This window comes from Hyalangium sp. (genome assembly GCF_045802625.1).
Classification (GTDB): domain Bacteria; phylum Myxococcota; class Myxococcia; order Myxococcales; family Myxococcaceae; genus Hyalangium.
The window spans coordinates 1-57624 of sequence record NZ_JBJMQP010000141.1; the positions used below are offsets into that span (position 1 = coordinate 1).

At 68.8% G+C, this 57624-nt stretch carries 47 protein-coding genes; 25 read left to right on the plus strand and 22 right to left on the minus strand.

The features are described 5' to 3' along the window. The coding region (locus ACJ8AT_RS25695; RefSeq protein WP_407740496.1) for a Cof-type HAD-IIB family hydrolase at nt 1–945 on the minus strand (945 nt) is incomplete at its 3' end. 123 nt (nt 946–1068) lie between these two features. On the opposite strand from ACJ8AT_RS25695, the gene ACJ8AT_RS25700 reads away from it, so the two are divergent. From ACJ8AT_RS25700 to ACJ8AT_RS25710, 3 genes are read left to right on the plus strand one after another with little or no spacing between them, the layout of a single operon-like run. Then, entirely contained in the window at nt 1069–2259 is a 1191-nt protein-coding gene (locus ACJ8AT_RS25700) for a class I fructose-bisphosphate aldolase (RefSeq protein WP_407740497.1), read from the plus strand. A 13-nt stretch (nt 2260–2272) separates the two neighbouring features. Beyond that, nucleotides 2273–4738: a phosphoketolase gene (locus ACJ8AT_RS25705; RefSeq protein ID WP_407740539.1), complete on the plus strand. Its 2466-nt coding sequence runs from the start codon at nt 2273–2275 to the stop codon at nt 4736–4738. A gap of 9 nt (nt 4739–4747) precedes the next feature. After that, the gene (locus ACJ8AT_RS25710; RefSeq protein ID WP_407740498.1) at nt 4748–5992 is read left to right on the plus strand and encodes an acetate/propionate family kinase; all 1245 of its coding nucleotides are present in this window, start codon (nt 4748–4750) and stop codon (nt 5990–5992) included. 33 nt (nt 5993–6025) lie between these two features. On the opposite strand, the gene ACJ8AT_RS25715 is transcribed toward ACJ8AT_RS25710, so the two are convergent. The 3 genes from ACJ8AT_RS25715 to ACJ8AT_RS25725 all read right to left on the minus strand — a co-directional run bounded on the left by ACJ8AT_RS25715 (nt 6026) and on the right by ACJ8AT_RS25725 (nt 9861). After that, on the minus strand, nt 6026–7459 hold the full coding sequence (locus tag ACJ8AT_RS25715; protein WP_407740499.1) for an NAD(P)(+) transhydrogenase (Re/Si-specific) subunit beta: 1434 nt from the start codon (nt 7457–7459) through the stop codon (nt 6026–6028). Continuing rightward, nucleotides 7456–9066, minus strand: coding sequence for a Re/Si-specific NAD(P)(+) transhydrogenase subunit alpha (locus tag ACJ8AT_RS25720; RefSeq protein WP_407740500.1), 1611 nt, complete (start codon nt 9064–9066; stop codon nt 7456–7458). The genes ACJ8AT_RS25715 and ACJ8AT_RS25720 overlap by 4 nt, the downstream gene beginning before the upstream one ends. A 174-nt stretch (nt 9067–9240) precedes the next feature. Next, nucleotides 9241–9861 carry a polymer-forming cytoskeletal protein gene (locus ACJ8AT_RS25725; protein ID WP_407740501.1) on the minus strand — a complete coding sequence of 207 codons (621 nt, stop codon included), beginning with the start codon at nt 9859–9861 and terminating at the stop codon, nt 9241–9243. Between the two features lie 175 nt (nt 9862–10036). On the opposite strand from ACJ8AT_RS25725, the gene ACJ8AT_RS25730 reads away from it, so the two are divergent. Further along, nucleotides 10037–10501, plus strand: a complete 465-nt coding sequence (locus ACJ8AT_RS25730; RefSeq protein ID WP_407740502.1) for a hypothetical protein — start codon at nt 10037–10039, stop codon at nt 10499–10501. A 30-nt stretch (nt 10502–10531) separates the two neighbouring features. Here ACJ8AT_RS25730 and ACJ8AT_RS25735 read toward each other — a convergent pair whose 3' ends face one another. The 7 genes from ACJ8AT_RS25735 to ACJ8AT_RS25765 all read right to left on the minus strand — a co-directional run bounded on the left by ACJ8AT_RS25735 (nt 10532) and on the right by ACJ8AT_RS25765 (nt 20790). Next, nucleotides 10532–11614: a peptidylprolyl isomerase gene (locus tag ACJ8AT_RS25735; RefSeq protein WP_407740503.1), complete on the minus strand. Its 1083-nt coding sequence runs from the start codon at nt 11612–11614 to the stop codon at nt 10532–10534. A 27-nt stretch (nt 11615–11641) separates the two neighbouring features. Then, nucleotides 11642–12844, minus strand: coding sequence for a hypothetical protein (locus tag ACJ8AT_RS25740; RefSeq protein ID WP_407740504.1), 1203 nt, complete (start codon nt 12842–12844; stop codon nt 11642–11644). Between the two features lie 191 nt (nt 12845–13035). Further along, nucleotides 13036–14823 carry a two-component system sensor histidine kinase NtrB gene (locus ACJ8AT_RS25745; protein ID WP_407740505.1) on the minus strand — a complete coding sequence of 596 codons (1788 nt, stop codon included), beginning with the start codon at nt 14821–14823 and terminating at the stop codon, nt 13036–13038. A 222-nt stretch (nt 14824–15045) separates the two neighbouring features. Next, nucleotides 15046–16269, minus strand: a complete 1224-nt coding sequence (locus ACJ8AT_RS25750; protein ID WP_407740506.1) for an HlyD family secretion protein — start codon at nt 16267–16269, stop codon at nt 15046–15048. Nucleotides 16270–16304: 35 nt separating this feature from the next. Next, nucleotides 16305–17909, minus strand: a complete 1605-nt coding sequence (locus ACJ8AT_RS25755; protein ID WP_407740507.1) for a DHA2 family efflux MFS transporter permease subunit — start codon at nt 17907–17909, stop codon at nt 16305–16307. Continuing rightward, nucleotides 17906–18529 (minus strand): TetR/AcrR family transcriptional regulator, encoded by a 624-nt coding sequence (locus ACJ8AT_RS25760; protein WP_407740508.1) that lies wholly within the window; start codon nt 18527–18529, stop codon nt 17906–17908. The genes ACJ8AT_RS25755 and ACJ8AT_RS25760 overlap by 4 nt, the downstream gene beginning before the upstream one ends. A gap of 74 nt (nt 18530–18603) precedes the next feature. After that, complete coding sequence (locus ACJ8AT_RS25765; RefSeq protein ID WP_407740509.1) at nt 18604–20790, minus strand: PAS domain-containing protein; 2187 nt, start codon at nt 20788–20790, stop codon at nt 18604–18606. 333 nt (nt 20791–21123) lie between these two features. Between ACJ8AT_RS25765 and ACJ8AT_RS25770 the strand changes: the two genes are divergently transcribed. Further along, the gene (locus ACJ8AT_RS25770; RefSeq protein WP_407740510.1) at nt 21124–22140 is read left to right on the plus strand and encodes a zinc-binding alcohol dehydrogenase family protein; all 1017 of its coding nucleotides are present in this window, start codon (nt 21124–21126) and stop codon (nt 22138–22140) included. 85 nt (nt 22141–22225) lie between these two features. Here the strand turns inward: ACJ8AT_RS25770 and ACJ8AT_RS25775 are convergent, their stop codons facing one another. The 4 genes from ACJ8AT_RS25775 to nhaA form a co-directional block, all read right to left on the minus strand. Further along, a complete protein-coding gene (locus ACJ8AT_RS25775; RefSeq protein ID WP_407740511.1) occupies nt 22226–22891 on the minus strand; it encodes a hypothetical protein in 666 nt (221 codons plus the stop codon). Nucleotides 22892–22978: 87 nt separating this feature from the next. Then, the gene (locus tag ACJ8AT_RS25780; RefSeq protein WP_407740512.1) at nt 22979–23497 is read right to left on the minus strand and encodes a DUF4336 domain-containing protein; all 519 of its coding nucleotides are present in this window, start codon (nt 23495–23497) and stop codon (nt 22979–22981) included. 44 nt (nt 23498–23541) lie between these two features. Continuing rightward, nucleotides 23542–25224 carry an ABC1 kinase family protein gene (locus ACJ8AT_RS25785; RefSeq protein WP_407740513.1) on the minus strand — a complete coding sequence of 561 codons (1683 nt, stop codon included), beginning with the start codon at nt 25222–25224 and terminating at the stop codon, nt 23542–23544. A gap of 98 nt (nt 25225–25322) precedes the next feature. Further along, nucleotides 25323–26660, minus strand: coding sequence for a Na+/H+ antiporter NhaA (gene nhaA / locus ACJ8AT_RS25790; protein ID WP_407740514.1), 1338 nt, complete (start codon nt 26658–26660; stop codon nt 25323–25325). Nucleotides 26661–26825: 165 nt separating this feature from the next. Between nhaA and mutS the strand changes: the two genes are divergently transcribed. From mutS to ACJ8AT_RS25810, 4 genes are all read left to right on the plus strand, one after another. Beyond that, nucleotides 26826–29582, plus strand: coding sequence for a DNA mismatch repair protein MutS (gene mutS / locus ACJ8AT_RS25795; protein ID WP_407740515.1), 2757 nt, complete (start codon nt 26826–26828; stop codon nt 29580–29582). 59 nt (nt 29583–29641) lie between these two features. Then, nucleotides 29642–30523: a Dyp-type peroxidase gene (locus tag ACJ8AT_RS25800; RefSeq protein ID WP_407740516.1), complete on the plus strand. Its 882-nt coding sequence runs from the start codon at nt 29642–29644 to the stop codon at nt 30521–30523. A 72-nt stretch (nt 30524–30595) separates the two neighbouring features. Further along, a complete protein-coding gene (locus ACJ8AT_RS25805) occupies nt 30596–31360 on the plus strand; it encodes a DUF3592 domain-containing protein (RefSeq protein ID WP_407740517.1) in 765 nt (254 codons plus the stop codon). Between the two features lie 91 nt (nt 31361–31451). Then, nucleotides 31452–33065, plus strand: coding sequence for an N-acetylmuramoyl-L-alanine amidase (locus ACJ8AT_RS25810; protein WP_407740540.1), 1614 nt, complete (start codon nt 31452–31454; stop codon nt 33063–33065). A 10-nt stretch (nt 33066–33075) separates the two neighbouring features. On the opposite strand, the gene ACJ8AT_RS25815 is transcribed toward ACJ8AT_RS25810, so the two are convergent. Continuing rightward, the gene (locus tag ACJ8AT_RS25815) at nt 33076–33828 is read right to left on the minus strand and encodes a TVP38/TMEM64 family protein (protein ID WP_407740518.1); all 753 of its coding nucleotides are present in this window, start codon (nt 33826–33828) and stop codon (nt 33076–33078) included. Nucleotides 33829–34127: 299 nt separating this feature from the next. On the opposite strand from ACJ8AT_RS25815, the gene ACJ8AT_RS25820 reads away from it, so the two are divergent. From ACJ8AT_RS25820 to ACJ8AT_RS25855, 8 genes are read left to right on the plus strand one after another with little or no spacing between them, the layout of a single operon-like run. Continuing rightward, nucleotides 34128–34568 (plus strand): general stress protein, encoded by a 441-nt coding sequence (locus ACJ8AT_RS25820; protein WP_407740519.1) that lies wholly within the window; start codon nt 34128–34130, stop codon nt 34566–34568. A 35-nt stretch (nt 34569–34603) separates the two neighbouring features. Beyond that, complete coding sequence (locus ACJ8AT_RS25825; RefSeq protein WP_407740520.1) at nt 34604–34942, plus strand: hypothetical protein; 339 nt, start codon at nt 34604–34606, stop codon at nt 34940–34942. Between the two features lie 31 nt (nt 34943–34973). Next, complete coding sequence (locus ACJ8AT_RS25830) at nt 34974–36176, plus strand: sodium:proton exchanger (protein ID WP_407740521.1); 1203 nt, start codon at nt 34974–34976, stop codon at nt 36174–36176. Next, on the plus strand, nt 36173–37471 hold the full coding sequence (locus ACJ8AT_RS25835) for a cation:proton antiporter (RefSeq protein ID WP_407740522.1): 1299 nt from the start codon (nt 36173–36175) through the stop codon (nt 37469–37471). The genes ACJ8AT_RS25830 and ACJ8AT_RS25835 overlap by 4 nt, the downstream gene beginning before the upstream one ends. Before the next feature lie 24 nt (nt 37472–37495). Then, nucleotides 37496–38107: an L-threonylcarbamoyladenylate synthase gene (locus ACJ8AT_RS25840; protein WP_407740523.1), complete on the plus strand. Its 612-nt coding sequence runs from the start codon at nt 37496–37498 to the stop codon at nt 38105–38107. Between the two features lie 41 nt (nt 38108–38148). After that, nucleotides 38149–39117, plus strand: a complete 969-nt coding sequence (locus ACJ8AT_RS25845; protein WP_407740524.1) for a hypothetical protein — start codon at nt 38149–38151, stop codon at nt 39115–39117. 46 nt (nt 39118–39163) lie between these two features. Then, nucleotides 39164–40096 carry a site-specific tyrosine recombinase XerD gene (xerD, locus tag ACJ8AT_RS25850; protein WP_407740525.1) on the plus strand — a complete coding sequence of 311 codons (933 nt, stop codon included), beginning with the start codon at nt 39164–39166 and terminating at the stop codon, nt 40094–40096. A 46-nt stretch (nt 40097–40142) separates the two neighbouring features. Next, the gene (locus ACJ8AT_RS25855) at nt 40143–40964 is read left to right on the plus strand and encodes a metallophosphoesterase (protein WP_407740526.1); all 822 of its coding nucleotides are present in this window, start codon (nt 40143–40145) and stop codon (nt 40962–40964) included. A 17-nt stretch (nt 40965–40981) separates the two neighbouring features. Here ACJ8AT_RS25855 and ACJ8AT_RS25860 read toward each other — a convergent pair whose 3' ends face one another. Further along, nucleotides 40982–42148, minus strand: coding sequence for a DUF4388 domain-containing protein (locus tag ACJ8AT_RS25860; protein ID WP_407740527.1), 1167 nt, complete (start codon nt 42146–42148; stop codon nt 40982–40984). Nucleotides 42149–42505: 357 nt separating this feature from the next. Here ACJ8AT_RS25860 and ACJ8AT_RS25865 point away from each other — a divergent pair, with 357 nt between their 5' ends. The 5 genes from ACJ8AT_RS25865 to ACJ8AT_RS25885 all read left to right on the plus strand — a co-directional run bounded on the left by ACJ8AT_RS25865 (nt 42506) and on the right by ACJ8AT_RS25885 (nt 50737). Further along, on the plus strand, nt 42506–43363 hold the full coding sequence (locus tag ACJ8AT_RS25865) for a segregation and condensation protein A (protein ID WP_407740541.1): 858 nt from the start codon (nt 42506–42508) through the stop codon (nt 43361–43363). Continuing rightward, complete coding sequence (gene scpB, locus ACJ8AT_RS25870) at nt 43350–44336, plus strand: SMC-Scp complex subunit ScpB (RefSeq protein WP_407740528.1); 987 nt, start codon at nt 43350–43352, stop codon at nt 44334–44336. The genes ACJ8AT_RS25865 and scpB overlap by 14 nt, the downstream gene beginning before the upstream one ends. Before the next feature lie 21 nt (nt 44337–44357). Beyond that, nucleotides 44358–46292 (plus strand): pseudouridine synthase, encoded by a 1935-nt coding sequence (locus ACJ8AT_RS25875; RefSeq protein ID WP_407740529.1) that lies wholly within the window; start codon nt 44358–44360, stop codon nt 46290–46292. A gap of 97 nt (nt 46293–46389) precedes the next feature. Next, the gene (locus tag ACJ8AT_RS25880) at nt 46390–48519 is read left to right on the plus strand and encodes a HEAT repeat domain-containing protein (RefSeq protein WP_407740530.1); all 2130 of its coding nucleotides are present in this window, start codon (nt 46390–46392) and stop codon (nt 48517–48519) included. Between the two features lies 1 nt (nt 48520). Next, nucleotides 48521–50737 carry a cyclic nucleotide-binding domain-containing protein gene (locus ACJ8AT_RS25885; RefSeq protein WP_407740531.1) on the plus strand — a complete coding sequence of 739 codons (2217 nt, stop codon included), beginning with the start codon at nt 48521–48523 and terminating at the stop codon, nt 50735–50737. A 22-nt stretch (nt 50738–50759) separates the two neighbouring features. On the opposite strand, the gene ACJ8AT_RS25890 is transcribed toward ACJ8AT_RS25885, so the two are convergent. Then, nucleotides 50760–51461, minus strand: a complete 702-nt coding sequence (locus tag ACJ8AT_RS25890; RefSeq protein WP_407740532.1) for a hypothetical protein — start codon at nt 51459–51461, stop codon at nt 50760–50762. 116 nt (nt 51462–51577) lie between these two features. On the opposite strand from ACJ8AT_RS25890, the gene ACJ8AT_RS25895 reads away from it, so the two are divergent. After that, on the plus strand, nt 51578–52426 hold the full coding sequence (locus tag ACJ8AT_RS25895) for a hypothetical protein (protein WP_407740533.1): 849 nt from the start codon (nt 51578–51580) through the stop codon (nt 52424–52426). Nucleotides 52427–52466: 40 nt separating this feature from the next. Here ACJ8AT_RS25895 and ACJ8AT_RS25900 read toward each other — a convergent pair whose 3' ends face one another. The 3 genes from ACJ8AT_RS25900 to ACJ8AT_RS25910 form a co-directional block, all read right to left on the minus strand. After that, a complete protein-coding gene (locus ACJ8AT_RS25900; RefSeq protein ID WP_407740534.1) occupies nt 52467–52670 on the minus strand; it encodes a hypothetical protein in 204 nt (67 codons plus the stop codon). A 165-nt stretch (nt 52671–52835) separates the two neighbouring features. Further along, nucleotides 52836–53087: a peroxidase gene (locus tag ACJ8AT_RS25905; RefSeq protein ID WP_407740535.1), complete on the minus strand. Its 252-nt coding sequence runs from the start codon at nt 53085–53087 to the stop codon at nt 52836–52838. An 87-nt stretch (nt 53088–53174) separates the two neighbouring features. Then, nucleotides 53175–54422 (minus strand): SLC13 family permease, encoded by a 1248-nt coding sequence (locus ACJ8AT_RS25910; RefSeq protein WP_407740536.1) that lies wholly within the window; start codon nt 54420–54422, stop codon nt 53175–53177. Between the two features lie 69 nt (nt 54423–54491). On the opposite strand from ACJ8AT_RS25910, the gene rtcA reads away from it, so the two are divergent. Further along, nucleotides 54492–55568 (plus strand): RNA 3'-terminal phosphate cyclase, encoded by a 1077-nt coding sequence (gene rtcA, locus ACJ8AT_RS25915; protein ID WP_407740537.1) that lies wholly within the window; start codon nt 54492–54494, stop codon nt 55566–55568. Nucleotides 55569–55579: 11 nt separating this feature from the next. Here the strand turns inward: rtcA and ACJ8AT_RS25920 are convergent, their stop codons facing one another. Then, nucleotides 55580–55918 carry a hypothetical protein gene (locus tag ACJ8AT_RS25920; protein ID WP_407740538.1) on the minus strand — a complete coding sequence of 113 codons (339 nt, stop codon included), beginning with the start codon at nt 55916–55918 and terminating at the stop codon, nt 55580–55582. Nucleotides 55919–56110: 192 nt separating this feature from the next. Between ACJ8AT_RS25920 and sppA the strand changes: the two genes are divergently transcribed. Beyond that, nucleotides 56111–57624 (plus strand): signal peptide peptidase SppA (gene sppA, locus ACJ8AT_RS25925; protein WP_407740542.1); only part of this gene is annotated, 1514 nt, incomplete at its 3' end.

Consider the following 57624-nt stretch of genomic DNA (forward strand, 5'->3'; position numbering starts at 1 on the left):
CCGTTGCCGCAGGTAGTGGTCGCACAGTTGCTTCCAGGCCTTGGCGTGGAGGTCGGCGGTTTGGGTGAGTACGCCATCGAGACCGAAGATGCAGGCGCGCGTGCGGGGCGGGAGCCCGAGCCTTGTCCGTGTGAGCGGTGGCTCGCCCAGGATGAAGGAATCGACCGCGTAGGCGAACCCGTCCTCGTCGTTGGAGCGCGTGACGTGGCGTGCAACGCGCTGGACCTCGGGGTTGGCGTTGCCCATGGCGATCCCAAGGCCGGCGGCGTTCAGCATCGGTATGTCGTTGGACATGTCACCGATGGTCGCGATCTCATCGAGGGGAAGCTGGAGGAGGCGCGCGGCCTCGCGCACGACCATGCCCTTGTTCGCTTCGGGGTGTGTGATGTCGAGATAATAGGGCGTCGATCGTGCCGCTGATGCATCGGTGCCCAGCCGCTGGCTGAGCTCGGCTTCGCAACGCTCGACCAACGCTCGATCCTCGCTCACGCCGACGATCTTGATGGGCGCGTCGAGCACGCTGTGCAGATCCTCGATCACGACCGGGTCGAACCCGACGTTGCTCCTCTCTCTCTCCACGCGGAACGCATCGGGTCTGCGGAGGAACCAATCGGCGCCCTGATACACCCAGACATCGAGCCCCGCCTGCAGCAGGTAGTCGACTGCCTGCCTGGCAACGTCGGGAGGAATGGTCCTCTGCACCAACACCGTCGTCAGATCATCGGGCTTGACGTACACGCCACCGTTGAAGCCGGCCAAGGGAGCTGTGAGCTGCAGCGGGGCGACCAGCGCTGCCAGCCCACGCGGTGGCCGCCCGCTGGTGATGGTGAACAGCACGCCGCTGGCGCGCAGCCGGGCGACTGCCTCGCATGTCCGGGCCGTGAGGACCTTGTCTCGCGTCACGAGGGTCCCGTCGACGTCCGCTATGAGCAATTTGATTGTCATGGCTGTCTCCAGCGCTCGCCCGCTCGCCGATGCAATCGCACGTCAGGCGCTGCCGCCTGATCAAGATGGCACTGTGAAATGGTACTGCAGCACGGCCAGCACCATCCGGCCCTCCGCTCCTTGGTGGCTCTGCGACTGGCCCATTTTTCGATCGGCACCTTGCAGGTTGTCGGGGCGACGGGGGGCCATCAGGTTTTTGCCAACGAATGGGAGGAGGACATGACGACAACGTCAAGCCTCGACGAGACCGCGCGAGCGATCGTTGCTGATGGGAAGGGCATTCTGGCGGCGGACGAGACAGTCCCTACGATCACGAAGCGCCTGACCGCCCGCGGGATCGAGTCGACCGCGGACAGTCGTCGCGACTACCGCGAGATGCTCTTCAGTACGCCCAATGTCGCCTCATTCATTGGCGGGGTCATCCTGCAAGACGAGACGATTCGACAGAAGAGCGTGACCGGCATACCGCTGATTGATCTGCTGGTAGACCGCGGCGTCATTCCAGGCATCAAGGTTGATGAGGGCGTGCACCCACTGGCCGGTGCGCCGGGAGAGTTCGTCACGGAAGGGCTCGACGGGCTCCGCAAGCGTCTCGAGGAGTACCACAACATGGGGGCGCGCTTCGCCAAGTGGCGCGCGGTCTTCATCATCCGCGATGGGCTGCCGACCGCGCGGTGTGTGCACGCAAACGCTCACGCGCTCGCGCGCTACGCCGCCCTCTGCCAGGAGCAGGGCCTGGTGCCGATTGTAGAGCCTGAAGTCCTGATGGATGGAGTGCACAGCCTCGAACGGTGCGAGGAAGTGACGGGGGTCGTGCTGCAAACGGTCTTCGATCAGCTCTTCGACCAGAAGGTGTCACTGGAGGGGATGTTGCTCAAACCCAACATGGTCATCGCCGGCCACGATTCCGGCAGGCAGGCCTCGGTGGAGGAGGTGGCGGTGGCGACCTTGCGCACCCTGACGCGGCACGTGCCGCCCGCGGTCCCAGGAGTTGTCTTCCTATCCGGAGGACAGAATCATGTCCTGGCGACCGAGCACCTCAACGCCATCAATCAGCTGGACAGCCCAAAGCCTTGGACGCTGAGCTACTCATACGGGCGCGCGCTACAGGACGAGGCGCTCGCGGCCTGGCAGGGCCGGCGCGAGAATGTGCCGGCCGGCCAGCGGGTGTTCTACCACCGCGCCCTATGCGATAGCGCGGCGGCCCTGGGCAGGTATCGCGGCGACATGGAGAGCGAAGAGGCCTTTGCCCAGACAGCGGTGCCGCCCGCAAGGGCCGGCGAACCAGGCTTTACGGACCAAACTCTACACTGACGGGAGACATGCCATGGCACACCCAGTAGGGACTACCGAGTCGGGGTTGGTAACGCCGTTGTCCGCCAAGGAGCAGGGCAGGGAAGCACCTCCATCCACCAAGGATCAAACCAAGGGCGGACCTCTTTCCGTCAGAGAACTGGAGCTGATGAACGCGTACTGGCGCGCGTGCAACTACCTCGCGGTGGGGATGATCTACCTCCAGGACAATCCGCTGCTGCGGAGGCCCCTGAAGCCGGAGGACGTGAAATATCGGTTGCTCGGCCACTGGGGCGCGAGCCCGGCGCTCTCGTTCTCCTGGGTCCATCTGAACCGGCTCATCGTCAATCATGACCTCGACATGATCTTCGTCGCCGGGCCAGGCCACGGCGCCCCGGGCGTGCTCGGGCCGGCGTACCTCGAGGGTGCCTACTCGGAGGTCTATCCGGACAAGAGCATGGACGAGGAGGGGATGCGGAAGTTCTTCAAGCAGTTCTCCTTCCCCGGTCACATTGGCAGCCATGTCACCCCGGAGACGCCGGGCTCCATCCATGAGGGCGGCGAGCTGGGCTACAGCCTCTCCCATGCGTACGGCATGGCCTTCGATAATCCCGACCTCATCGTCGCCTGCGTCGTGGGCGACGGGGAAGCGGAGACCGGGCCGCTCGCGACGGCATGGCACTCGAACAAGTTCATCAACCCTGTGCGAGATGGCGCCGTGCTGCCGATCCTGAACCTCAACGGCTACAAGATCGCCAACCCGACCATCCTCTCCCGCATCAGCCACGAGGAGCTGGAGTCCTTGTTTGTGGGCTACGGCTACAAGCCTTATTTCGTCGAAGGCAGCGATCCGGCCCTGATGCACCAGAAGATGGCCTGGACCCTGGAGCACGCCGTCGAGGAGATTCGAGACCTGCAAAGAGAGGCACGGAGATCGGGCACCGCGACGCGTCCGCGCTGGCCCATGATCGTTCTGCGCGCGCCCAAGGGGTGGACCGGACCGAAGGAGATGGAGGGGCACAAGCTGGAGGGCTTCTGGCGATCACACCAGGTTCCTTTCGCCCAGGTGCGGGAGAACCCGTCTCACTTGAAGGCTCTCGAGGAATGGATGCGCAGCTACCGGCCCGAGGAGCTGTTCGATGAGCGCGGAACGCTGATCCCCGAGCTCAGGGCGCTTCCGCCCAAAGGGAACCGGCGAATGAGCGCGAACCCGCACGCCAACGGCGGTGTGCTTCGCAAGGCCCTCAAGCTTCCCGACTTCCGCGCCTATGCAGTGAAGGTCGAAGCGCATGGCACCACGCTGCATGAGAACACGAAGCCCCTCGGCGATTATCTGCGTGACGTGATGCGAAACAACATGACGAGCTTCCGCGTCTTCGGCCCGGACGAGACCGCCTCGAACCGGCTCCAGGCCATCTACCAGGTGAGCAAGAAGACCTGGATGGCGGACCTGTTGCCGGAGGACGCCGACGGCGGCGAGCTCTCGCGTGACGGCCGCGTCATGGAGATGCTGTCGGAGCACACGTTGCTCGGCTGGCTCGAGGGTTATGTGCTCACGGGACGCCACGGCTTCTTCCACACGTACGAGGCGTTTGCCCACGTCGTCGACTCCATGTTCAACCAGCACGCCAAGTGGTTGGACATCAGCAAGAACCACGTGAAATGGAGAGCGTCCGTCGCTTCGGAGAACATCCTGCTCTCCTCGACGGTGTGGCGTCAGGACCACAACGGGTTCTCACATCAAGATCCGGGGTTCATTGATCTGGTGACCAACAAGTCCGCATCGGTCACGCGTATCTACCTGCCTCCGGACGCCAATACCCTGTTGGTGGTGGCGGACCAGTGTCTGCGCAGCACCGACTGCGTCAACGTCATCGTCGCCGACAAGCAGAAGCACCTGCAGTTCACCACCATGGACCAGGCCATCATCCATTGCGCCAAGGGCCTGGGCATCTGGAAGAGGGCCAGCACGGACGAGGACGCGGAGCCGGACGTCGTCTTGGCTTGCTGCGGCGACGTCGCCACGCAAGAGGCGCTGGCCGCCGCGGCGATCCTGCGCGAGCGCGCCCCGGGCTTGAAGCTGCGCTTCGTCAACGTCGTTGACCTGTTCAAGCTCCAGTTGGCGACGGATCATCCGCACGGGTCGTCCGAACGCGATCTCGAGAGCATCTTCACGGCGGACAAGCCCATCATCTTCAGCTTCCACGGATACTCATCGCTCATTCACAAGCTCACCTATCGTTTCAAGAACCACGACAACCTGCATGTGCATGGCTACAAGGAGAAAGGCAATATCAACACACCGTTCGAGCTGGCCATCCTGAACGAGACGTCTCGGTTCCATCTGGCCATCGACGTGATCGATCGCGTGCCGAAGCTGCGCGAGAAGGCGGGGCACCTGAAGGAGGAGCTGAGGAACGCGATCATCGACAACCTGACCTACGCGCACGAACACGGCCGGGATCGTCCTGAGATCGCCGACTGGACCTGGCCGGACTGAGGCTCGCACATGGGACGGCGGACTTTGGAAGAGAGAGACGGGCCGGGCGCGCTGCTGGTGCTCAACGCCGGTTCCTCGAGCCTGAAGTTCGCCGTCTTCGTCGATGAGACTCCCCCGCGTCTTCTCCTGCGAGGGGGGTTCGAGGAGATCTCGGCCCGTCCGCGGTTCGTGGCGCGCGCGGACGGCGCCATCATCGGCATGAAGGACTGGGCCCCCGGAACGCGGCTCGGGTACGACGGCGCCATCGACCATCTGTTCGCCTGGGGGCGAGGGGGAGTACTCGGCGGGCGTCATATCGAGGCCGTCGGACACCGGGTGGTGCATGGCGGCGCGCGTTTCTCCGGGCCCGCGCTCATTGACGCGGCGGTAGTGGCGGAGCTGGAGAAGCTCATTCCTCTAGCGCCGCTGCACCAACCCCACTGCCTGGGGGCGATCAAGGCCGTCACACAAGCGGCGCCATCCGTGGCGCAGGTCGCATGCTTCGATACCGCGTTTCACCGCACCCAACCGCCCGTGGCTCAGGCCTTCGCCTTGCCGCGCCGTTATGCCGAAGAGGGCATCCGCCGCTATGGGTTTCACGGGCTCTCCTACGAATACATTGCCTCCGCGCTCCCGAGCGCGGATCCCAGGGCCGCTGAAGGGCGTACGGTCGTCGCTCACCTCGGGAACGGCGCGAGCATGTGCGCCTTGCTCGAGGGACGCAGCGTGGCGACGACCATGGGCCTCTCCACATTGGATGGCCTCGTGATGGGCACCCGCTGCGGTTCGATGGATCCCGGCGTCCTGCTCTACTTGATTCAACAGCACGGCATGGACGCTCGGGCGCTGGAGCGGCTCCTCTACGAGCAATCAGGCCTGCTGGGCGTCTCCGGCGAATCCAGCGACATGCGAGAGCTCCTCGCCCGCGCCAGCCCCACCGCTGCCGAGGCGCTGGATCTGTTCGTTTATCGCATCGCTCGCGAGCTCGGCTCGCTGGCGGCGGCATTGCACGGGCTCGACGCCGTGGTCTTCACCGGCGGCATTGGTGAGCACGCCGCGCCGATCCGCGCACGGGTCTGTCGCGAGGCAAGCTGGCTCGGGCTGGAGCTGGATGAGGAGGCCAACGCTCGCGGAGATCCCTGCATCAGCAGGCCCGGCAGCCGTGTCTCTGTCTGGGTGATCCCCACGAATGAAGAGGCCATGATCGCCATCCACACCCGGCGCGTGCTGAGCGCAGCACATGAAGCGCTCAGTCCACAGCCTCACCCCGCTTGACGGGCCTTGTCGGCTCGATCCGGCCCGCTTTCGTTATGCCGCCTTGGACCTGCTGACCGAGGCCAGCAGCCCTTCGATGGACTTGCGCGCGTCGCCGAACAGCATGCGCGTGTTCTCCAGGAGGAAGAGCGGGTTGTCCACGCCAGCGTAGCCCGCGGCCATGCCGCGCTTGAGCACCACCACCAGCTTGGACTTCCACACCTCCAGCACCGGCATCCCGTAGATCGGGCTGGAGGCATCATCCAGCGCGCCCGGGTTGACGATGTCGTTGGCGCCGATCACCAGCACCACGTCCGTGGTCGCGAAGTCGCGGTTGATGTGCTCCATCTCCTGGACGATGTCATACGGCACGCCCGCCTCGGCGAGCAGCACGTTCATGTGCCCAGGCAGCCGGCCCGCCACCGGGTGGATGGCGAAGCGGACGTTGACGCCCTTCTCGCGCAGTTCGCGCGTGAGCTCCTCCACCACGTTCTGCGCACGAGCCACCGCCATGCCGTAGCCCGGCACGATGATGACGTTCTTCGCCGCGCTCAGCCGGGCGGATGTCTCGTCCGCGGAGATCTCCCGCACCTCGCCGGAGCGCGGCCCCTCGGAGGGCTTCACGTCCCCCGTGCCGAAGCCGCCGAAGACGACGTTCAGGATGGAGCGGTTCATCGCCCGGCACATGATGATGGACAGGATCGCGCCGCTGGCGCCCACCAGCGCCCCGGTGACGATGAGCAGATCATTGGCGAGCACGAAGCCCGCCGCCGCCGCCGCCCACCCCGAGTAGCTGTTGAGCAGCGACACCACCACCGGCATGTCCGCGCCGCCGATGGCCAGCACCAGGTGGATGCCCAGCAGGCCCGCCAGCACCGTCATGATCAGCAGCCACACCAGCCCAGCGCCCGGCCCGCTGGCCGTCGCGAAGGGCACCGCCAGACCGATGATGCCCGCGGCGATCGCGGCGTTGAGCGCGTGCCGGCCCGGCAGCAGCAGCGGCTTGCCGGAGAGGCTGCCGCGCAGCTTGGCCCACGCGATGATCGAGCCCGTGAAGGTGAGCGCGCCCACGGCCACGCCCACCCAGATCTCCACCATGGCGACGATGTGCGCCGCGCCCACCAGCTCGTGCGCGCCCGAGCGGGGCTCCAGATAGGACGAGATGCCCACCAGCACGGCGGCCAGGCCCACGAAGCTGTGGAGGATGGCGACCAGCTCCGGCATGCCCGTCATCTCCACCCGGCGCGCGAGCACCGAGCCGATGATCGAGCCCACCAGCACCGAGCCGATGAGCAGCGGCAGCCCGGCGCCGAACGTCTGCCCGGGGGCGATGAGCCAGGAGGCGGCGGCCACACCCACGGCCAGCGCCATGCCAATCATTCCGTACAGGTTGCCACGCGCGGCGGTCTCCTGCTTGGACAGGCCGCCGAGGCTGCGGATGAAGAGCACCCCTGACAGGAGGTACGCGATGGCGGTCACGCCGCTCATGAGCCACCTCCGGGCAGCTTCCGGAACATCTTCAGCATGCGTTGAGTCACGAAGAATCCGCCGGAGATGTTGATGGCGGCCACGAGCACGGCGAGCGCGCCCAGGATGGAGGCCAGATCCACATGTCCTCCTATCTGCAGCATGCCGCCGATGATGATGATGCCGCTGATGGCGTTGGTGACGCTCATCAGGGGTGTGTGCAGGGCCGGGGTGACGCTCCAGATGACCTGCCAGCCGACGAAGCACGCCAGGATGAAGACGGTGAAGTGCTTGAGGAAGTCCTCGGGAGCGAAGCGGCCCAGGACGAACAGGAGGCCAATGACAAACAGGCCGCCGATCGTGGTGCCCCAGGCGCGACGGCTCGGGGTCATGATGGCCTGCTGCTGGGGCTTCGCGTCCGCGGGCGGCGGCTTCGGGGCCGGCTTGGGCGCCGCGGCGGGGGAGGGCTCCTTGCGCGCCGGCGGAGGCAGCAGCTCGCCCCCGTGGGTGATGAGCGCCGGGCGCACCACGTCGTTCTCCAGATCGACGCGGAACTTCTCGCCCGCTCCCATCTCGGTGATCAGATGGACCAGGTTGTTGGCGAAGAAGCGGCTGGCGGTGCCGGCCATGCGGCTGGCCAGATCCGTGTAGCCGATGATCTTGATCCCGTTGAACTCGACGATCTCCCCCGGCTTGCAGAGCTCGCAGTTGCCGCCTTGCTCGGCGGCCATGTCCACCACGATCGAGCAGGGCTTGAGCTTGTCCACCACGTCCCGCGGCAGGAGGATCGGCGCTCGGGTGCCGGGCACCAGCGCGGTGGTGATGATGATGTCCACCTCCGCGGCTTGCTTGCGGAAGAGGGCCATCTCCGCCTCGATGAACTCCTTGCTCATCGTCTTGGCGTAGCCGCCTCCGCCCTCGCCGCTCTCCTGGAGCTCCACCTGGAGGAAGGTGGCGCCCAGGCTCTCGACCTGCTCCCGCGCGGCGGCGCGCACGTCGAAGGCTCGCACCTCCGCGCCCAGGGACTTGGCGGCGGCGATCGCGGCCAGCCCCGCCACTCCCGCGCCGATGATGAGCACGCGGGCCGGGGGAGCCGCTCCCGCGGCGGTGATCTGTGGACCGAAGAAGCCCTGGTAGTGCTGCGCGGCCTCGATCACGGCCCGGTAGCCGGCCAGGTTCGCCATGGAGCTGAGCACGTCCATCTTCTGGGCGCGCGTCACGCGAGGGATGCGCTCCAGGGCGATGGCGGACAGCTTGAGCGACTGGAGGACCGGGGGCAGCTCCGGGTGGCGCTCCGGCTGCAGGAGCGAGATGAGCGTGGTGCCAGGACGGGCCCGAGTGGCCTCTTCCGGCGTTGGGGGCCGGACCTTCACGACGACGTCGGCCGTCTTCCAGAGCGTGTCGGCCATCTCGGCGAGGCTTGCGCCCGCGGCGGCGTACGCCTCATCGGTGATGCCAGAGTCGGCGCCCGCGCCTTTCTCGACTTCAACCTCGAAGCCGAGCTCACGGAGCTTGCGAATGGACTCGGGGGTGGCGGCGACTCGCCGCTCACCGGGGAGGATCTCTCGAGGAACTCCAATACGAATTGACGGCCTCCTTGCCGAGGGGTGCGCGGAAGATAGCCGCAAAAAGCGGCGAGCCCTACGACAACAACCCGGCAGGTCCCAGGACGCCCGGCTGCCCTCAAGGCAGGCTCCTCGGCGATTTGAGGCCCCTCCGCTCTCTCCCTGGGCTGCTGGGAGACAGCCTCGGAGAGCGCTTAACGCCCTGCGTCGAGGCCCCAGGCCCGAGGCGAAGCGGGCCTACTCGTCGTGGTCATCATCATCGTCGTCATCGTCGTGGTCCGCGTCATCCTTGTCGTCATCGTTGAGGGAGAGCCGGCAATCGGAGTCCTTGAGGGCCTTCTCGAGGAAGCTCTTCGCGAGCTCATTGCCATTGAAGAAGAGGGAGAAGCTGACCTTGTCACCCTTGACGCTGGCCCCCTCATCCATGCGCAGGGTGCCGCCGAGCGCCACCGCATCCCCGTCCACCTGGGCCTGCTTCTGGAGGTGCAGCTCGCCTCCGAGCGCGACCGCATCCCCGTGGACTCTGGCGCCTTCCTCGATGGTGACCTTGCCGCGGACGGCGACGACGTCCTCGACCACCGCGCCCTTGCGGATCAGCACGTCCCCATCGACCGCCACCGCGTCCTTGATCTTCTCACCCGGGTTTACGATCAGGTTCATGCCCTGAACGGCGCGGCTGCCATCCTTGGCGTGGACCTCGCAGCGCACCTGGGGACTCTGTGACGTCTTGGGCGCCGGGGTGTCTTTGGCCGGAGCGCTCTGGGTGGCGGGAGGCTGTGGCTGGGCCGAGTCCTCCGCGAAGGCGGGAAGCGCCAGGAGGCTGGCGAGGGCCACGGCGGGAAGGAACATCGGGCGCATGGGCGGGCTCCGGAGAGAGGGGCTGTTCCTTCCCTACGAAGCACCTCCGCGCCTATTGCTGGCAAGCCTGCGGCAGACTTGGCCTTCTGAACAGAGGGTGGAGTGGTATGAGCAGGAACCCTGACGGCCCGAGGCGAGGGTACACTCGCGGCCTTCCTCCGCCCCGAGGTCTCTCATGCGTCTGCTGCTCGTCCTTGGCCTCCTGCTGTCCCTGGCCCCGTCCCAGGCCCTCGCCCAGTCCGCGGAGGATCCGGTGGAGACGGTGCGCGCCTTCTACGCGAAGGACAACATCCGCGCGTATGGCTTCTACTCGAAGCGGCTGAAGGGCTTGTTCGTCCGCGATGACAAGGCAGCCAAGAAGCGCGGAGACGGCCTCGGCAGTATCGACTTCGCCTTCTATGTGAACGGGCAGGACACCGAGGACGGATGGCAGAAGACCCTGCACCTGGAGCTGCTCAGCCGCCAGGACACGCGCGCCGAGGTCAAGGCGACCTTCAAGAACTTCACCCAGCAGGACCTGCGCTACAGCCTCGTCCTGGAGAAGGGCCGCTGGCTGATTGACGATGTCCGCTCGACCGGGCAGGACGCCTGGCAGTTGTCCAAGCTCTTCCAGCCCGCAGCGGGCGGCGGTTCGCCGTGAGCACTCCGTGAGCACTCCGTGAGCGGGAGCTCAGGCTCCCTCGAACTCGATCTTCGCCTTCTTCATGACGTAATCCACCGCCATGAGGTGCCAGGCCGCCTGCTCGAGGAGGGCCTGCTGCTGGGGCTCGGCCTTCAGCGAGGCGGCCACCTCGGCCGGTGACAGCCCCTGGGACTCGGCCTCCTCGCGCAACAGCTTCTCCACGTGCGCGGGGGTGAGCTGCAGGCCGTCCCGCTTGACGATCGCGCCCAGCGCCAGGGCGATGCGCAATCGCAGCTCCACCTCCTGGCGCAGGCCCTCGTCCTGGAGCCAGCTGTTGAGCGACTCCTCCTGCTCCTCGTCCGAGAAGTTCAGCTCCGCCACGGAGGCGCCCTCGCTGGCGCCCCAGCGGCGGCGGATCTCCTCGTCCACCAGCTCGCGAGGGATCTCCACCTGCGTGCGCCGGGCCACCTCGGTCAGCACCTGCTGCCGGGCCTGCAAGAGCAGCAGCTGGGTGTGCTCCTCCGTCATCTGCGCCACCACGCTCTGGGTGGCCTCTTCGATGGTCTTGCCGCGGCCAAAGGCCTGGAGGAACTCGGGGCTCTCCAGGTTCGGGTAGTTCACCTGACGTGCCGCCTGGATGTGGACCAGGAAGCGCGCGGGCGTGCCCCGCAGAGACTCGACGGGGTAGGTGTCCGGCAGGGTGAGGTCCACCACGAGCCCCTCGGTGGGCACCTGGCCGACGATCGCCTCGTACAGCCCGGGCAGCAGCGGCTCGGGCTCCATGGGCAGCCACACGTCCGTCTTCACGCTGAACGGAATGAGCTTCCCATTCGAGTAGCCCGCCAGGTTGAGCAGCACCTCGTCTCCCCAGGCGATCGGCTCGGTGGGCAGGCGCGGGCGCTCGGCGGCGAAGGGGCGCGCCAGCTCCAGGAAGCGCTCGCGAACCTCGTCCGCGGTGAAGCCCTCGGGGGCGGGGACCTTGACGGCCAGTCCCTCCAGCGAGGGGGCTTGCACCGGCGGCAACTCCACCGGCTGCCCCCGCGCGGCCTGCTTCGCGGGGGGCACGTACAGGGGCACCTCGAGGGGCTTCCTGCCGGAGGGGGTTGTCGAGCCGTTCTTCTTCGAATCCATTCCGTGCGCTCCCTGGCGCCGAGTCTACTACCAGCCGCTGAAGATCTTCTTCGCGCCGTCAGCGATGGCCGAGCCTACCTTCTTCGCGCCATCGGCGACGGCCGAGCCTACCTTCGAAGCGACGTTCTTGATGGCCCCGAAGTTCTCGATGGCCATGCCCACGGCCGTGGAGGCGACGGAGACGGCCGCGCCCACCTGCGACACGATGGGGATGTTGGTGGCGGCGGCCACCGAGCCCAGGGCGGTGATGCCCGAGGTCACCTTGGCGGCGATGCTCGCCTTGGGATCGGTGATCGTCTTGACGGCGATGCCCACGTCCAGCGCGGCGATGGCCACGTTGACGCCGGGGGCGAAGCGGCCCGCCAGCTTGGCGGCGGTGCCAGCGCCCTTGGCGGCGACCTCGGCGCCCTTGGTGGCGGCCTCGGCCGTCTTGAGCGCGGTGGCCACGCCCTTGGCGTCGCCGCCCAGCGCCAGCGCGCCGGTCTTGATGATGTTGGCGTCGAGCTTGCCGGCCAGCTTGGCGGCGGCCTCACCGGGCAGCTTGCCCAGCAGGCTGGAGGCACCCGACTTGAGCGTGGTGCCCAGCTTGCCCAGGAAGCCCGTGGACTTGGCCGCATGGGTGAGCACGTCCAGCTTGGTGAAGTCCTTGCCCAGGTGGACGGCCTCGGCGGCCGACTTGGCAATGGTCTTGCTCAGCTTGCTGCCGTCGCCCACGGCGGCCAGCGCGGCCTTCTCCACGCTCTTGAGGCCCAGGTGCGACTCGATGGCGGCGGCGGTGGCCAGGCCGCCCTTGACGGTGTTCACGGCGCTCTTGGCGGTGCTCAGCACGCCGCCGGCGATCTGGTGCCCGTCACCGCTCTTGATGCCGGCGATGGTGTTCTTGATGCCGGAGACGATGCCGAACGCGCCGCCCACCGCGCCGCCGGCGCTCTTGAGGATGCCGAACGTGCCCACGCCCGAGGCCACCGCGGCCTTGGTCCCCGTCTCCACGGCGCCCTTGTGCCAGTTCTTCGCCGCGTCCTTGAGCGAGCTGAAGAAGCGGCCCGCGCTGGAGGCGAAAGAGGGCTTGGCGCTGGCCGCCTGGCTCGCCATCCCGTCCTTCACCGGGGCCGGCGAGCTCTTGGCCGGCGCGGTGTTGGTGCGCTGAACCTGCGGCTTGGGCTCAGGGCGCTGCACAGGGGCGGTGTTGGCGCGGGTGAGCCGGGAGCGGTTGTCGATGGGCGAGGTCATGGGAGCCTCCTACGGGCGGCGGGGCGCACGAAGCGGATGGGGAGTCTAGAACGAAGGGTGCCCGGCAAACCAGGGTTTGCCGGAAATGGGAACGGCTTGATGGAGTTATCGGGCGTACCCCGCAAAAGTTGCGCCCCTCTGTCTCCGAGGGGCGCCACCGGCAGGGTGGGGAGTTCCCGGGCTCCTCCCGCTCAGGACTCGGGCCCCGCCGCCAGCGGCAGCTCGAGGGTGAAGGTGGCTCCCTGCCCGGGGCCGGGGCTGGAGCAGGTCAGCCGCCCCTGGAGCTCCGCGGCGGCCAGGGCGCTGATGTGCAGGCCGAAGCCATGGCCTGTCTTCTTGGTGGTGAAGCCCTGCGTGAAAAGGCGCGTCAGGTTCTCCGGCGCGATGCCCACGCCGTTGTCCGTCACCTCGATGAGCACCCGCCCGCCGTCCGGATCCCGCCGGATGCCGATGCTCAGCCGCTTGTCCTCCCGTGGGCTCTCCATCAAGGCGTGGCGCGCGTTGCTCAGCAGGTTGACGAGGATCTGCAGCAGCTTGTGCCGGTCCACCGAGAGGGGAGGCACCGAGGCATAGTCGCGCTCGATGCGGATGCCCAACTGCTCGAAGGACGCGGCGTGCAGGCGCAGTGCCTCATCGATGAGTGCGGGCATGGCCACCTCCTCCCTCATGCCCGCGGTGCTCGCGTGCCGCTGCTGCATGCTGACGATGGACTTGATGTGATCCACCCCCTCGCTCAAGGCGCGCATCTCCTGGAGCAGGGCGTCGCGCTCCTCTTGCAACTGCTCGGACACGGCCGTGAGGTAGTCCGGGAGCTTCTGGCCCCGCGGATCCTGGGTGAGGAAGGAGGGGACGTCGGCGGTGTGCTCGCGCAGGAGCTGGACGGCCCTGGCCAGGTTGGAGACGCGCGACTGGCGGAGCCGGTCCATGACCAGGCCGGTGGAGATGTTGACGCTGTTGAGGGTGTTGCCCACGTTGTGGAGCACGCCGGTGGCCACCTCCGCCATGCCCGCCTGCCGGGACACATCCACCAGCGTGCGGTGCAGCTCCCCCAGCCGGGCCTCGGCCTCCTTACGGGAGGTGATGTCCCGCGCGAAGACCGTCATCCCCACCGGCTGGCTGTCCGTGTCCAGCAGGGGGCTGAGGCTGATGTCCATGAGGCGGCGTGAGCCCTGCACCTCGTACTCGTCCTCGAACCGCGCGCGCTGCCCGGCGTGCACCTTGGCCACGTAGGGAGCCCAGCGCTGTTGGCGCTCCGGCTCCTCCATCCAGAAGCGCTGGCCCACCACGGGCGCCTTGCCGAAGCATTGGAGGTGAAACTGCCGCGCCGCGGAGTTGGTGGCAATCAGCCGGCCCTGCCTGTCCAGGGAGAGCACCGGATCATCCGTGCTCTCCAGCAGGTTGCTGAGCTTGTTCTCGCTCTGCTGCAGGGCCTTCAGCGTCCGCTCGAGCGAGCTTTGGGCGGAGTCCCGCGCCAGGTTGTGCAGCGTGCCCACGCCCCAGGCGCCCAGCAGGCACAGGCCGGAGAACACGTGCATGAACCAGAACAGGCCCGGGGTGGGGATCGACAGGGAGAGCCCGGCGAGGGTGAAGTAGGTCGGGTAGCCCACGGAGAGGGTCCCGAGCACGAGCAGGGTGACGAAGAGCCCCACGCGAGCGCCCGCCAGGTACACGGCGATGACGGGGATCAGCGTGACGATGGCGTGGGTGCTGGCAAAGGGTGTATCGCCCTGCAGGCATGCGGATACGACCGAGAGCGTCATGCCCGTCAACATGAGGGCCGCGGGCGGCTGGACGGTGGCGGCCCTGCGCGCCAGGAACAGGACGCCCACGTAGAGCAGACTGGCGATGAGTGGAGGAGAGGTGGGCTGGCCTGTGCAGAAGGCCCCCAGCGTGTAGAGCAGGTTGAACAGGACCAGGAAGCAGGCGGCTCCCACCAGGAGCCGGTAGCGGACGAGATCCGCCGGCAATGCCTTGCGCAAGGACTCCGAGAGCAGGGAGTCCAGCCACGTCAGGAGCCAGGGGCGAGGGAGTTCCTGGCCAGGGGAGGGGGGAGGTACAACCGGGGTTGCTGATGCAGAAGGGAGGGTGGCCATGTCCGGGCACGTGGGCGGGGAGACCCGACATCCGCCGTGTGCCCGGAGATTGTGCTCAGGGATGCACGCCGCTTCAAAGGGGGCGATGGTGCCGAATTCTCCAGCGCCTTACTTGCCGGCGGAGCCGACGTACACCGTCACGTCCGCGGACAGGCCCGCGCGCAGCGGCACATCCGGCGGCTTGTTCCATGCAATGCGCACCGGCACGCGCTGCACCACCTTCACGAAGTTGCCGGACGCATTGTCGGGAGGCAGCATCGAGAAGCGGGCGCCGGTGCCAGCCGAGAGGCTCTCCACCCGGCCCTCCAGCTCGTGGCCCGGGAATGCGTCCACCGACACCTTCACCCGATCGCCCGGGTGCATGCCGCCGATCTGCGTCTCCTTGAAGTTGGCCACCACATACGTCTCCGAGGGCACCAGCTCCGCCACCGGCGTGCCCGGGCTGACGAGCTGGCCAATGTGGACGTTGAGCTTCGATACCACGCCATCCGTCGGCGCGACGATCTTCGTGTAGCGCAGCTGGTTCTCCGCCAGCACCAGGGCCGCCTCGGCCGCCTTCACCCGGGCGTCGGCCAGCTCGGTGGCCGCGTGCGCCGCCGCCACCTGCGCGTCCACGTTCTCCGTCTGCGCGACGCGGCCCTCTGCCTCGGCCACCTTCGAGACCGCTCCGCGCTTGGCCTCCTGCGCGGCCAGCAGGTTCGCGTTGGCCTGCGCGAGCGCGGCCTGGGCCGTGTCGTACGCCGCCTGCGTGTTGTCGAGCTGCTGCTGGGAGATCGCCCCCGCCTCATTCAGCTGCTTGAAGCGGCCCAGCTCCACCTCGGTGCGGTGGGCATCCGACTTCGCGCGAGCCAGCGCCGCCTCGGCCGCGGCCACCTGGGCGTCCGCGCTCGACACGGCCACCGAGGAGCCGGACAGCACCGCCTGCGCGCTGTGGAAGCCGCCCTTCGCGGTCGCGTTGGAGACCTGCTCCTGCGCGTGCGCGGCGGTGGCCTGGGCCTTCGCCGTGGCCAGCTCGGCCTGGGCCTGGGTCAGCCGGGCTTGGATGTCCACGGGATCCAGCACCACCAGGACATCGCCCGCCTTCACCGTCTGGTTGTCCTTCACGGGGACATTGAGCACCGTGCTGCCGACCCGGGCGGACATGGGGACCACGTCCGCTTCAATCTGCGCGTCGTCGGTGTTCACCTGGCCATGGGTGAACAGCGAGTAGCCGCCGATGGCGAGGAGCACCGCGACGGCGATGCCTCCCAGCACGAAGAACGCGCGGCGTCCCTTCGCGGCACGGCTGGCGGCCGCGGACGGGGCCGAGGGAAGGGCAGTGGGAGCCGTCAAGGGTTGGGATGCAGTGGCTTCGGTTGTCATGGAGATCAGGCCTCGAGGTGAACGTCAGCGACCTTGCCGCTGGGGTCGTATTTGAGGAAGACGAGCAGTGGCAGCACCAGCAGGAACAGGATGCCGGCCAGCAGGAAGAGCTTGTCGAAGGAGAGGACCATCGACTGGCGCGTGGCCTCTCCGTAGAGGCTGGCGAGCGCGGCCTGGTGCGCGCTCTGCGCATCGAAGCCCCGCCCCATCAGCCCCTGTTGCACCATCGCCAGCCGCTGCTGGACGAGGGGATTCGTCTCGGTCACGTGCGCGCCGATCCCGGCGCGGGCGATCGTCGCGTTGTGGCCGATCAGCGTTCCGAAGATGGCCAGGCCGATCGCGCCTCCGAGCTGCCGCAGCAGCGAGTTGAGCCCCGTGGCATCCGGCAGCAGGTGCTTGGGGACGTTCGACAGCGCGATCGTGGTCAGCGGCACGAAGAGGCACGCGAACCCGAAGCCCTGGAACGCCAGGGCGGCAACCACCTGCCCCGAGCCTGATTGGAGCGTCAGGTGGCTCATCTCCCAGGAGCCGTACGCCACCAGGAAGATCCCCGCGGCGATGACCAGGCGCGGGGAGATCTTGTTATAGACGCGCCCCACCAGCGGGACGGCCACCATCATCACCAGCACGCGCGGCATGAGGGCGATGCCTGACTGAGTCGCGGTGAACCCGAGCAGCTCCTGCATGAAGATGGGCAGCAGGAACATGTTGGCCATCAGCATGGCGAACATGAGGCCGCCGATGACGGTGCCCGACAGGAACACCGGATCCCGGAACAGCCGCACGTTCACCGCCGGGGCGGGCGCCGTGAGCTCGCGGATGATGAGCGCGGCCAGCGTGAAGACCGCGACCAGGAAGCACGTGGTGATGAGCGTGGACTCGAACCAGTCGTGCGCGGAGCCCTCCTCGAGGAAGTAGCAGAGCGTGGACATGGACACGGCGAGCAGGCCAATGCCCCACCAGTCGATGTTCCGGCGCTGCGCCGCGGCCATCTGCTGGTTGGCGGCGCGGATGGCCGGATCCTCGTGCACGAAGCTGGCGACCATGAACAGGCCCAGCACGCCGATCGGCAGGTTGATGAAGAAGATCCACGACCAGTGCCAGTGATCGACGATGTAGCCACCCAGCGTGGGGCCGATCGCCGGCCCCAGCATGACGGCCATGCCGAACAGGGCCATCGCCATGCCCTGCTCCTTGGGCGGGAACGTCTGGCGGAGGATGGCCTGCTCCGTGGGCTGGAGCGCGCCGGCGCCCAGCCCTTGCAGGACTCGGAAGAAGACCAGCGCGGGCAGGGAGGTCGCCACACCGCAGAGCGCGGAGCCCGCCAGGAAGAGGACGAGGCAGAACAGGTAGACGTTCTTCTGTCCGAACAGGCGCCCGAGGAAGCCGGTGAGCGGCATGACGAGCACCAGCGCGATGGCGTAGGCGGTGCTGATCCAGGTGATCTCCTGGACGGTGGCGCCCACGGCGCCGCGGATGTGCGGCAGCGCCACGTTCACGATCGACGCGTCAATGGCACCCATCAGCGTGCCGAACGAGATCGAGATCGTGACGAGCCACTTGTTGACGGGGGGCCGGGCCGGGCCCGCGGCGGTGACGGCAGCACTCATGTCCGGGTACCTGCGCCTTCCAGAAAGATTCGAACCATGGACTCGACCAGCTCCGGCGAGAGAGGCAGCGTCTCGTCCCATGTGGACTGCATGAACAGGCCTCGGAGGAAGCCCAGCAGGAGGGGGGCGTAGAGCGCCGAGTCCTGTGGCCGGAGCGCTCCTTGCTCGAGCCCCCGGTCCACGAGCTGCTGATAGCGCGCGGTGACCTCCTTGAGCGCCGCCTGGCTGCGCAAGCGCCCTTTGCCCCCGCGCATCTCGTCCTCGGCCAGCATGGTGAACAGCGCCCGGTGCTCGATGAAGTTCTCCACCGTCGCGCGCAGGAACTCGGTGAGCTGCTCCCGGAAGGGCGCCGAGCGCGTGCGCTCCAGCACTTCGTCCAGCCGCGCCCGCGACTTCTGGCGCTTCTCATCCAGCAGCGCCTGGAGCAGGGCCTCGCGATCCTCGAAGTGGTTGTAGAGCGTGCCCACCGACACGCCGGCCGCGAGCGCGATCTCCTCCATCTTCGCCGCCCCCAGGCCGCGCAAGCCGAACACGCGTTGGGCCGCGGCCAGGATCTCTCCTCGGACGGCTTCCCGGAGGCGTTCCTTGAGGGGCCGTTCGGATTTTGAACGCGGATTCATTTCGTGAATGCATTTAGCCCCCTCGCCCCCGGCGCGCAAGAGGAACCCGGAAACCGGGGGGGCTGCCGGGCGGGCTAGCGCACGTCCGCGTCGTGGATGGGCAGCAGCAGGGAGAAGGTGGTGCCCTGGCCCACCTGGCTCTCCACCCGCATCTCTCCGCCCATCTTCTGGATGATGGCGTAGCTGATGGACAGGCCCAGGCCGGTGCCCACGCCGGCGGGCTTGGTGGTGAAGAAGGGATCGAAGATGTGGGGCAGGGCCTCTTTGGGGATGCCGTGGCCGGTGTCCTCGACGTCGATGCGCACCTGCCGCTCGTCCGCCCGGGTGCGGATGCGCAGCAGGTTGTCGCGAGGCGAGCCGGGCCGCATGGCCTGGATGGCGTTGACGATCAGGTTGAGGAACACCTGGCCGAGCCGCCCCTCGCTGCCGAGCACCAGGGGCAGGTTGGGGGCAAAGCCCTTCTCCAGCCGCGCGGTGTGCTTCAGCTCGCCCTGGGCGATGCTCAGCACCGACTCCAGGACGGCGTGCAGATCCACGAGCGCCTGCTCCTCGGGCTGGCCTTGGTGCGACAGGTGCCGCATGCCGCGGACGATGTCCTGGATGCGCGCGCACCCGTCGATGCAGTCCGCCAGGAGCTGGCGGGCCTCGGCGAGACCCTGCTGCAGCGAGGCTGGGAGCGAGGGTTGCGGCTTCAGGTACGTCTCCAGCTCGTCCCACCACTGCCGCAGGAAGTCGAGGTTGGAGATCACATAGGCGGTGGGGTTGTTGATCTCGTGGGCGATGCCCGCCGCCAGCACGCCCATGGCCGCCATGCGGTCGTTCTGGATGCTCTGCTGCTCCAGGCGCCGCCGCTCGGTGAGATCGTGCGCGACGATGAGCAGCCGCAAGGCCTCGCCCTCATCCTGGATGGAGCCGAGCAGCTGCACCGCCCGCCGGCTGCCCGAGCCCGTCGTCAGCTCTTGATCATCCAGGTGCATCGTCCCCCGGGTGCGCAGCTCGCCCAGCGCGCCGCGCAGCGCGGGCCGGGCCGGCTCGGGGGCGAGCAGCTCGAAGGGGCGTTCCAGGAGCTGCTGGCTGTCGAGGCCCAGCAGCCGCTGGGCGACCGTGTTGGCCTCGAGCACGCGGCCCTCGGCATCCAGCACGAAGACGGAGTCGAGCGAGGCCTCCATGAGCCGGCGGGTGCGCGCGCGGGCCTCGTAGACGAGCGCCTCCAGGCGCGCGGCGTAGACCTTGACCTTGCTCAGGGCCTGGTGGAGCTCGGCCTCCTCATGACGGCGCTCGGTGATGTCCGCGAAGATGCCCAGCACGGACCACACCTTCCCCTCCGAGTCTCGCAGGGGCACCTTGCTCGTCAGCAGCCAGCGCTCCGCGCCCTGGGAGCCTCGGAAGGGCTCCTCGATGTTCAGCTTCGGGAGGCCGCTGTCCATCACCTCCAGATCATCCTGGCGGTAGGCTTCGAGCTGCTCGGGCGGAAGGCCGAAGTCATGGTCCGTGCGGCCGATGATGTCCCGCGGTGAGGCGCGGCCCAGCTGGTGCGCGAACGCGTCGTTGCAGCCCAGGAAGACGCCCTCGCGGTCCTTCCAGAACACCGAGTGGGGAATATGGTCGAGGACACGGCTCAGCACCTCGCCCTGGGCGCGGAGATCCCGCTCGACGCGGTGGCGCTCCTGGATCTCGTCCTGGAGGCTCGCGTTGAGCGCGCACAGGCGCGAGCGGTTCTCCTCCAGCTCGGCGTTGCGCTCCTGGGCCTCCAGCAGTTGGAGGCGCAGACGGAACTGTGTCTCGAGCTGCCTGCCCAGGTGCTCCAGGGTGCGGAGCTGCAGCGGGCTCAGGCCACGGGGGACGTGATCGATGATGCAGAGCACGCCAATCCGGAGGCCCTCCTCGGTCCGCAGGGGCGTGCCGGCGAAGAACCGGATGGGCATCTCGCCGCGGATGCGAGGGTTGTCGCGGAAGCGAGGGTCGGCTTGCGTGTCCTCGACGAGGAAGAGCCCGTCCTGCTCGATGACGCGGCCGCAGAAGGAGTCCGTGCGCGCGGCCTGGAGCCCTCGAGAGAGCCCCACCTCGGCCTTGAAGTGCAGGCGCTCCCGATCCACCAGAGCGAAGATCGCGATGGGGACCTCACAGAGCTCCGCGGCGAGCCGGACGATGGCGTCGCACTCGGGATCGGGCTCTTCATTGAGGAGCCCATAGCGGCGGAGCGCTCGCAGGCGCTCCTCCTCCTCGTTCTGCCCGCCCACCTGAGTCCACCGCTGAAGCATGAAGGCTCCCCGACAGGGTGCTCCTGCCTGATTATGGCAACTGGGGGATAAGCAGGGAAACGCCAGATGCCAGCGTCGTGCGTCAGGTGTTGACCCGGTGCAAGGCCGCTCCAGTCTGGCGATGACCTTCCAGTCATGAGGTAAAAAACAGCCCTTCCCCTGTGAGTTCTTGCAGGTGTGAGGGTGATCTGCCGTCACATTGACAAAGTGACGGTTCAGCCCTCCCAACCAACACCTGCCTGCGCCGTGGGCATTGTGGCGGGACGCAGAGGCGCCATAGGTTCGCCGGCCTGGTGGGGATGCCAGCAGTCTTTCACGCGAGGAGCCAGAGTGATGAAGGCCGTTGCCCTGAAGCGGTACCTGCCCGTTGCCAACCCCGAGTCCTTCCTGGATGTGGAGCTTCCGGATCCGAAGCCCGAGGGGAGGGAGCTGCTCGTGCGGGTCCACGCGGTGTCGGTGAACCCGGTGGACGTGAAGGTCCGGGCGCCGAAGGACAAGACGGAGGCCTCGCCGCGAGTGCTCGGCTGGGACGCGGCGGGAGTGGTGGAGGCCACGGGGCCGGAGGTGAAGTCCTTCAAGGTAGGGGATGCCGTCTTCTACGCGGGGAGCCTCACGCGCCCGGGCTGTGACAGCGAGCTGCACGTGGTGGACGAGCGGATTGCCGGGCCCAAGCCTCGCTCGCTGGACTTCGCGCAGGCGGCGGCGCTGCCACTGACGGCGCTCACCGCGCACGAGGCCCTGTTCGATCGGCTCGCGATCGACGTGGGAGGGCGGCACGCGGGGCGGACGCTGCTGGTCATCAACGGAGCGGGGGGCGTGGGCTCCATCGCCATCCAGCTGGCGAAGCTGGCGGGGCTGCGAGTCATTGCCACATCCTCGCGTCCCGAGTCGCAGCAGTGGTGCCGCACGATGGGGGCGGACCACGTGATCAACCACCGCGAGGACATCCCCAAGCAGCTGAAGGAGCTGGGGAGCTCGGAGGTGGACTACATCTTCAACACGGTGAACACGGTGGCCTACTGGGACACGATGGTGACGGTGATCAAGCCCTTCGGGCGGATCGTGTCGATCGTCGAGGCGGAGGAGCCGGTGAAGCTCGGGGCGCTGATGCGCAAGAGCGTGAGCTTCTCGTGGGAGCTGATGTTCACCCGGCCCATGTTCCAGACGCCGGACATGGACGAGCAGCACCGGATCCTCAAGCAGGTGGCCGAGTGGGTCGACGCGGGCCGCGTGAAGACGACGCTGACGGAGAAGCTCTCGCCCATCTCGGCGGAGAAGCTCCGTGCGGCGCACGCGAAGGTGGAGTCCGGGACGATGGTGGGCAAGCTGGTGCTCGAGGGCTGGCGCTAAGTAAAGCGAATGCCCGGCTGGCTGTGAGCCAATCGGGCAGGGCGAGGCGGAGCGCTCCTGCGAGGCTCCGCCTTTTCTGTTGGGCTCAGGGATTGCCGGAGGCGTAGGCCCAGAGCTCGATAGGCGTGGCGTAATAGATCCAGCCGAAGAAGCCGCCGACGGCCGAGCGAGCAGGCGGCTCAAGGTGTGCCTTCTGCCGCACTCCGAGCAGCTTCAGGATCGCGCCAAGGGTGACCGTCCACAGCACCTGCAGGATGAAGGTGACGACGTAGGAGGCCCCGACGAAGGGCAGGTAGAGGGGGCCGAAGATCCGGGCCTGGAGCAGGTGCATCTTCTCGTGCTGTCCGGCGCCGCCAATGTTCACCGTGCCGAGCGTCTGCAGGACCTTGCGGCCGAACGAGCTACCGGGGCGAGGCGAGAAGACGATCCATCCCTGGCCATCGGAGTCGGTGCGTGAGGGGCTGCCGAACCAGACATAGACGATGTTGCCGATGATGAAGCCAAACACGGTGTTGGGGAGGCTCCAGGTGAGATCCACGAGGAGCTCCAACCAGCCTTGGCCGGTGGACAGCTCATAGCTGCACAGGAGGCTGGCCTCCAGGCCATAGCCGAGGCCGAACACGGCGCCGATGATCAGCGCGACAGCGGGAGCAAGCGCTCCACCGCTCGCCAGACTGATCACCATCAGCACCAGAGGCGGCACCACGAGTGAGACCAGGAAGATCAGGACCGACTGCAGCGTCTTTGACATGGGTACTGCCTCCATCGGGAGTCATGGGATCAACCGTTCCCAATGGAGTGGTGCTCCTGGGGCTGTGACGCCCTCGGAGGGAGGGGCTCACAGCCAGGAATAGGCCTCGCGGAAGGCCTGAGCGCCGTCGCGCTCCACGATGTGCCCGTGGGCGAGGATGACACGCTGGATGTCCCACTGGAGGATGGTGTCCACGGTGCGGCGGGCGGCGGCGCGATCCCGGTTGATCAGGCGATCGACCACCCAGGCACTCAGTCGGCCGTAACCGCCAAACACCTTGAAGACGAAGCGAGTGAGGGGTGCGGCATCGGGCCCCACGTTGTGGGCGCTGTCCGTGAGCACGAGCGTGCGGCTGGCGCGGTGGAAGAAGACGACCTCCCCATCACCGATGAACAGGTGGTGGTACTTGTTGGGAGCCACGAGGAAGCGCACGGGCCCGAGCGCCTCGACGGCCTCACGCAGCGGCGGGGTGGGGCGGATCGGGGAGTGCAGCCAGAGACCACCGTCCGCGAGCCGGATGACGGTCATGCGAGTCCCAACCGCCAGCCCCATGTAATTCAGAGGCTGCTCGGCCACCCAAAGGTTCTCATCCAGCTTGCGCAGCATGACACCCCTCCACGAGCCCTTCGGCATGCCTCTGGCTCTAAATCCTAACGCCGCTTCTTGAGCCAGCGGCTCACGCTCACCTTCCGGAACCGGCTGCCGAACAGGTACCAGGTGAACACCCCGCCCGCGAACGCCGCCGCCACCGCGATTCCAAGAATGCCCAGCACCGGCACGTTCCCGTACATCCAGGGCTTCTGCGCGAACGACATGAACGCGCCCACGATGAACCCGCACGCGCACAGCCCCAGGAATGCGATGATCGCCACCGTGCGCAGGTTGTCGTTCAGCTTGTCGAACTGATCGGCTCGCACCGTCACCGTGAACTTCCCGGACTCGAGATCCAACAGGATCTGCGACAGCTGCGTGGGCAGGTCCGTCGCCAGCGACTGGAAGCGCAGCAGCGTCCGCATCAGCCCGCCCTGGAGCTGGCTCGGATCGTACCGGCCCGCCAGCAACTCCTTCGCGTACGGCAGGACCACCTCCAGGATGTTCATCTCCGGGTACAGGCTGCGCAGCATCCCCTCCGTCGACACCGACGCCCGGCTCAGCAGCGCGTACTCCTTCGGAATCCGGATCCGGTACTTCACCGCCAGATCCAGCAGGTCCCTCAGCAGCGTCCGCGCGTCCACCTGGCCCAGCGTCGTCGGCAGGTGCTGGCCCAGGATGTTCTCGATGTCGTTGCGGAACCCCACCAGGTTCGCTCGGGCGTCCGGCACTCCCACCCGGTAGAGGATGCGCGCCACCGAGTCGCTGTCCTTCAGCGCCACCGCCAGGCACAGCATCACCAGCGTCTCCTGCATCTGCTTCGTCAGCCGACCCACCACCCCGAAGTCCAGCAGCGCCAGCCGGTTGCCCTCCATCAGCAGGATGTTCCCTGGGTGCGGATCTCCGTGGAACAACCCGTCGTCGAAGAGCTGCCGGAAGCTCCCCTCGATGATGTTCGTCGCCAGCAGCTTCCGATCCTCGTCGGATAGCTTCGCCTGGCTGATCTTCACTCCTCGGATGAACTCCAGCGTCAGCACCTTGCGGCTCGACAGCTCGTCGTACACCCGGGGAATCTTGAGATAGGGCCGGTCCTCGTGGGTCGCCAGGAACGCCCGGATGTTCGAGGCCTCGTTCACGAAGTCCAGCTCCTCGTGGATGGCCTTGTCGAACTCGTCCACGATCCCCGTGGGCGTGTACACGCCTGTCTCCTCGATCACCGCCTCCAGCAGCCGCGCCAGCGAGCGCAGCACCGTCAGATCCGAGTCGATCCGGTCCGAGATCCCCGGCCGCTGCACCTTCACCACCACCTCTTCCCCCTCCTTCGTCACCGCCCGGTGCACCTGCGCGATCGACGCCGCCGCCAGGGGCGCCGGATCGATGGTCGCGAACAGATCCTGCACGTCCTGGCCCAGCGACTCGCGGATCTGCGCGTGCACCTGCTCCAGTGGGATGGGCTCCACCTGGTCCTGCAGCATCGACAGCTCGTCGACGAACTCGGCCGGCAGCAGGTCCGCGCGAGTGGAGAGGATCTGCCCCAGCTTCACGAATGTGGGTCCCAGATCGTTCAGCAGCATCCGGAAGCGCCGGGCCGTGGAGGCTCGCTGCGACTCCGGAGAGACCTCCACCTTCTCCTTGCGGCCGAGCATCCGCCACAGCCCGGCCCGCTCGGTGAGATCGGCAAAGCCATGCCGGGCCGCGATGACGGCGATCTGACGGACACGGTTGAGGTCCTGGAGGATCACGCGCCGTGCACCTTCCCACGGGCCCAGCACTCCCGCAAACGGTCAGACTCGCTGCGGGCTCCAATGTTCATCCCGCGATCATGCGCGGCGATGCCAGTTCACACGGCGGGAGCCATCTTGGGCGCCGGGCCGAAGCGCAGCAGCAGGTAGCCCGCCACGGCTGACGCCAGCGAGCCCAGGAGGATTCCCAGCTTGGCCTGGGCCAGCAGCAGCGCCTGTCCCGGGAAGGCCAGCGTCGCCACGAAGAGCGCCACCGTGAAGCCAATGCCTCCCACCACGGCCACCCCGTGGAGCTGCGAGGCAGGCGCGTCCCCCGGCACGGGCGCCACCCCGATCTTCACCGCCACCCACGTGAATAGGAAGATGCCCACCTGCTTGCCGAGGAACAGCCCCGCCATGATGCCCATGGGCAGCGGCTTCGCCAGGTCCGCCAGCGACATGCCCTCCAGCGAGATGCCCGAGTTGGCCAGCGCGAACAGCGGCACGATCCCGTACGCCACCCAGCCGTGCCACAGGTGCACGAAGCGGTTGAGCGGCGGCTCGATGTCCTCGAGCTGCTCCTCGATGTGCAGGAGCTGCGCGCCACGCACCGCCTCGTCCTCGGGTTCCTCGACGATGCGCGAGATGTAGGCCGATAGCTCGTTGAGCACCTCGCGGCCCCGGCGCAGGGGCCTCGCCGGCATGAACATGCCCAGCACCACTCCCGACAGCGTGGCGTGGATCCCCCCGTGGTGCATGGCGTACCAGAGCGCCGCTCCGAGCAGCGCGTAGACCATGCCGCTGCGCACGTAGAAGCGGTTGCACAGCGCCAGCGCCACCGCCACGCCGCCCGCCACCAGCAGCCACTCCGTGTGCAGCCCCGTGCCGTAGAAGAGGGCGATCACGATGATGCCGCCGATGTCATCGAAGATGGCCAGCGCCGTGAGGAACACCACCAGCGCGTGCGGCACCCGCGCCCGCACCAGCGTGAGGCACCCGATGGAGAAGGCGATGTCCGTGGCCATGGGGATGGCCCAGCCTCCCGCCGCCGGGGTGCCCGCGTTGAAGATCATGTAGAGGCCCGCCGGCACCAGCATGCCTCCCAGCGCCGCGATCAGCGGCAGCAGGGCCTGGGCCAGCGTGCGCAGCTCTCCCGCGGACAGCTCGCGCTTGATCTCCATGCCCACCAGGAAGAAGAAGAGCGTCATCAGCCCGTCGTTGATGAACTCCCGGAAGGTGAAGGCGCCTCGCCCTCCGGCCAGTTCCACCGAAAGCGGCGCGTCGAACAGCCCCGTGTAGCTGGCGGCCCATGGTGAGTTGGCCCACGCGATGGACACCACGGCGCACAGCGCCAGCAGGATGCCGCTGCTGGCTTCCAGCCGGAAGAAGGCCTGCAGCGGCGCGAGCGCGACCTTGAACAGCACGGGGACGGGCGGAGGCGGCCGGCGGGTTTCCATACGTGGATGGTAGGTTGCTCTCTGGAGCGCCGGGCGTGAACCCTTTTCGGCGGAAAAGGACGGAGGGTGCCCCCAGACGGTGTTAGAGGTGAGATGCAGGTGACGTAGGGGGTAGGACGCGAGAGCGCGTTGATCCAGGACGGTGGGCGTGAGAGAAGGCAAGTCATGGGCGTGACGCAGGTGAAGACAGCCAAGGGAGCAGGCATGGAGGCCGCTCCAGAATCCAACCTGGAAGGTATGGAGAGCGGGACCGGGCCGGCGGGGGCTCGCGAGATTGCCTCGCTGACGCCCATGATGCGCCAGTACCTGGAGGTAAAGGCGCTCCACCCGGAGGCGATCCTCTTCTTCCGGCTGGGCGACTTCTACGAGATGTTCTTCGAGGACGCGGAGCGCGCCTCGGAGCTGCTCCAGATCACCCTCACCGCGCGAGCCAAGGGCAGCGAGAAGGTGCCCATGTGCGGGGTGCCGTACCACTCGGCGCGCCGCTACATCGCCCGGCTGATCGAGCAGGGGCTGAAGGTGGCCATCTGCGACCAGATGGAGGAGTCCGGCACCGGGCCCGGCATCGTCAAGCGCGAGGTGACGCGCATCATCACCCCCGGCATGGTGCTGGATGAGGAGGTGCTCGAGCCTCGGGCCAGCAACTTCCTGGCCGCCGTGCACTGGGGCGAGAAGGGGTTCGGGGCGGCGCTGCTCGAGGCCTCGACGGGCGAGTTCTTCACCGTGGAGGTGCCCAGCGCCCAGGAGCTGGTGGAGGCGCTGGCCCGGGTGGATCCCCGCGAGCTGCTCGTGCCCGAGGGCCAGCGCGGGGCCCCGGAGGTGGCTTTCATCTCCTTGCGGCTGCCGCGGGAGCCCTCGGTGACGGAGCTGGAGAAGGCCGCCTTCGAGCCGGCTCGCGCGGCTGTGTACCTTCGCGGGCACTTCTCCGTGGCTTCGCTGGAGGCTTTTGGGTTGGCGGAGGCACCTCTGGCCACCGGCGCGGCGGGCGCGGCCCTGCGCTACCTGAAGGACACCCAGAAGACGAACGCCGCCCACGTGGATCGGCTCAGCCGCCTGGAGCGCTCCGGGCACCTGCTCATGGACGAGTCCTCGCGGGCCAACCTGGAGGTCCTCAAGACGCTCCGGGATGGGGCTCGCAAGGGCAGCCTGCTCGGGGTGTTGGACCGCACCGCGACCAGCATGGGCGGCCGGAAGCTGGCCCGGTGGCTCGCCGCGCCCCTGTGTGCCCTGCCGGAGATCCACGCCCGCCTGGACGCGGTGGAGGAGCTGTCCCAGCGCAGCGTGTGGCGCGAGGAGCTGACCACGCTTCTGAAGGACGTGGCGGATCTCGAGCGGCTGTGCGGACGGCTCTCGCTGGGCGCTGGCAACGCGCGGGATCTGTGCGCCCTGGGCCTGTCGCTCGCGCAGTTACCCCGGCTGGCCGCGGCGCTCTCGCGGTGCTCGGCTCCGCTGCTCCAGGCGCTGGCCGGGCCGCTGAGCGCCCTGCCGGAGCTGGCGGAGCTGCTGCTTCGGGCCGTGGTGGACGAGCCCCCGGTGACGCTCAAGGAGGGCGGCCTCTTCCGCCAGGGCTTCCACGCGGAGCTGGATGAGCTGGTGGCGCTGTCCACCTCGGGCAAGGACTACCTGCTGAAGCTCGAGACGCGCGAGCGCGAGCGGACGAAGATCGGCTCGCTGAAGGTCCGCTACAACAAGGTCTTCGGGTACTTCATCGAGGTGACGAACAGCAACAAGCACCTGGTGCCCAAGGACTACATCCGCAAGCAGACCACGGTGGGCGCCGAGCGCTTCATCACCCCCGAGCTCAAGGAGTATGAGGAGAAGGTCCTCACCGCCGAGGAGCGCCGGTGCGCGCTGGAGTTCCGCCTCTTCGAGGAGCTGCGGGCCCAGGTGGTCACCGCCGCGCCGCGCATCCGCTCGGCCGCCGAGGCCGTGGCCACCTGTGACGCGCTGCTGTCCTTCTCCCGGTGCTCCGCCGAGTACGGGTACACGCGGCCGGTGGTGGATGACTCGGAGCGGGTCTCCATCACCGCCGGGCGGCACCCCGTGGTCGAGCGGGTGCTCGGGGCCAGCGAGTCCTTTGTCCCCAATGACATCCTGATGGACTCGGGGGACGCGCAGATCCTCGTCATCACCGGTCCCAACATGGCCGGCAAGAGCACGGTGATGCGGCAGGTGGCGCTCACGGTGCTGATGGCGCAGGCAGGCTGCTTCGTCCCGGCCAAGGCGGCGCACATTGGCTTGTGCGATCGGATCTTCACCCGCGTGGGCGCCGCGGACAACCTGGCGCGCGGCCAGTCCACCTTCATGGTGGAGATGACCGAGACGAGCCACATCCTCCACCACGCCACCCGCCGCAGCCTCGTCATCCTGGATGAGATTGGCCGCGGGACCTCCACCTTCGATGGGCTCTCCATCGCCTGGGCGGTGGCCGAGCACATCCACGACAAGGTGGGCGCGCGCACGCTGTTCGCCACGCACTACCACGAGCTGGTGGATCTGGCGCGCGAGAAGGCTCGGGTAAGGAACCTGTGCATCGCCGTGAAGGAGCAGGGCGGCAAGGTGCTCTTTTTGCGCAAGCTGGTGCCGGGCGGGGCGAATCGCTCCTATGGCATTGAAGTGGCCCGGTTGGCGGGGCTCCCGCAGGAGGTGGTGGCCCGGGCGCGCGACATCCTCCAGAACCTGGAGTCCGGCGAGCTGGATGAGGCGGGGCGGCCTCGCGTCGCGGTCCGGCGCGGGGCTCGGGTGGCGGCCGGGCAGCTCGGGCTCTTTGGAGGAGAGGCCGCTGGGGCTGCGCAGGCCCAGGCGGCCGTGCCTCCCGCGTACGCGAAGGTGCTGGAGGCGTTGCGCACGACTTCGCTGGACACCACCTCGCCGCTGGAGGCCCTCAACCTGTTGGCTCGGCTTCAGAAGGAGTTGAAGTAAGGCGACTTCACAGTGCATGCACGTCGACGCGCGGTGCGCTCTGCGATAAGCGCGCGCCCATGATTGAGAATGCACAGCCTTCAGTCCTGGCCGATCGCCCGCAGGTCGGCCGCACGCTCACGTTCCGCATCGCGCCGGAATCAGACGTGCTCGGCGCGCTCCGGCGGCTCCGTGAGGGCCTGTCGCTCGATTGCGGTGTCATCGGCATCGGCGAGCCGGTGGTGCTCGCGCTCGGGAAGAAGATCCCCGGGCTGCGCACGTCCCCGGCCATGTCCGGTCCCGCTTGCAGCGTCCCGTCCACGCAGGAGGCGCTCTGCTTCCTGCTGCGCGGCTCCGATCGCGGCGTCGTGTTCGATCAGACCCAGCACATTCGCGAGCTGCTTGGCGAAGCGTTCCTGCTCGTCGACTCGGTCGACACGTTCACCTATCGAGAGGGCAGAGATCTCACGCGCTTCGAGGACGGGACGGAGAACCCCACGGGGGAGCTCGCGGTGCAATCGGCGCTCGTCTCCAAGGGCGAGCACCTGCGCGGCTCGAGCTTTCTGGTCGTGCAGCGGTGGGTGCATGATCTCGCGCGCTTCCGTCACTTCAGCCAGGAGCGTCGTGAGATGCTGATCGGCCGGCGTGCCGACTCGAATGATGAGATCGAAGAGGCGCCGGAGTCGGCTCACGTCAAGCGCACGGCGCAGGAGAGCTTCGAGCCCCCGGCCTTCATGGTCCGCCGCTCGATGCCGTGGGCGACGGCCACGCAGGAGGGGCTCGAGTTCATCGCCCAGGTTGAGTCGCTCGACCGCTTCGAGATCATGATGCGCAGGATGGCGGGGCTCGAGGATGGGACCGTGGACGGACTCTTTACGTTCTCGCGGCCCGTGAGCGGCGGCTACTACTGGTGCCCTCCCGTCGAGGGCGGCCGCCTCGATCTGGCGCTCCTCGGCGTTTGATGGCGGAGACGGCGCCGGGTGAATCGATGAGGAGTTGAAGTAAAAGGGAGGCGAACCCAGGAGGCTGCTCCCGTGCAGTTCGCCATTCCCCATGCGCCTCGGCGCGTTCGCTTCTCCCAGGTGCCCGGCGCGGTGGGGCGGTTGCTGCGGACGCTCGCCCTGGGGCTCCTCATCATGGCGTTCGTTGGCGCCGTGGCCGGCGTGGTGGGGCGCTTCTTCGTGAAGGAGCGCGTCTTCCTGATTCGCGCGCAGGAGGTGGACGGCGTGGTGTCGGATCTCCGGCTGCCTCCCGTGGAGAAGCGGGTGGATGCCGAGGCCACGCTCGAGGTGCTCTACAACGTCGATGGCGTGCAGCACACCGTCAATGGCGTGCGCACCTCCGCCGAGTATGCCGAGGGGCTCGGGCGCGGGGCCCGGATCAAGCTCTTGGTGGATCCGGCTCAGCCGGATCGTCCGCGCGAGGCCCGCTTCGTCCGTGAGCACTCCGGCGCCATCAACCTGCTGCCCTGGGGCTTGGGGCTGGGTGCGCTGGTGGCCGTGGTGCTGCTCGTGCGCGAACTGCGCCGCACCATCCGCGCGGAGCTGGAGCCGCTGCGCCTGGGCGCGCTGGTGTGGCTCACGCCGGATGGGCCGCTGCCGGAGACTCGCCGCGAGGTGGTCTTCCCCGCCAGCTACTTCCGCCAGGACGTGAAGCACTCGGTTCGGGCCCGGGCTCGTCCGGGCCGCGCTCCCGTGCGCAATGGCGAGAAGGTGCTCGCCGCCGTCGTGCCTCGGCAGCCGGATTGGGTCCGCGTCATCGACGAGGATCTGGCCCGCACCCTCGGCTGGATTCGTTGAGCGGACAGAGCAGGGGAGGGCCGAAAATTTGCGGGTGCCGGAGCCCCGTGACACACCTCTGTAGCTTCTGCTCCACGTGTCCGGAGGCTTCATGCGCACCTGCCTCGCCCTCTTCCTGCTGCTGCTGTCGAGTGTCGCCTTCGCGGCGAAGCGGGATGCGGCCGAAGAGGCTTACCAGGAGGCGCGCACGGCCTTCTACGCCCTCAAGGGCGACGCGGCGCGGCGCAAGCTGCGCCACCACTGGCTCAGCGTGGTCAGCCGCTTCGAGTCCGTGGCCAACGACTACCCCAAGAGCGAGCGCGCCCCGGACGCCCTCTTCACCGCCGGCGAGCTGATGACCGAGCTCAGCCGGATCTCCTTCCTCTCGGAGGATCTCCAGGCCGCCGTCACGGATTACTCGAAGCTGGTGGAGACCCACCCGCGGCACCGGCTCGCGGATGATGCGGCGCTCGCTCTCGCGCGCATCTATTTGGAGCGCTTGGATCAGCCCGAGTCCGCTCGCCGGGTCGTCACGGAGATGCTCGCCGCCAATGGCAAGGGTGATCAGTCTCGTGAGCTGAAGGAGCTGCTTGCCTCGCTTCCCGCTCCCAAGCCGGCGCCCTCGCGCAAGGCCGCGCCTGCTGTCGCCGAGGCTTCGCAGCCGGTGCGCCCGGGTGGCTCGCTGGTGCAGGCCATCTCCAAGATCGCGCGGGAGGCAGGGCCTGCGACTCCTCCCGCCACCGACGCTTCGGCCTCGAAGGCCAGCGAGGCTCCTCGCGTCGTGGTCATCACGCCGCTGAAGTCCGAGGAGACTCCGGCCTCCAGCTCGACGAAGCCCGCTCCGGTCGCGCCCGCTGCTCAGACGCCCGCCAAGGCGGAGCCTCCCGCTGTCGCCTCGGCGCCGTCGAAGTCCTCCCTGGAGCCGTTGCCCCTGCCCACCGTTCCCGGCCTGGCCCGGCACATCGCCGAGAACCGTCTCAAGGCCGCGGCGAAGCTCTCTCGCGGCGCGGAGCTGACGCTCGTCGAGCAGCTCGGCCTCAAGGTCCGCCGCGTCATCATCGATCCCGGCCACGGCGGACATGACACGGGAGCCATCGGCAAGAACGGCACCCGCGAGAAGGACATCACGCTCGCCATCTCCCAGAAGCTCGCCGACGAGCTGAAGCAGCGGGGCCTGGAGGTCATCCTCACCCGCGATGAGGATCGCTACGTCCGGCTCGAGGACCGCGCGCAGTTCGCCAACGAGTCCCGCGGCGACCTGTTCATCTCCATCCACTGCAACTCCGCTCCCACCGCCAAGCTCCACGGCGTGGAGACGTACACGCTCAACATCTCCTCGGACCGGTACTCCATCCGGCTGGCCGCGCGCGAGAACGCCTCCACGGAGAAGGGCGTCAGCGATCTGCAGTTCATCCTCGCGGACCTGGCCACCAAGGCGAACACCGGCGAGTCCACCCGGCTGGCCTCCCAGGTCCAGAAGAGCCTCGTGGGCCAGCTGTCCAAGGACTACTCGGGCGTCAAGGATCTGGGCACCAAGGAGGCCCTCTTCTACGTGCTGCTCGGCGTGAAGATGCCCGCCATCCTCGTGGAGACGTCCTTCCTCTCCCACGCCGAGGAGGAGGAGCGGCTCAACTCCGAGGACTACCAGGACTCCGTGGCGCAGGCCGTCGCCCAGGGCGTCGAGGACTTCCTGGGAGATCGCAACCGGCTCGCCAAGGTCGACTGACCCGAGCCCCTCAGGACGGAGAGGGCAGCCCCTGCTTGCCGGGCGAGGAGAGCCCACGGGGAACGGGCGCCTCTACCGGAGGCTCCTCCGGCACCGGGTGCGCGGCGTTGATCTCCTTGTACACGCGGCGGCCGAGGAAGCCTCCCAGCACGAACGACATCAGCAGGCCCACGGCGGACACCACGGTCATCACCGTGCGGCCCTGGGCCAGCCCGCTGCCGAACTGCACCATGAGGAACGTGCCCGGCAGGGTGCCCAGCAGCATCCCCGCCACCGAGGGCCAGAAGCGCGCCCCCGAGGCCGCCGCCGCCGCCAGCATCATGTCCGTGGGCACCAGCGGGTTGATGGTCACCAGGAACGTGAACTGGAAGTCATGCTTGCGCGCGATGCGCGACAGCGTGTGGTAGTGCTCACCGGCCAGGCGCTTCATCGGCCGGACTCCCAGCTTGCGCGCCAGCCCGAAGATGAGCAGCGCCGCCAGGAAGCTGCCGATGAGCGCGTAGACCGTCCCCATCAGCGTGCCGAACACCATGCCTCCCACGGCCGCGAAGAGCGTGCCGGGCAGCAGCGTCACCGGGCGCAGCAACAACGCCAGCACGTACACGAAGGGAGCGGCCTGGCCCAAGGGCACCAGGAAGCTGTGGAGCTGGTGCTGATCGATGACATCCGGTCCGAGCAGCCGCAGCAGCACCAGGCCGCCGATGGACGAACAGACAGGTGCCAGGACTCGCAGCCAACCCTTCACCCCTCGAGCCGTCGCCACTCATCACCTCCCGACATCAGCCGACATCGCCCGCGTGAAACTGGGAGCCCGACGGGGAATCGGCAATGTGGCGCGGCGTGTTCTCAACACAAAAGCGTCCTGCCGGACAGGCAGCAGCTCGGCTAGGAAGCTGAGCAAGCCTGACAACCCTTCATAATCATTGGGGTTCTGATGTGGTTTGTCGGGTGGGAACGGCTGGCGGTGTACGGAGCTTGCTTGCATCGGGGCGCTTCCGTCCCAAGGTTTCAGGCAAGGGGCACCGTGCGAGGCGTCGGGTGGTAACGAGAGGAGATGGCGATATGTCGGACAAGGACAACAAGGGCAGCATGACGGTGGCGGAAGCGGGTCGGAAGGGCGGAGAGACCGTCCGCAACGAGCGCGGCCGCGAGTTCTACGAGACCATTGGGCGCAAGGGAGGTGCCACGGTGAAGGCCGAGCGCGGCCGCTCCTTCTACGAGGAGATCGGCCGCAAGGGCGGCGAGACGGTGAAGGCCGAGCGCGGCGCCAAGTTCTACGAGGAGATCGGCAAGAAGGGTGGCGACCGCGTCAAGGCCACCCGCGGGCCGAACTTCTACGAGGAGATTGGGCGCAAGGGTGGGCAGAAGGTGAAGAAGCTCATCGAAGAGGGCAAGCGCGCGGCTCGCGCGGCCATGGCTCAGCCGGAGAAGCCCGCCGAGCAGGGCGAGGCCGCGGCAACCCCTCCAGCGGCGCCCGAAGGCCAGGAGCCCCAGCGGGAGTAAGTGACGAGGGGGCACGGACCCGGTAAGAGGGGCCCGTGTTTCTCCTCATCACCCTGTTGGATCAGGTGGAGCAGCTCGAGCGGGCCATCCGCCGGCTCCGGGACTTCGGTATCCCGGAGCCGCTGGTGCTCAGAGCCCGGAGCGCGGCGGCCGCGCTGTCGGCCGAGGTGCCTGTCTTCGCGGGCCTGCGCAGTCTGGCGCTGGGCGCGGACGAGGATCGGCTCGTGCTGGTGAGCCTGCTGCCCCAGTCCAGCAGCGAGGAGCTCGAGCGGCTGGTTCAGCGCGTCCAGTTGGAGATGGACGCGGACGAGCCTCCCATGGGCCGGCTGGTGGCCCTGCCTGTCATCGCGGCGCCCGTGCTCCGTCGAGAGTGACGGGGGCGCTGGAGCGGTGTAAGCACTGGCTGTGCAGGCGCTGCTCGTCTTCCTCGCCATCGCGGCGCTCTCGTTGCTCGCCTCGAGCCGGACGCTGCTGGATCCCAGCCGGTTGCCCGGAGTGGCCCCGCTTGTGGCCAGCGGGCTCATCTTCCTCGTGTTCGGCGCGCTGCTGGGCCCGGGGCTGGCCGGGGTGCTCACGCTGGAGGATCTCGACGGGTTGCGGCCGGTGAGGGCACTGGGGCTGGGCACGGCGGGCGTCATCCTGGGGCTGAACCTGGATCCGCGCGTGCTGCGGCTGCTGCCCCGGCAGGTGTTCTCGGCGGCGCTGGCGCATGCGGGGGTGGCCTTTCTCTTCGTGGCGGTGCCGGTGTCCGCGGTGCTGATGATGGCCACCCACCTGCCGCCGCGGGTGGTGGTGGGGGGCGCGGCGGTGCTGGGCGCGGCGGCGAGCCTGTCCTCCGGGCACTTCGCCGTGCTGGGCTACCGCAGCGGGCGGCTGGAGCGCTCGCGCGGGCTGGCGGTGGCGCTGCTCACCATGCTGGATGATGGGGTGGGGCTGCTCGTGCTGGCGGTGGCGCTGGTGCTGGGCGCGGCGGCCAATCCCCTCGACGGTGCGGGACTGGTGGGCCTGGCGATGCTGCTGGGCCTGCTGTGTGGGGCGCTGATCGTGTTCCTCACGTACGCGCTGAAGGATCCGGCGGAGCTGATGGCGGTGATGCTGGGCGGCGTGGCGCTGGTAGGCGGGGCGGCGGCGTATCTGCGAGTCTCGGTGTTGCTGGCGGGCGTGGCCTGTGGGGCGACGCTGGCGGTGGTGGGAGGCCGGGCGGTGGCGCAGGTGGCCCGGGCGCTCGGGCGCTTCGAGCGCCCCACGTACCTCATCCTGGTGTTCCTGATTGGGTGCCGCCTGCAGATCCGGGATCTCGACGCGTGGGTGCTGTTGCCGGGCTATGTGGCGCTGCGCTTCCTGGGCAAGGTGTGGGGCGGCTCACTGGCGCAGCGCTTCGCGGCGAGCGCGCTGAAGCTGCCGCCTCGGCTGGGCTACGCGCTCATCTCCCAGGGGGGGCTCTCGCTGTGCCTGGTGTCGGGGTATCTGGGGTTGGTGCCGGGAGAGCTGTCGCAGCACATCTTCGACGTGGTGGTCCTGGGGGCGGTGATCAACGAGGTGCTGGCCAGCCGGGCCTTCCGGCTGGTGCTGGAAGCGCCCCGGGTCCCAACGGGAGAGTCCTCATGAGGGGAGCCATCATCCGCCTGGGGCTGTTGGTGGCGCTGCTGGCGGGCATCTCCCAGGTGCAGGCGTGGCGCACGGACACGGGCAACTCGGTGATGCTGGCGGCCGGAGCGCTGCTGCTCTGCGGACTGTTCGCGGGCAAGGTGGCCAAGGGCGTCGGGCTGCCGCGCCTCACGGGCTACCTGCTGGTGGGCGTGGCCGTGGGCCCCTACGCGCTGGGCTTCATCCCGGGCGAGGGCGTGAAGGGGCTGGAGCTGGTGAAGGGGCTGGCGGTGAGCCTGATCGCCCTGGTGGCGGGGACGGAGCTGCACCTGGGGCTCATCCGCCGGGTGGGCACCCAGGTGGCCGTGCTGTGCGCGGCCGTGTGCGGGGTGACGTTCGCGGTGTGCTTCGGGGCCCTGTTCGCCCTCAAGCCTTTCCTGCCCTTCATGGCGTCCATGACGCTGCCGCAGGCGCTGGCCGTGAGCGCGCTGGTGTCCACGGTGGTGGTGTCCTTCTCGCCCACGGTGACGATCGCGATCGTGCAGGAGACGGCCGCACGCGGCCCGTTCACCGAGTTCCTCATGGCCCTGGTCATCATCGGCGATCTGTTCGTGATGGTGGCCTTCGCGGTGGCGGCGGGCCTGACGCGCGCCAGCTTCGGCGGGGGCTTCGATCTCGGGGGGCTGGTGGGCGGGGTGGGGTGGGAGCTGTTCGGCTCGGTGCTCGTGGGGGCGCTGCTGGCCATGGCGATGCTCCTCTACCTGCGCCGGGTGAACCGCGAGCTGCCGCTGTTCCTCGTGGGGCTGTGCTTCGCGGCGGCCGAGGGCGGGGCGCGGCTGCACCTGTCTCCGCTGCTGGTGGCGCTGTCGGCCGGGGCGCTCATCGCCAACCTGGATGAGCGCGAGAGCCAGCGCATCCACCACGCCGTCCAGCTGGCCGCACTGCCCGTGTTCGCGCTCTTCTTCGCGGCGGCTGGGGCGGGGCTGAAGCTGTCCACGCTGGTGACGGTGGGCCCGGCGGCGCTGCTGCTCGTGGTGGTGCGAGCAGTGGCAATTCACCAGTCGTGTCGCCGATTCGCACCCGCAGAGGATCCCCGGTTGCGGCGCTACCTGTGGATGGGGCTCGTCTCCCAGGCGGGCGTCACCTTTGGCCTGGCGGCGCTCATCTCTCGCACGTTCCCAAGCTTTGGACCCCAAGTGGAGGTGCTGATCGTCGCGATGATCACCACCCATGAGCTGGTAGGGCCTGTGCTCACCCGGAGGGCCTTGGCGCGCAGCGGGGAGGTGCGAGGCGACGAGCGTCAGCAGACCGCGTAAGCTAGCCGTTCAGGAGATTCTGGAATGGCAGCTCCCATCCTCGTGGTGGACATCCAACACCCTCAGCCTCGGCATGTCGCTCGCGCCGTGGAGATGCTCGAGCGCGGTGGCGTCATTGCCTATCCCACGGACACCTACTACGGCCTGGGGTGCGATCTGATGTCGAAGAAGGCCATCGAGCGGCTGTACCAACTCAAGGGCCGCGACAGGAAGAAGCCGCTGTCGTTCCTGTGCCCGGATCTGTCGGATGTGGCGAAGTACGCGCACGTGAGCAACTTCGCCTACCGCACCATGAAGGGGCTGACGCCGGGGGCGTTCACCTTCATCCTCGAGGCCACGCGCATTGTGCCGGAGGTGATGATGTCCAAGCAGAAGCAGGTGGGCATCCGCGTCCCGGACGCGCCGCTGGCCCGGGCGCTGGCGTCGGGGCTGGGCCGGCCCCTCATCACCACCTCGGCGAGCGATGACGCGGGCGAGCCGCTCATCGACGCCAAGGACATCAAGGAGAAGCTCGGGCACGGATTGGATCTGATCCTGGATGGAGGGGTGACGCTCATGGAGCCGTCCACGGTGGTGTCGCTGATTGGCGACTCGCTGGAGATCCTCCGCCAGGGCAAGGGCCGGCTGGACGCGTAGGCAGAGAGGGGGGCGCGGTGGATCCTCAGGGGAAGCACATAGTGGATCCCGACGCTCCGGGGAGGATTCCCGGGCTGCTCTCCTTGCTATGGATGCTGCTGTGGCGGCCGGTGGATCTGCACTACCGGCTGCACGGCGCGGGCATTCAGGCTCCCGGCGGGCGCGTGGGGCAGCTGTGGCGCGAGCAGTCCCACGGCAGCCGCGCGGCGGGCCTCTACGTGCGGCGGATGCTGGTGCTGCTGTTGGTCATCTCCCCGCTAGCCACGTTCTCGGTGGGGGTGGGGGTGCAGCGGCTCGGAGTGCCCCTGGAGCCGATGTGGTGGGTGAGCGCGGCGCTGTGCTCGTTCATGGGGCTGTTCCTGGCGCTCACCACGGGGCTGGCGGCCGGCACGCTCATGGGGCTGGTGTCGAGCCTGGCCATGGTGGTGGGCCTGCACGCGGTGGCGGGGGGCGCCTTCGGGGCCCCCATGGGAGGCCTCGCCGGAGCGATCATGGGCGGGTGCCTGGGGCTGGTGGGTGGCATGTGCGCGGGGAGCATCGGGGCGATCGGCCGAGGGCAGGGCCTGTCCATCAACCGGGTGCAGATCGGCGCCATCGTGCTGAGCCTGGTGCCGATGACCCTGTGGGGGTTGGCCGGGGCGTGGCATTTCGGAGGCGCCGTGGCGGCCAGCGCGCTGGTGGCCTACCTGGTGGCCGCCTTCCGGCTGCCGATCTTCATGGTGGAGTCCCTCGTCCAGGCGGCGGTCTTCGCCATGGAGCGGTGGGTGGGGCTGCCCACGCTGCGGTGGTCTCCCGTCGTTCACCACAACCTGAGCTACCTGCAATACCCCTTCCTGCGGGCGCACATGGCGCTGGCGGCGCGCTCGCGTCCCCAGGAGGTGCTGGAGGTGGCCAACGCCTGCCTGAAGTCCCCGGGCAACGCGCTGCTCGGGTGGCCGTGGGTGCTGGCGGCGATGGTGCAGGCGGAGGAGGCCGCCCTGGCGCAGAAGGACATTGGCAAGGGGTCTTGAGGCGCCGCCAGGTTGCCAGGGCGCGAGGCTCCGCTACCCTGGAGGCATGGAAGGGCTGCTCGACGCATTCATTGCCTTCATCCGCGCGGAGCGGGGGCTGTCCGGTAAGACGGTGGACGCGTATGCCGCCGATCTCACCGTGTACTTCAAGGACTTGCGCGCTCGCGGCATCGAGAATGTCGAGCGGGTGAAGCAGGAGGACGTGGCCGAGCACCTGCGGCGGTTGGGGCAGCGAGGCCTGTCCCGGCGCAGCCAGGCGCGGCACCTGGCGGCGGTGCGCGGCTTCCACCGGTTCCTGATCGCCGAGAAGCTGGCGGAGAAGGATCCCACCGAGGACCTGGACACGCCGCGCTCGGCGCGCAAGCTGCCGAGCTTCCTCACGCTGGAGGAGGTGGAGCAGCTGCTGGCCGCGCCGGACGAGCGCCACCCCGCGGGCATGCGGGACAAGGCCATGCTGGAGGTGCTGTACGCCACGGGCCTGCGCGTGAGCGAGCTGTGCTCGCTGGGCCTCAACGATCTGCAGCTGGGCGCGGGCTACCTGGTGGCCAAGGGCAAGGGCTCCAAGGAGCGCGTCGTTCCAGTAGGGCGCATGGCGGTGGAGAAGGTGCAGGCGTACCTGGCCGGGCCGAGGCAGCACCTGCTGGGCAAGCGCGAGTCCCGCGCCCTCTTCGTGACTCCTCGGGGCGGCCCGTTCACGCGCATGGGCTTCTGGAAGCTGCTCAGGCGCTACGCCCTCAAGGCGGGCATCCGCAAGCCGATCTCCCCGCACAAGCTGCGCCACTCCTTTGCCACGCACCTGGTGGAGCGCGGGGCGGATCTGCGCGCCGTCCAGCAGATGCTCGGCCACGCGGACCTGGCCACCACGCAGATCTACACCCATGTGAACGGAGAGCGGTTGCGGGCCGTGTACGATCAGCACCACCCCCGCAGCGACTCCGCCGGGGCTCCCCGCCCGAAGCGGCGGAAAACCGGATCGTGAGGGCAGGAGGTTTGAGGAAGGCCTGTCTCCATCTACGCTGGTGGGCGTGACTTCCCGTCTCCTGCGCCTGCCGGCCTCTGGCCGGCTTCTGGTCGCCACCGACATCCAGGGCAACCTGCGGGACTTCCAGCGCATGCTGACCCTCTTCGAGGCGTCTCCCGAGGACACGGTCCTGGTCTTCACCGGCGACATGGTGCACGGACCCGATGAGGAGACGGAGCGCAACTGGCCGCACTACCTCGGCACGCCCTACCGCGATGAGTCCCCGGAGGTGGTGCGAGCGTTCCTCGAGGCTCGCGAGCGCTTCCCCGGGCGGGTGCACTGCCTGCTTGGCAACCACGAGCACGCGCACGTGGGCGGCCCTCGCACCGCCAAGTTCCACGAGGACGAGGCCCAGGTCCTCGAGGAGCGCATGGGGCTCGGGCCGTCAGCGGCGATGCGGACCCTCTTCGCCCAGTTTCCGTTGGTGGCGGTGGCTCCCAACGGAGTCGCCCTGCTGCACGCCGCGCCCTCCGCGCGCCTCACCGGCCCCGAAGAGTTGGAGAAGGTGGAGCTGGAGGGCTACGCCCATATGGGCATCTTCGAGTTCCTTCATGTGCCGGTGATCGGTCCCACGCTGTGGAGCCGCATGGCGGAACCCGAGCAGGCTCGCGCCTTCCTCGCGGCGCTGGGGGCCCGTGTCGCCATCTACGGCCATGACGTGGTGCGCGAGGGCTACGAGCGGCTCGGGGACGAGCAGCTCTGCGTCTCCACCAGCTTCGCCCTCTTCGACAAGGACAAGGTGTACGTGGAGCTGGGGCTCGCTCGGAGCTACCCGGACGTGCACTCCCTGCGCGACGGCATCGAGCTGAAGAAGCTCTACGGCTGACGGCGCCGAGCCAAAGGTCAGGCGTCCACCCGGGGCAGGTAGCCGTACGGATCCGTCTTGCGATCCGGGTCGAAGTCTCCGAGCGACGGCATGATCCGGATCAGCCCCGTGGCCAGCAGCCGGTGCACCGAGCGAGCCGCCGCCGCCTCTCCCATGGCCGCTGTGCGCAGCGCCTGACGGATCGTCACGCTGCCGCGCAGCTTCGAGTACAGGTACAGATCATCCGACGTGAGCGAGGCCGGCAGCGGGCGGGGCAGGGGCTCGAAGACGAACCGTCCATCCATCGCGAACAGCTCGTCGCAGAGCGCCAGCGTGAGCTGGACCTCGATCTCCCGGTACAGCGCGTGGGCCTCCGGCACCGTGCCTCGCTCGAGCACCTGCTCCACCACCGCCAGCGCGTGCTCGTACTTGCCCGCGTCCATGAAGCTCCGCGCCGCCTCCAGCAGCTCCTGCACCTGGAGCGTCTCGCCCATCGTCGGCTTCCGGGCCCGCTGCGGCGCCAGCACCCCGCGCCGGTACAGGTGCAGCAGCCGCCGCGCCACGAAGACCCGCGACTCCTTGTCCGAGGCGAGCAGCTCCGCCAGCGTGGCCCCGCTCTCCGCCCGCCGCATCAGCGTGGACTCCTCCTCGGAGAACCGCCCCACCACGTGCTCGTGGAAGACGTGGAACGTGGTGTCCATGGCGGGGAAGATGTCTCGGAACAGCTTCCACTCGCGCCGCCGCGCCACCGCGTCCCGGTGCAGGCTGGTCAGCGGCATCTTCAGCTCCACCGCCTGCTCCAGCGACGGCAGCTGCAGGTTGAACTCCACCTCGCCCGTGTCCCAGTTGTAGCAGTCGAAGAAGGCCTCGCGCGCCTTGTACTCGAGCACCTCCAGCATCCGCGGCAGCTCCACGAACTGCTGGTGCACCAGGTACGCGCCATAGGGGATCTTCCCCAGCTCCGCCGCCTCGTAGGCCAGCGCCGCCCGCGGCGCATCCAGCAGGCCCAGGTCCACCAGCACCTGCGACAGGTGCTCGCCGGGCGCGTTGGAGGCCGCGCCCACCAGGAAGCCGTCCCGGAAGAAGAAGTAGCGCATCACCGGACCCCGCTCGACTCGCAGCGTGCCCACCGCCTTGCGCGACAACATGGCGGGGATCACCACGTCCATCGAGTAGTGGGAAAGGCTCCCCTTGAAGTGTTCCATTCATGTCCCCCTGCGTACGGGCGCCTGCTTGCTGACCCGGGAGGCTAATCAGGCCTTTCTCAAGCCACAAGAGGCCGAATTTACTCAGGTTTTTTACTGGCCTCTCCCAGGGTTCCGGGAATCCCAACGTGTCGGGGATCGGGGTTCGAAGGGCTTGCTGGGAATGCCCACTTCCAGCAAGGACTCGGAGTGCCGGGATCGCACGCTCTGGCGAGTGCGTTGCGGGGCCGAATTCTCGGCTCTGGAGCGGGATTTGCGGGCTCGCGCGGTGGGGCGCGGCGGACCCCGTGAATGTTTGACCCCCCGGGGGTGCGCTGCTAAGGGGAAAGGTCTTGTGAAGTGCCTGAAGGACGTCCGGTGACCGAGGCCCGCCGCACGCCGCCCGAGGAGGGCTCCAGCGATGCCGAGGTGCCCCGCTCTCCAGGGGACGCCTTCCGTATTGCTCTGCCCAATTTCGAGGGCCCGCTCGATCTGCTGCTGCACCTCATCCGCGAGCACCGGGTCGACATCTTCGACATCCCGCTGGCGCTGATCGTCGAGAAGTATCTGGAGCACCTGGCTCGGATGCGGGAGCTGAACCTGGACATCGCCGGCGAGTTCCTGGTGATGGCCTCCACGCTGGCCCACCTCAAGAGCCGCATGCTGCTGCCGCGCCAGGACGCCGCCGCTCCGGTGGAGGCCGGCGAGGCGGCGATCGAAGAGGCCGGAGACCCACGCGCGGAGCTGGTGCGCCGGCTGCTCGAGTATCAGAAGTACAAGGACTCGGCCGAGCAGCTGGCGAAGCAGGATCTGCTCGGGCGTGACGTGTTCACCCGCAACGTGCCGGCCGAGGCGGTGCCCATCCCCGAGGAGGAGGTGGGCCTGCAGGAGTTCTCCGTCCTCAAGCTGATTGAAGCGCTGGATCGGGTGCTGGAGCGGCTGACTCCCAAGCCGCAGCACGAGGTGGTGCGCGAGCGCCTGAGCCTCTCCGATGCCACCCTGCGCGTGGTCGAGCGCCTCAGGGCAAAGGAGCAGGTGACGTTCATCAGCCTGTTCCCGGAGGGCAGCACGCGCCAGGAGATTGTCATTACCTTCTTGGCAATCCTGGAGATGGTGAAGCGGCGGCTGATTCGCGTCTTCCAGGAGGAGCCGCTCAAGGACATCATCCTGATGCCCAACGGCGACGCGCTGGAGCGCCTGGTCCCCACGGAGGTGGACGATAGTGACTACCGGTAGGAACCCGACCGACGAGACGACCGAGGCCCCGGCTCCAGGTACGCCCGGCGGCCCGGGCCCCTTCTCCGAGGAGGAGATCGCCGCCGTCACGGGCCCCGGCGGCGAGAGCGAGCTGGACGAGCTGGAGGCCGCCGCCATCGAGGAGGACACCGGGCCGGACCTGGAGACCTCCTTCGAGAAGCTCATCACCAAGAGCAAGAAGCTCTCCGAGGACCGTATCCGCACCGTGCTCCAGAGCGTGCTCTTCGTGGCGGACAAGCCGCTCACGATCGATCAGCTCTACGAGTCCACGGGCATCGATCGGGAGCTGATCGCCAAGGCGCTCGATCAGATCTCGGGGATGCACCGGGATGGCATCAACGGGATCGTGCTCCACGAGGTGGCGGGCGCGTGGCAGTTCCGCACGGATCCGCACTCGGCGGAGTACGTGCGGCGCTACCTGCGCGTGAAGCCGCAGCGGCTCACCCGCGCCGCCGTGGAGACACTGGCCATCATCGCCTACCGCCAGCCTGTCACCCGGCCCGAGGTGGAGGAGATCCGCGGCGTGGACTGCGGCGCCGTCATCAAGGCGTTGATGGATCGCAAGCTGGTGAAGATCCTCGGCAAGAAGGAAGAGGTGGGGCGCCCCATCCTCTATGGCACCACGCGCGAGTTCCTCGAGTTCTTCGCGCTCAAGGATCTGTCCGCCCTGCCCACGCTGCGCGAGTTCCACGAGCTGACGCAGGAGCACCAGGAGATCGTCGAGAAGGAATCCTCGGTGGCCCCCAAGGTCGCGGGCACGGTGCAGACCCTGGCCGATCCCGAGTTCCAGAAGCGCCTGGACAAGAACGCGGCGGCCTCGGAGGCCGCGCTGGAAGAGTTGGAGGAGGCCATCTCGGCCGCCGACAAGAGTCAGAAGGCCGCCGCCGGCCTGTTGACGAACACGCCCCCGCAACCGCCCGAAGCTGGCGCCGCGGGACCCAAGCCCGAATGACGGGCACGAAGGCATGGATTCATGGCTGCAGAACGACTTCAGAAGTACCTGGCTCGCGCGGGAGTGGCTTCGCGCCGGCACGCTGAGGAGCTCATCACCGCCGGCCGGGTGAAGGTGAACAACGAGACGGTGACCGAGCTCGGCAGCCGCGTGGAGCCCGGCTCGGATCTGGTGAGCGTGGATGGGAAGCTCGTGTCCCCGCCGGAGACCTCTTCCTACTTCCTGCTCTACAAGCCGGCGGGCGTCGTGACGACGCTGTCGGATCCCCAGGGCCGCCCCACGGTGGCCAGCTACGTGGAGGAGGCTGGCAAGCGCCTGTTCCCCGTGGGCCGGCTGGACTACGACGCCGAGGGCGCGCTGCTCTTCACGGATGACGGAGCGCTGGCCCACAAGCTCACGCACCCCAGCTTCCAGGTGCCTCGCACGTACCTGGCCAAGGTGAAGGGCTCGCCGGATGCCGCCACGCTGGACAAGCTGCGCGGAGGCGTGCGGCTCGAGGACGGCATGGCCACGCCGCTGTCCGTGGACGTGTTCGAGCAGGCCGAGCGCAACACCTGGCTGAAGATCGTCGTCGCCGAGGGCCGGCCTCACCTGATCAAGCGCCTGTGCGCGGCGGTGGGGCACCCGGTGGTGCGCCTGTACCGGCCCGCGTACGCGGGTGTGGCCGTGGCCGGGCTGCGGCCGGGACAGTTGCGTCCGCTGACCAACTCGGAGCTGCGGCTGCTCCAGGATGTGGCCGAGGCCCGGACGGCTCCGCCCGAGGGAGACATTGGCCTGCCGCCTCGGCGGCATGGGCGCTCGGCGCCGGGCTTCGCGGAGGCGGACGATGGTGGTGATGACTTCGAGCCGAAGATCGAGCGGCAGCGCCCCGAGCCCGTGGTGGTGAAGCTGCCTCGTGGGGCCGAGGGGACTGAGCGGAAGCGCTCGGCGGCTGCGGAGCGGCCCGCGCGTGCGGGGGCAGGGCGAGGCCGGACGGAGGGCGGCACCGGGCTGGCGCGTTTCAGCCGTTCCCGGGGTGGCGCTCGCGACGAGGGAGGCGAGCGTCCGCAGCGCAAGGAGTGGAAGCCTCGGGGCGAAGACGGTGAGCGTCCCCAGCGCCGGGAGTGGAAGCCTCGAGGTGGCGAGGAGGGCGGTCGTCCCGAGCGCCGGGAGTGGAAGCCCCGCGGTGAAGGAGCCGGTCGTCCCGAGCGTCGCGAGTGGAAGCCTCGGGGCGAAGGAGCCGGTCGTCCCGAGCGCCGGGAGTGGAAGCCTCGGGGCGAGGGAGCCGGTCGTCCCGAGCGCCGCGAGTGGAAGCCCCGGGGTGGTGAAGAGGGTGCTCGTCCCGAGCGTCGGGAGTGGAAGCCTCGGGGTGAGGGAGCCGGTCGTCCCGAGCGCCGCGAGTGGAAGCCTCGGAGTGAGGGGGCTGGACGTCCTGAGCGTCGCGAGTGGAAGCCTCGGGGCGAGGGAGCCGGTCGTCCCGAGCGTCGGGAGCCCCGCGGCGAGGGCGCTGGCCGTCCCGAGCGCCGCGAGTGGAAGCCTCGGAGTGAGGGGGATCGTCCGGCTCGCAAGGAGTGGAAGCCTCGAGGAGAGACGGCTGGGCGCTCGGCTCGCAAGGAGTGGGCACCTCGCGGCGAGGGTGCTGGCCGCCCGGAGCGCCGTGAGTGGAAGCCTCGGGGTGAGGCAGGAGATCGCCCAGCCCGGAAGGAGTGGAGCCCCCGTGGTGAGGGCCCCGGCGCGGGTCCCCGTGGACGCGGCGCTGGCGCCTTCGGCCGTCCGCCTCGCGCGGGCGGTGCTGCCGCAGGTGCACGGCCCGAGCGCCGCAGCGCTCGCCCAGAGGGTGGAGGAGCCGAGGGCGGCTTCGTCGACTGGCGCAAGACCAAGAAGCGCGGCCCTGGCGCGGATTGGGATTCGCACCGCCCCGGTCCGGGCGGAGGTCGAGGCCCTCGCAAGCCTGGCGGTCCTCGCGGTCCCCGGTGACGCAGTGCGCGGTGGACCCCCTCCACCGCCGCTGAGTTCTTTCCAACGGGGCTGATATAAGCAATCGCCTATTCAACGTTTTCCTTCTCGGAGTGCGATGAGAACCGGCGTGCGCCCCCTTGTCGTCGTCCTGTCCCTGCTGGTGTTCGCGGGGTGTCAGGGCAATCGCGATCAGCTGCTCGCGGACCTCCAGAGCCCTCGCCCAGAGGTCCGGGCCCAGGCCGTGAAGGCGCTGGCCAAGCAGGGCAACCCCGAGGATCTGATCCTCTTCTCCCGGGCCGCCAAGGACATGGCCTCCATCGTCCGAGGCGAGGCCGCCGCCGCGCTCGGCGAGAGCCAGGACGCGCGGGTGGTGGATCTGCTGGGCGAGCTGCTCGAGGACCAGGATGAGGATGTCCAGGGCCGCGCCGCCATGGCGCTCGCCAAGGTCAAGAACAACAAGGCCAAGGCGTACCTCACGCTCCAGTACGGCCGCCGGGCGCGGAAGACGCGCCAGGTCATCGTCCAGGCGCTCAAGTCCGCCAACGTGCCCGGCGCCATGGCCGAGGTCGTCGCCGCCGAGTCCAAGGCCATCTGGGATCGCAACCTGCTCGCGCTCAACGAGGGCACGCTCCCCGAGCGCGTGGGCGCCGCCGAGGAGCTCGGCAAGAGCGGGCGCACGGAGGCCGTCAACCGGCTGATGCCGCTGGTGCGCGACAGCCAGGTCGTCATGGCCGCCGCCGCCGTGCGCGGCCTGGGCGATGCGGGGGATAAGCGCGCGGTGCCCGCCATTGCCCTGCTGCTCGATGAGAGCTTCCCCGAGCTGCGCGAGGCCTCCATCAACGCGCTGCGCAAGCTGCAGGATCCGACCGCGGTGCCGAAGCTCCAGGCCGTGGCGCTGGAGAAGAGCGTGGTGAGCTCGCTCGCCACGGACGCGCTCGCTGCCTTCCCTCCCTCGCCGGAGACGAATGCGGCCCTGTGCGCCATCGCGCTGGACGGCGCTCGCAGAGAGGCGATCACCGCCGCCCAGGACATGCGCAAGCGCGGTGGGTGCCCGGTGGACCCCATCGTCGAGCGGCTCTCCCGCTCCGGCGGTGCCGAGGGTGGCCTGCAGGCGATCATCGGTCTCGGGCCCACGGTCCAGGCCGCGCTGCCCAAGGTGCTGCCGCTGCTCACGTCGTCGGACACCGCGCAGCGCATGCTCGCGGTCGAGGCGGTCGCGGCCATCGGAGATGCCTCCGCCGCTCCGGCGCTCCAGAAGGCCTATGAGCAGGAGCTCAAGTCCGTCGAGGGCTCGCGCCAGGACTGGGTCACCACGGCGCTGCCCCAGGTCTACGGCCCCGGGTTCGATCCATCGGCTCCGGTGGAGGCCTCGGGTGACGAGCACGGCCACAAGGACGATGGCAAAGCCTCCAAGCAGACCCAGCTCCTCGATCGCGTCCGGGCCCTCAACGCCCAGCGCGCTCGCGAGGCGGGCCGGGTGGTGGTCCAGCCGCGCGTGCCCTCGGAGCTCTATGACGACGTGGAGGCGCTGAGCCTCGAGCCGCTCGCCGCCGTGCTGCGCGCGCTGGGGGCGGTGAAGGCTCCGGGCGCCTTGGAGCTGCTCAAGCGCTACGCCGGAGACTCCAGCGTGACGCTGCGCACCGCGGCCCTGGTGGGGCTGGCTCGGCTGGGGCCGGAGGGCGTCGAGGTCGCCAAGGGTGGCATGTTCGAGGCCGAGCGCGATCTCCAGAAGGCGCTGGCCCAGGCGCTGGCGGAGCAGGGCGAGGCTGGCCAGAACGCGCTCGTGTCCCTGCTGCCGCAGTTCTCCAGCGAGAAGCTGGTGCTGCTGGACGCGCTGGATCAGTTCGGGGCGCCAGCCTCGGCCTCGCAGGCCCTGCAGACGGTGGTACGTGAAGGTGGGGCGGAGGCGGTGCTGGCGGCCAACATCCTCGGCCGGCTCAAGGCCAAGGACGCGGTGGACACGCTGATCAAGGTGCTGGATGAGCCCGCGAGCGTGGCTCGGCGCGAGGTGCTGCTGGCGCTCGGAGAGATTGGGGACACCAAGGCCGCCGAGGCCGTAGCGAGGGACCTGTACCACGATCTCCCGGAGGTCCGCGTCGCGGCGGCCACGGCGCTGCAAAAGATCGGCACCAGCGCCCAGTCGGAAGCTGTCGACGCGCTCAAAGGCGACTATTATCGGCGTGTCCGCGAGGCAGCGAACGCGGCGCTGGCCAAGAGCGGCACCGTCGCGGAGGGGGCTCACTGATATGGAGATGCGCAAGCTCAGGGAGAAGGCCACCGAGGCCTTTGCCAAGGGCCGCTTCTCCAAAGCAGCGGAGTTCTATGAGGAGTACTGCAAGGCGGAGCCCAAGGATCACCAGGCCCGCCTGCGCATGGGAGACGCGTGGTCCAAGGCCGGCCAGAAGGACCGTGCCATCTCGGCCTACCAGGTCGCCGCCACGGGCTTTGCTCGGGAGGGCTTCCTCCCGCGAGCCATCGCCGCCAGCAAGCTGATCCTCGAGCTGGATCCCGCCCATAAAGGCGTGCAGCAGATGCTCGCGGACCTGTACGCGCGCAAGGGGGCGGGAGGCGCTGGTGCGCCGCAGCCTCCGTCCAGGCCCGCGCGCCGCGTGGTGCTCCCGTCCTTCACCGAGAACATGGGCGTCTCGATGGGGCCCGCCGCGGCGCCGCTCGAGCTCCCCGAGGAGGATGAGCCCGCGCCCGTCCCGCCACCGGCGGAGATGGAGATCCCGATGCATGCGCCGCTGGAGATCCCGGCTCAGGCGCCGCCGCAAGCTCCAGTCCGTGCCTCGCAGGCAGCGTCGGCCGGTGAGATGCACGAGATCCCGATGCATGCGCCGCTGGAGATCCCGGTGCATGCGCCGCTGGAAGTTTCAGCCCAGGCCTCGAGGCAGCCACGCGCCCAGGCGCTGCAAGAGATCCCGGTACATGCACCGTTGGAGATCCCGGCTCAGTCCTTCCAGGAGACTCCAGCACCCGCCCCGGTGTCTCACGAGATCCCGCTCCACGCTCCGCTGGAGATCCCCGAGGCGCCTGCCGAGGAGGAGCTCGCCGTGGTCCAAGGGGTTCCAGTCCCTGTGCCGGCCGGTAGCGCGCCGCCGGGACTGGCTCCGCGTGCAACTCCTCCGCGTCCCTCGACGAGCATTCCCGCGGTGCAGGCGGAGGCTCCCCGCCCCGCTCCCGCCGCGAAGCCCGCGCCCGCCGCGCCCGCCCAGCGGAACCCGGCTGCTTCGCCAGAAGACACGGCGCTCGAGATGGATCTGGGGGCGGGGACGAAGAAGCTCTCGTGGGCCACCGTGAGCGAGCCTCTGTTCTCCGCCACGCCCGCTCCCGCCGGTTCCGCGCCGCCGGGGCTTCGGCCACGTCGAACGGGCGAGGCTGGAGGGCCGGACATGGCGGTGACGCCTGCGCCGGGCCGCTCGGCGGTGGTGCCTCCCAGTCAGGCCTCAGCGCCCGTGTCCGCGTTCACGGAGCTGGATCTGGAGGGAGACACGCTGCTCCACGCGGTGGAGGAGGCGGCGATCTCCGGGGTGAAGCAGCGCGCCGCCAGCGCGGCCAACACCGCTCGCCAGGAGGAAGCAGAGGCGAGCATCCTCGAAGAGGATGTGATCATCACGGAGCTGGCCTCGCCGGGCTCGCTGCCGAACATCCCCCTCTTCTCGGATCTGCCTCAGGACGCCTTCATCGAGCTGTTCGAGCGCTGTCCGCTGCTCCGCTTCGCCGTGGGCCAGCGCGTCTTCGAGCAGGGCAGCCACGGCAACGCCTTCTACGTCATCTGCGAGGGCAGCGTGCGTGTCTCCCGGCAGGAGGGCGCACAGCGCAAGGAGCTGGCGACCCTGAACAGCGGCGCCTTCTTCGGTGAGATGGCCCTGCTGTCCGGCGCGCCCCGAATGGCCTCGGTGGAGAGCGCGACGGAGGACACGCAGCTCCTGGAGATCTCGGCTCCGGTGCTGGCGGAGCTGTCACGGCAGCACCCGCACGTGGCCCGGGCGCTCAAGAAGTTCTGCCGCGAGCGCATGCTCTCCAATGTGATGGGCACCTCGGCGCTCTTCGAGCCCTTCAACCGCAAGGATCGGCGCACGCTGGTGGAGAAGTTCCGCGCCCGCGAGGTGAACCGCCACGAGATCATCGTCCGCGAGGGCGAGAACACAGACGGGCTCTACATCGTCCTCTCCGGAGAGGTGGAGGCGCGCAAGGGCGACCAGGTCCTCTCGCGCCTGAAGGAAGGAGAGCTCTTCGGGGAGATCTCCCTGCTCTCCAAGACGCCAGCCACGGCCACGGTGATGGCCACCCGGCGCACCTCGCTGCTGCGGCTGCCGCGCGAGGACTTCGACGCGCTCATCCTCTCGCACCCGCAGATCCTGGTGCTCGTGTCGGAGCTGTCGGAGCAGCGCCTGCGCCGCACCGAGGCCCTCACGGGCGGCCCCGTCATCGAGCTGTCGGCGGAGGATCTGCTCGTCTAAGCGGTCAACCGCGCAGAGGCCTTCAGGACCGCGGGCCGCGCAGCTTGGAGAAGTACTCCTCGCGCGAGAGCACGCCGTGGGACTCCAGCACCTCGATGAGCGCGCTCAGCGAGCGGGCCTGGTTGGCCACCATCTCTTGCAGATCGTTCACCTGCTGGGAGAGCGCTTCCACGCGCTGCTGCAGCTCGGCCTCTCGAGGCGACGAGAGCCGGGGAGACGGCGGGGGCGTGAACTCGTACGTCGGCTCGCTGATTCCGAACTGATCCGGGCTCGCGGTGATGTTGCTGGCGCCGCCGTAGTAGTACTTGCGGGTGGCTCGCTCGATGGCGGACGGGCTGCTGACCACCACCTGGATCTTCTGATCCGTGTGGAAGGCCAGCTCCTGGAGCGCCTCCACGTTGGTGGGATCCGCGCTGGCCAGCGTGAGCGTCTTGTGCGCCACATCCACGGCCACCGGGAAGACCGAGTAGCGCTCGGCCAGATCCACCCGGAAGAGCTTGAACACGTGCTCGGGCGGCGTCACCGTGTCCAGATCCACCGCGGGGATGTGGAGCTGGCGCGAGAGCGCATGGACCATGGAGCTCTCGTCCACGAAGCCCATCTGCACCAGCGTGTGGCCGAGCTTGCCGCCCCACTTGCGCTGCTCGGCCAGCGCCGAGCGCAGCTGGGTCTCGGTGAGGAGGCCGGCGTCCATGAGGATCTCGCCGAGTCGCTTCTTGCGCATGGGAGGGGGCGGCGAGGGAGGGGTCACGTCCACAGGCTAGCAGCAGCGCCCAAGGGGACCGCAACTCCAGGCGACGAGAGTGGGCCGGGCGCCGCGCCTTGAGGTATGTGTGGGGAATGGCACGATGCGTGTTCCTGGCCCTGATGGCGTTTCTCTCGGCGTGTGGCACCACACGGCTGGCTGGCGCGGATCTGGACCGCGTGGTGCAGCCGGCCTTCATCTCCCGGATCGAAGAAGAAGCAGGCCCCAAGAGCCACGTCTTCCGGGATGATGGCACCTACGGCGAGAAGCTGAAGAAGCTCGAGCCGAAGGAGGCGGACCGCCGGCTGCAGGCGAAGCTGAGCAAGGCGGTGACGCGCTTCGAGATCTCCGAGCGCCTGCGCGTCAACACCATCAACCAGCTTCCCCGAGAGCAGCCCTGGACGAACATCGTGAATCCGGCGCGAGTGGCCTCGGCGCTGGAGAGCTTCCTGGTGGAGGAGGTGCCCGCGAACGCGCCGGACTATGATCTGTTGGTGCCGCTGGGCGCGGACACCGTGGTGGAGTTCGTGATCGAGGACTACGGCATGCGCAGCGAGAAGGGGCACGCGGGCGCCTACCTGAAGGGCTACGGGCGCATGTTCCGGCTGGCCGGCCGGAGCGAGCTGTGGCGCCGCCCGTTCGAGGCGGACCAGATCGAGCAGGGCGCCCCGCACCTGGATCCGTTCCGGGTGGGCAAGGAGCCGGAGCTGTTCCGGCAGGCCATCTCGTCCCTGCTCGACGGAGTGGCCGAGCAGTTCGCGCAGGATCTGACGCCCAAGGATCGCCGCGGGGGCCCGCCGCTGCCGGAGGGGGTGGAGCAGTCCGCGCCGGACAGCACGAACCGCACGGGCCGGGAGAATCAGCCCCCGCCGAAGCCGAAGCCCGAGCCCGAGCTACCCGCGGGCGAGCTGCCCGATCCCGATCCGGCGCCCCCCGCTCCGTAAGAGAGGCATGGCCCGAGTGAGGGCTGCGCCCCCGTTCCCGTCAGCCCGTCTGTCCCTTCCCATAGTAGGGATCGGCATAGCCGCTCTGGGCCAGCCGCGAGCCCGTGATTTCATAGACCTCGGCCGAGTGGTGTCCCACGCCCGTGGCGTCGATCCACCGGTTGAAGAAGTTGAAGAGGCCGCAGACGTTGATGGCGTCGTAGATGGCCTCGTCCGACCAGCCGACGGCCTTCAGCGCGTCCACGTCCTCCTGGCGGATCTTCGCGGGGCTGAGGTTGACCTTCTCGAGGTATGTGAACAGGGCCCGCTCCGCCTCGGAGATGGGCGCGGTGAGGTGGTTCTCCAGGACAGCTTCGACCTTCTTCTCGTCACCCAGCAGCTTCGCCGCGACCGCGGCGTGGGAGTGCAGTCAAAACAAGCACGCGTTGCCGCGGGAGGTGAAGGCGGCGATCAGCTCGCGCATCCCCGGAGGCAGGGGTGAGGGGCCGCGCATGACCTCATCGGCGAAGGCGGCCAGCGCGCTCGACACTCGTGGCTTGAACGCGAACAGGTGCCAGATGCGGGGGAAGGGCCGGCCCGCATCGCGGGCGCGCTGGATCATCGACGCGTAGTGGCCAACCCCTTTGTGCGCCTCGACGTCCTTCAGAAACATCGGATCCATGAGACCGCCTCCAGCCAGCGGAGTTCCTGGGCTCGCATCGTAGCTCAAGCCAACCGCCCCTTGAGACCCCCGTGGGAGCCCGCCCTGTCAGAACAGGGAGTGCTCGGCCAGTAGCACTGTGAGTCCCATCATGAAGCTCAAGAGCGTCACCGGCAGGCCGATGCGCAGGTAGGCCATGAAGGTCATCCGCACCTTGTCACGCGCGGCCTCGAAGACGATGAGGTTGGCCACGCTGCCAATCAAGGTGAGGTTGCCCGCCAGCGTGGAGCACAGCGCCAGCACGTGCCAGCCCAGCTCCGGGTTCTGCAGCGTGGGCACCCACGAGCGCGCCAGCATCACGAAGGGCACGTTGCTGAAGAGGTTCGAGGCCACCAGCGTCAGCCCCGCGAACCCCACCGTCTCGCGCCACGGCGGCCCGGCCATCAGCGGGGTGAAGAGCGCGCGGATCTCCGCCGCCCAGCCGTGCTTGTTCACCCCGTACACCACGACGAACAGGCTGGCGAAGAACAGCAGCAGCACGAAGTCCACCCGCTCCATGAGGGCGCGCGGCTCGCGGCGGGCCAGGGTCATCACCACCGCGGCGCCCGCCAGCGCGCTCCAGCTCATGGGCAAGCCGGCGAAGAAGGCCACCACCACCCCCAGCAGCACCGCCATCGTCAGCGCCAGCAGCGGCCGATCCACCGGCGGCGGAGCCGGGTGGGCCTCGAAGCGCTCCGAGCGCAGATCCTGCTTGAACAGGTACAGCAGCGCCCCGATGACGATGAGCGTGGACAGCAGTGCGGGCAGGGCCATGTACGCGGCGAAGCTGGCGTAGGACAGCTTCGAGGCGCCCTGGATCAGCATGTTCTGCGGGTTGCCCGTGAAGGTGGCCACCGAGCCGCTGTTGGAGCCCATGCACACCGCCAGCAGGTACGGCACGGGCGGCAGGCGCGCATCCTCCACCACCGCCAGCACCAGCGGCGTCAGCATCAGGCACACGGTGTCGTTGACGAGGAAGGCGGACAGCAGCGCGCTGATGCCCGCCACCGCCGCCAGCAGCAGCCGAGGCGTGTGCGCCAGCCGCACCGTGTACGCGCCCGCGGTCCGGAAGAACTCGGCCTGCGCCATGTACGCCGCCAGCAGCATCATCCCCAGCAGCAGGACGATCGTGTTCATGTCCACGGCGTGCCGCGAGGGATCGGCGCTGTGGTTGAACACCTCCTCGGGGGAGACGACGCCGAACACCACCATGAGCACGGCGCCGAGCAGCGCGCCTCCCGGCCGATCCAGCTTGAGGAAGGGGAGGCGCACCCCGGCGATGAAGACGTACGTCAGAAGGAAGATGGCGAGGGCCACGAAGCGCGGACAGTATCCCAGGTGCTTCTGCTACGCTGCACTCCTCACGCATCGCCGCACAGGAACATCATGACTGGCACCAGCCGGCCCGAAGAGGGGCCGGTGCAGCTCGATGGCAGCGAAGGCGAGGGGGGAGGGCAGATCCTCCGCTCGGCGCTCTCCCTGTCGCTCATCACCGGCCGCCCGTTCCACATCACCCGCCTGCGCGAGCGCCGGGATCCCTCGGGCCTGCGTCCCCAGCACCTGGCGTGTGTGCGCGGCGCCGAGGCTCTCGGCTCCAGCACCAGCGAGGGGGCCTCCGTGGGCGCCTCGGAGCTCTCCTTCACTCCCGGCCCCGTGCGCCCGGGAGACTATCTGCTGGAGGTGGGCACCGCTGGCAGCACTCCGCTGCTGCTCCAGTGCCTGTTCTTCCCCCTGGCCCTGGCCGGCGGTGGCCAGCTCACCCTGCGCGGGGGGACACACCTGCCGCACAGCCCCAGCTACCACTACCTCGTGAATGTCTGGCTGCCGGTGATGCATGCCTATGGCCTGCACGCCTCGCTGAGCCTGACTCACGCGGGCTTCTACCCGGAGGGTGGTGGCGAGTTCCACGCGGACATCTCCGCTCCGGCCGAGCCTCCGCTGCTGGTGGATCTGCCGGCGCGCGGCACGCTGCACGAGATCACCGTGAGCAGCTTCGTGGGTGGGCTGCCCTTCACCATCGCCGATCGCCAGTCCCGCGCCGCCGAGGCCGCCCTGCGCGAGCGGGGGATCTACTGCCACACGCAGAACCGGGCCGTGCCCGTGACGCGCTCGGCGGGGACAGTCACCTTCATTTTGGCGCAGTTCGAGAACACCTTCGCGGGCTTCACCGCGCTGGGCGAGCGGGGACGGCCGGCGGAGGAGGTGGGGCGCGAGGCCGCCGAGGAGGTGGCTCGCTTCATGGAGTCCGCTGGAGCCATCGACGAGCACCTGGGGGATCAGCTCCTGCTGCCCGCGGCGCTGCTGGCGTCCGGACGGCTGGGGCCGGCCACTCCCGGCACGACGCGCTTCACGGCGGCCCGGATCACGGATCACCTGACGACGCATGCCCGCGTCATCGAGCGCTTCCTGCCCGTGAAGGTGGCGGTGGAGCCGGGCGGCGCGGTGGAGGTCCGCCCGGCCTGAGCGGCGAGCGCCTAGCGCTCGTCCTCGGCGTTGCCCCCGGAGACACCGAAGGTGTTCGAGTCGGCGATCTCCTTCGTGGTGTTGCGGTAGGCGCGCAGCGCGAACGGCGTGGCCACCAGCAGCACCAGTCCACCCAGACCGATGGCCGCCCAGGGCACCGGCGTCTCCTTGATCTGGATGTCCTTGTTGTAGGCGTTCATGTTGCCGCCGAGCTGCTGCTTCTTGAGGGCCTCCTTCTCCTCGTCGGTCATCTCGGGAGGGGCCTCGAACTGCTGCACGGGGCGGCCGGCCACGGCGTAGCCACCGGCGAGCAGGGCGGACAGAAGGACGAATTGCGAGAGCTTACGCATGGGGCGGCATCCTACCACGGGTGGGGCGGTGGAGAGCCATCCTGCGTGTGGGCGGACGGCTCCGGGGCGCCGGGAGCGAGCAGGGGAGCGTTCCGGGCTCCATCTCCATGCGTACACCCCCGTGGAACAAGGCTTGCGTCCGCCCGGGCCGTCCATTAGGCGCGGGACGACTCCTTGCCTGGGCCCTTCCTGATGGTGCGCCTCGTCTTCGTCGCTCTTGCCAACCTGGTGCTGCTGGTGCGGGCCCTGCTCGGGCTGCCGTTCCGCCTGCTGGCCTCCCGGCACCGCCCCTCGTTCATCCGCTTCCGGCTCGCCGGGGAGCTGCCCTACCGCGAGCAGCGCCAGCGCCGGTTCCGGCTGGGAGGCTCGCGTCCGGAGCCCGGCACCGTCACCTCGCTGGAGGCCTTCCAGGAGGCGCTCGGGCTGCTGGCGAAGGACGAGCGGGTAAAGGGCATCCTCCTGGAGATCGAGGGGCTGGAGGTGGGCTCGGCGAAGAAGGACGCGCTGGGGAAGCTGCTCACGGAGTTCCGGGCGGCGGGCAAGCGGGTGGTGGGGTGGGCCGTGAGCGTGGACAGCGTGGGCTACCAGGTGCTGTGCGCCGCGGACGAGGTGCTGCTGGCTCCCGCCGGGCGGCTCGAGCTGGTGGGCTATGCCGCGGAGGCCACGGCGCTGGGCGAGGGGCTCTCGCGTGTGGGCATCCAGGCCCACTTCGTGCGCCGAGGCGACTACAAGACGGCGCCGGAGCTGTTCACCCACGCGCATGTCTCGGACATCCAGCGCCAGACGCTGGAGGCCTTCCTGGACGAGCGGTACACGGATCTCGTGGACACGGTGGCCCGGGGCCGCAAGAAGACGGCCGAGGAGGTCCGGGCGCTGATCGACGGGGGGCCCTACAGTGCCCAGCGCGCGGTGGCGGTGGGGCTGGTGGACGGGCTGTGCAGCGATGCGGACCTGCCCGCGCGGTTGGACGAGCGCAGGCGGAAGGAGAAAGAGAAGGACTCCGATGACGCCGAGGAGCCGATCGAGCCGATGGCGGCCTGGCTGTCCACCCGGCCATTCCCGCGAGTGAAGTGGAGGCAGGTGCGGCGGCGGCCGAAGCTGGGGATGGTGGTGGTGTCGGGGGCGATCATGCAGGGGAAGGGCTCTGGCAACCCGTTCGGGCCGAAGCTGGCGGGGGCGGAGGCGGTGGTGAAGGCGCTGCGCATGGCGGGCCGGGACAAGCGAGCCAAGGCGGTGGTGCTCTACATCAACAGTCCGGGAGGCTCGGCGCTGGCCTCGGAGCTGATCCTGGAGGCGGTGCAGCGCGTGGCGCGCAAGAAGCCGGTGATCGCCTACGTGGATCAGGTCTGCGCCAGCGGTGGGTACATGGCGGCGCTGGGGGCGAAGGAGATCTGGACGGCGCCGCACGCGATCGTTGGATCCATTGGAGTGTTCGCCGGGAAGTTCGAGGCCTCCGGGTTGATGGAGCGCCTGGGCGTGCGGCGGACGATCATCGCTCGCGGAGAGAACGCGGGGATCTTCTCGACGTCCCGAGGCTTCACCCCGCACGAGCGCGCCTCGCTGGAGGCGCAGGTGGAGGAGACGTACCAGGCCTTCCTGGCGCACGTGGCGAAGGCGCGCGGCCGGACCAAGGAGGAGATCCACGAGCGCGCCGAGGGCCGGGTGTACTCGGGCATGCGCGCGCTGAGCGCGGGGCTGGTGGATCG

Coding starts and splice junctions, on each gene's coding strand:
- ACJ8AT_RS25705 (WP_407740539.1), top strand. CDS start 2,273: ATGGCACACCCAGTAGGGACTACCGAGTCGGGGTTGGTAACGCCGTTG.
- ACJ8AT_RS25710 (WP_407740498.1), top strand. CDS start 4,748: ATGGGACGGCGGACTTTGGAAGAGAGAGACGGGCCGGGCGCGCTGCTG.
- ACJ8AT_RS25715 (WP_407740499.1), bottom strand. CDS start 7,459: ATGAGCGGCGTGACCGCCATCGCGTACCTCCTGTCAGGGGTGCTCTTC.
- ACJ8AT_RS25725 (WP_407740501.1), bottom strand. CDS start 9,861: ATGCGCCCGATGTTCCTTCCCGCCGTGGCCCTCGCCAGCCTCCTGGCG.
- ACJ8AT_RS25730 (WP_407740502.1), top strand. CDS start 10,037: ATGCGTCTGCTGCTCGTCCTTGGCCTCCTGCTGTCCCTGGCCCCGTCC.
- ACJ8AT_RS25735 (WP_407740503.1), bottom strand. CDS start 11,614: ATGGATTCGAAGAAGAACGGCTCGACAACCCCCTCCGGCAGGAAGCCC.
- ACJ8AT_RS25740 (WP_407740504.1), bottom strand. CDS start 12,844: ATGACCTCGCCCATCGACAACCGCTCCCGGCTCACCCGCGCCAACACC.
- ACJ8AT_RS25755 (WP_407740507.1), bottom strand. CDS start 17,909: ATGAGTGCTGCCGTCACCGCCGCGGGCCCGGCCCGGCCCCCCGTCAAC.
- ACJ8AT_RS25760 (WP_407740508.1), bottom strand. CDS start 18,529: ATGAATCCGCGTTCAAAATCCGAACGGCCCCTCAAGGAACGCCTCCGG.
- ACJ8AT_RS25765 (WP_407740509.1), bottom strand. CDS start 20,790: ATGCTTCAGCGGTGGACTCAGGTGGGCGGGCAGAACGAGGAGGAGGAG.
- ACJ8AT_RS25770 (WP_407740510.1), top strand. CDS start 21,124: ATGAAGGCCGTTGCCCTGAAGCGGTACCTGCCCGTTGCCAACCCCGAG.
- ACJ8AT_RS25775 (WP_407740511.1), bottom strand. CDS start 22,891: ATGTCAAAGACGCTGCAGTCGGTCCTGATCTTCCTGGTCTCACTCGTG.
- ACJ8AT_RS25780 (WP_407740512.1), bottom strand. CDS start 23,497: ATGCTGCGCAAGCTGGATGAGAACCTTTGGGTGGCCGAGCAGCCTCTG.
- nhaA (WP_407740514.1), bottom strand. CDS start 26,660: ATGGAAACCCGCCGGCCGCCTCCGCCCGTCCCCGTGCTGTTCAAGGTC.
- mutS (WP_407740515.1), top strand. CDS start 26,826: ATGGGCGTGACGCAGGTGAAGACAGCCAAGGGAGCAGGCATGGAGGCC.
- ACJ8AT_RS25800 (WP_407740516.1), top strand. CDS start 29,642: ATGATTGAGAATGCACAGCCTTCAGTCCTGGCCGATCGCCCGCAGGTC.
- ACJ8AT_RS25810 (WP_407740540.1), top strand. CDS start 31,452: ATGCGCACCTGCCTCGCCCTCTTCCTGCTGCTGCTGTCGAGTGTCGCC.
- ACJ8AT_RS25820 (WP_407740519.1), top strand. CDS start 34,128: ATGTCGGACAAGGACAACAAGGGCAGCATGACGGTGGCGGAAGCGGGT.
- ACJ8AT_RS25835 (WP_407740522.1), top strand. CDS start 36,173: ATGAGGGGAGCCATCATCCGCCTGGGGCTGTTGGTGGCGCTGCTGGCG.
- ACJ8AT_RS25840 (WP_407740523.1), top strand. CDS start 37,496: ATGGCAGCTCCCATCCTCGTGGTGGACATCCAACACCCTCAGCCTCGG.
- xerD (WP_407740525.1), top strand. CDS start 39,164: ATGGAAGGGCTGCTCGACGCATTCATTGCCTTCATCCGCGCGGAGCGG.
- ACJ8AT_RS25860 (WP_407740527.1), bottom strand. CDS start 42,148: ATGGAACACTTCAAGGGGAGCCTTTCCCACTACTCGATGGACGTGGTG.
- ACJ8AT_RS25875 (WP_407740529.1), top strand. CDS start 44,358: ATGGCTGCAGAACGACTTCAGAAGTACCTGGCTCGCGCGGGAGTGGCT.
- ACJ8AT_RS25880 (WP_407740530.1), top strand. CDS start 46,390: ATGAGAACCGGCGTGCGCCCCCTTGTCGTCGTCCTGTCCCTGCTGGTG.
- ACJ8AT_RS25885 (WP_407740531.1), top strand. CDS start 48,521: ATGGAGATGCGCAAGCTCAGGGAGAAGGCCACCGAGGCCTTTGCCAAG.
- ACJ8AT_RS25890 (WP_407740532.1), bottom strand. CDS start 51,461: ATGCGCAAGAAGCGACTCGGCGAGATCCTCATGGACGCCGGCCTCCTC.
- ACJ8AT_RS25895 (WP_407740533.1), top strand. CDS start 51,578: ATGGCACGATGCGTGTTCCTGGCCCTGATGGCGTTTCTCTCGGCGTGT.
- ACJ8AT_RS25905 (WP_407740535.1), bottom strand. CDS start 53,087: ATGGATCCGATGTTTCTGAAGGACGTCGAGGCGCACAAAGGGGTTGGC.
- rtcA (WP_407740537.1), top strand. CDS start 54,492: ATGACTGGCACCAGCCGGCCCGAAGAGGGGCCGGTGCAGCTCGATGGC.
- ACJ8AT_RS25920 (WP_407740538.1), bottom strand. CDS start 55,918: ATGCGTAAGCTCTCGCAATTCGTCCTTCTGTCCGCCCTGCTCGCCGGT.